The following is a 57671-nucleotide window of genomic DNA, read 5'->3' as shown; positions in this document are numbered from 1 at the left end:
CTTCCCTCATGGCTGCTTCCGTATCTGAAATAGCAAATAAAGGACCATAACCCGATTCCGTTTTCTTCGTAAGATCAATCATTGAACGCAATAAACCTGGTGATTGATCCGTCATAAATCCTGCTTCACCCAGCATTGGCTTCTCCATTAGAGCATTACAGGGACAAACGGTCACACATTGTCCGCAGCTAACGCAGGACGACTGATCAATCGGAACATCATTATCCCAGATAACCCGAGGCTGATCACGCTCCCAATCGATTAAAAGGGTTTCATTAACCTGGACATCCTGACACACTTCAACACATCTTCCACATAGAATACATTGATCAGGATCATAGCGGTAAAATGACCCTGAATGATCTTCTTCATATGGTTTAGGTTGAAATGGACGTGATTGATGCTCCAACCCAAATTCAGCTATGGTATTATGAATTTCACAAGTTCCATTATTATAATCACAAACAGTGCAATATAATTCATGATTTTCCAAAATACGATCAAGTGCTTCTTTTTGTGCTTTCTTTGATGTCTCAATAACCGTGTTTACTTCCATTGCAGTGGTGATTTGCATCCCACATGCCCGTACAATCTCTCCATCTACTTCTACCATACAAGTATCACATGTTTGCACAGGACCGAGTGATTCGTTAAAACAGATTTGTGGAACAAATTGATCTGTTGTGTTAATTAAATCCAGCAGATTCTGGCCAGGTTCAGCTAAATATTCCGAACCGTTAATTGTTACAACGATATGTTCTTGCATTTTTACTCCTCCCCTTTTATTTAATGGACTTTATTATCTATATGTACAATCCCCGTAAATAACCATTTCGAAACCTGAATTATTATAATTATTTGAATAAACACCAAAAAAGACATCCCGAATATTGTAGAATGTCTTTTCATTTTAATACGTTAATAAAGCTTACCCTGACGATATAATATGGTTGATATTTTCATAACCGAATGTATATAACAATTTTGCCTTAAAGGAAAATGGTCACCAAAGTATTGTGGCAATACAATATCAAATGTTTCCTGCATTTTATTGAAAAGCCTTCTAAAAACTTCCTCTTCGGAATAAAATTGTGTTTCTCTTCCCTGCAGCCATTCAAAGTAAGAAACAATTACGCCACCCGCATTTGCTAAAATATCTGGAATGATTACTTTTCCCTTATCATTTAAATAACTATCAGCCTCACCTGTAATCGGTGCATTTGCCCCTTCTACAATAATTGGAGCTTTAATATCTTCCTTATTATCTTTATGAACCTGATTCCCTAATGCAACTAAAAATAAAACATCAACATCCAGACTCAGTACTTCCGATCGATCCTTGACGACAGCCTTTATACCTGCTTCTTTTAATTGTGTATCATCAACAGGTAAATCTCCTTTGTTTTTGGCAGTAAATTTAGCTAATTCCGGTATATCAAGTCCGTCTGAATTGTAAAGAGTTACATTACGGTCACTTACTGCTACGATTTTGTTATTTAGATTATTACATTGATAAGCCTCTAGAGCAGCTGCAGACCCCACATTCCCAAAGCCCTGAAAAGCCAATGTTAATGATTTATCATAATGAGCTAAAGCAGTTTTCGCAAAAGTATTCTTTCGTTCTGACAGCCATTCATGCTGCTGCTTAATAAAATCATGCATTAAATAACGGAATGTAAAGTAAACACCTTTTCCTGTTGCTTCTTTTCTACCTAAAGACCCACCATTTTCGACGCTTTTTCCTGTAAAGCTTCCCCGATAATTCTTCCCTGGATGAATGCTTTTATACTCTCCCATCATCCAGTCCATTTCCCTTGCACTTGTTCCGACATCTGGTGCTGGAATATCCTTATCTGGACCAATGATTTGACTAAAATACTGAACATATTTCCTACAAATTAAATTAAGATCCTTCACTTCATAATCTCTTGGATTGATGACAACTCCACCTTTTCCACCACCAAATGGGACATCATGCAACGCATTTTTAAGTGTCATTAATGCTGCCAAGTTAATTACTTCCCCTTCATTAACCGATTCATGAAAGCGAATTCCCCCCTTGTATGGGCCCAAAATATTGTTATGCTGTACACGAAAAGCTGGAATCCGCACAACATTTCCATTTTCCAATGCTACTCGCAAAAATGATTTATTCACGTGGTTAGGTGTGGAAAGAATCGAAATCAGTGATGTAAATGCCTTTTCCCTTAAAGAACCCTGTAATTCGGGCAGAAATGCTTCATCATCCAATAATGCATTTAATGATTTTTCAACAATTAATCCTGTTTGATTTACCATGTAGTACTACCTCCATCTGCGACTAAAATTGATCTACTATAAAGTGTAACAAAAGAAAAATAAAGTGACCAATGAAAACGCTTTAATCAAACTCAAAAAATGACTGAAGACTTCGTTTTCAATTATTGATTTTTTTATTTTGAGTTATTTCTTAAAGCAGGAATACAGCTGCAAGTGTGGCTAAGACAAGCCCGATAATAACAGGTATAAAGTTTTTTCGAACTAACTCCATAACGGATACACCACAAAATCCTGCAATAGCGATAAGTGAAGACCATGCAACAATCGTTCCTCCACCTGTCCAGATTGACCCCATTTGCCCAATTGCTGCTAAGGTACCTGCATCAATAGAGCTGTTTTCCAGCGATGCTGCTATTGCCCCAGTTAGAGGGAGACCTGAAAAACCAGAACCGTCTAGTCCAGTTATTATTCCAATTACTAACACACTTAATGCAGCCAATAATGCGCTTTGTGGCAAAAATTCCTGTGTAGATTGTACAAGATCAAATAACAAGGCAGGCATATTTTCTTCCACCCCTAAAATATTCCCGGAAAAATCCGAGCTTCCTAAAAAGAAGAACCCAGCAATTGGTATGACCGGTCCCATCGCTTTAAAAGCAAATACAAATCCATCTGTTATATGATTACTGATATAATCAAGGGCATGCTGTTTTCCAAAAGCTACTGTAGACAATAATAGTAGAATAACAGCAACACCACCGACAAATGCAGCACCATCTCCACCTTCAAATCCACTCATTCTTCCTGATAAAAGCTTTTCGTACACCATGTAAATTACAACTGCCAATAACGCTAAAGGAACAACAACAGCAAATAATTTACTCCACTTAGACAAATTCTTAGTATATGCTGTATTAGCTGATTCCGTGGTGGATTGCATGTTTTGTAAGTCCTTTTCATTTAATTTATCATAGTTGGAACGAATCGATTTTCGGTACATGAAATATGCTAAAAGAATCGCAACTCCACCAGCAATTAATGATAAAACAAGTGCCTTATCTGCAACCAAGGCTGTATCAATCCCAGCTGATACAGCAGATAAGCTTGGGGCTACCTGGACTATATAATCGGAGGACAGTGCCATCCCCTGACCGGCAAGAGCGATCGCAACTGCTGCTGTCATTACTGGCAACCCTGACCTTACTGCCGCAGGAACAAGTAATGCACATATCAATGGAACAGCAGGAGTCGGCCAAAAGAATAATGAAATTACATAGGTTACTCCAACTAAAACAAAGTATGATACATGGCCATTGACCATCATTTTTTGAATTGGCTGTATCATTCTTCGATCTGCCCCTAAATCTCGCAATGAATGCAGTAGTGCCAACATAAAAGTAATAATTAAAAAGATACTGAAAAGCTCTTTTGCAGCCACCAAATTGGCATTAAATATACCTGTAAATCCATCAATTAGACTGCCCTTATAAACCCAGGCAATTACAAATGTGCCGAGTAACGAAGGCAATACTACCCCTTTACGAAAAATCATCGTACCAATAATTATTAGTGTGAATAGCCCATATAACCAATGGGATAACGTAAGCTCCATTTCAGCTCTTCCTCTCCTGATGAATAGTGCTATAGCCTATGCAAAGGAGAAAAGAAACGCTACTGGTCAATGTTAATAAATCTATGTTTAACCGTTACAAAAATGGGAATATATTTGTAATATGCGAAGGAGATCATTTGAATCATTTATTAGAGAATATTTATCTGATGAACAACTGAAAAACTGATGTACGTATATTGAAAGATAAAGGTGTAAACAAAGATGATGTTTATATTCTGTCACATAAGAATGGTAGAACAAACCGATTATTTAATTTTATAGTACGCTAAACAGTTAAAAAGGATAATCCTTTTATAGTAATAGATTATCCTTTATCCTCCTTGATTATCTAATTCTTATTTTTGATCTCTTTATCTGCACATTCATTACAGAGCAGCTTGCCGTTTTCATGTACCCCATCAAAAAAGCCATTTTCACAATAAACATTTTTCCCACATGATATACATTTACCTATTAATTCACGCAAATAAAATCATCTCCCAAAATAGTAAAAGGTAATCTCTGTATCTATGAGATTACCTTAATGTGAGCAGATTTTCAATTGGTTAAACGGTGTTTAGCAAAGCTCTTGGCTGTTTATAAAATAAAAAATACACAATAACTCCACTGATTAGGAATCCTGGCAACATGTAAGAACCATTATAAATCAAAGAATATATCCAAACAGGCTGTCCTTCAGGTGCATATTCACCAAAGAATACAATCCCCCCCGTGAAATGGGCCAAAAACCGCAACCCCGACCCAAGCAATGTTCCTAAAAGAATATAAGAGAGACTCACAATCGCCTTTTCCTCCTTAATAGCATTCTGTATTGGTTTCGCAAAAATCCCCGCCAGTCCCAGCACAGAGAATGCGACGATATAATCCAAAAATCCTTGTAAAGGTGTGAATATCGCCGGTCCGAATAACAACTGTAATCCCCCCCAGAGGAGTCCAGCCAGAATACCGCCCTTCACTCCCCAGCGAAATGCCACAATAAATATTGGTATCATTGCAAACGATACAGAGCCACCTTGGGCCCATACTTTAAATGATAAAAACGGCAGAATATCAAGGAGTAATGCCATTGCTGCAAATATCGCCACTTCAATTAAAAACAATGTACGTTTCGATCTCATAAGAATTTCTTCCCCTTTCTAAAGCTAATTTCTGATTTTTTTAAAACACAAAAAAAGCAATGCCAAGGGGAAGATTTCCTGATGGGGAGAATCCGCTCACATTACTTTTATCCATCAAAAAAACCACCATCCCTACGCTAGTACTAACTAACAGGTTCAAAGGGTAAGAACAAAATGTTCACTCTCAGCCAAATGGCTCCCCCTGAAGGCTTTTATCATTATGCTTTTATTGTTACTTATATTATAACGTATTTTTCAAATAATAACAAATTTACTAAAGGGATAGAAATTCTTCAACATCCTCAACACATAATTGAATTGCATTTTCCCAAAAGTCTGTTTTTGTTACATCGACATTCAAATGCTTTTCAGCTAATTCCTCCACATTCATTCTGCCGGTATCACGTAACAATGCAATATAGTCGTCCTCGAAGCTACCGCCTTTTTTCTTGGCATATGCGTAGATACCAAGACTGAACAAATATCCGAATGTATAGGGGAAATTATAAAACGGTGTTCCGGTAATATGAAAATGTAGCTTGGAAGCCCAGAAGTTCGGATCATAATTCTCAACTGCACCACTATATGCCTCTTTCTGTGCCGCTATCATTAGTTCATTCAGACGATTTACCGAAACCAAACCTTGTTTTCTCTCTTCATAAAAGTTATTTTCAAAAATAAAGCGTGCATGGATATTCATGAAAAATGCGATACTGCGCTGTATTTTATCTTCCAGTAGTGCTAATTTTTCTTCTTTGTTTTGTGCATTTTTTACAGAGGCATCCGCAACAATCATTTCTGCAAATGTGGATGCAGTTTCTGCTACATTCATCGCATATCCTTGATTTAAACCATTAACATCATTCATCACATGCTGATGATATGCATGACCCAGTTCATGGGCAAGCGTCGAGATATTGGATGAGGTACCAGAATAAGTCATGAAAATTCGTGTTTGTTCACTGTCTGGAAAACTTGTACAAAATCCTCCTGGTCGCTTACCAGGTCGATCTTCTGCTTCAATCCATCTTTTTTCAAATGCAGCTTGAGCAAAGTCTGCCATCTTTGGACTGAACTCACGGAAATGATCAACTATAAAGTCTGCTCCTTCTGTGTAGCTGGAAGTTTTTACTGTGTCTGATAATGGTGCACCAATATCGTACATACTTAATTTTTCTAACCCTAATAAATCAGCTTTTTTCTCTAAATATGCCACGAAATGTTTTTTATTATTTGTTATCGCTGTCCACATGGCATCCAGCGTCTCCTGCTTCATTCGATTAATAGCCAGTGGTTCTTTTAATACATTTTCCCAGTTTCGATGTTTATACTTTTGCAATCGGAAACCTGCCAGATGGTTTAACGTTTGACCAATTAAATCAGATTGTCCTCTCCAGGCTTTGCCCAACTGCTCATACACATGCTTACGTACAGCACGATTTGGATTACTTAATTTATTGGAAGCCTGTCCAACAGAATAGGAATTAACCTTTCCATCCTCTTCTATTTCCACACTCATATTTCCAACTATTGTGTCATACATTTGACTCCAGCCATGATAACCATCAACTGCAAGATCATTCATTAACACTTCCTGTTCCACTGCTAATTGTTCTTTTGCTCTTTCTCTATTTTCATTTAATACAAATGCTAATTCCTTCAGATCCGGATGTTTTAAAAGTCCTTTCCATGCTCGGTCATCAATTACAGCAAGCTTTTGCTCAAAAATTGTTCGGATCTCGTCCATTTCTGCCTTTAACGCACTTCTCTTACCTACTAACAAACTGGCTTTTTCGTCTTTTACATTTTGTGCGCTTAAGCAGCTTACGAATGCAAATGCTTCACGCAATTTTTTCGTTGTATCTTCAAGTTGTTTGACAATCTCAATTAATTTTTCTTCTAGTTCCTGATCTGAGTTTAAACTGTTAACTGCTGTTAAAAGCTCTTCCATATCATTCTGTATGTTAGTTACATATGTATGAAATTGTTCAGATTCACTTCCACCGGGGAAAATCACCTGTAAATCCCAAGTTGGATTATACGTTTGTTGCATAAAATCGCTCCTTAAAAATATGGATTATTTTTTTACCCTATTTTTCTATTATAACGAAATATTAGAATCTTAGCACCAGAAACAGTTTATTTTAAAAGAAAACGTATTGAAAAGTGGTTAAATTTAATATACAAGGGCATTTTAAATACGAAGTGTAAAAACACTTGACATTTTGAATTCAAGACAATATACTTAGTAACATAAAGTAAGTAACATATTTAATATAACTTTTGGAGGGATTACAATGGCAAAAACAACTTGGAAAGTAGACACAGTTCATAGTGAAGTAGGATTTTCTGTTAAGCATATGATGATTTCTAAAGCGAAAGGTATATTTGAGGATTTTGATGCTGTAATTGAAGCAGATCCTGAAGACCTAACAGATTCAAAAATTGAAGTTTCAATTGATGCGGCAAGTGTTAATACACGAAACGAAGACCGTGATAACCACTTGCGTTCAGCTGATTTCTTTGATGCTGAAAATCATCCAAAAATCACATTTGTTGCTACGGACATTAAGAAGAAATCAGACAGCAACTATGATGTAACAGGTGACCTAACCATTCGCGGAACAACTAAACCAGTTACAATTGACGTTGATTACGAAGGACAAAGCAAAGACCCAATGGGTGGTAGTACAGTAGCTGGATTCAGCGGTAAAACTAAAATAAACCGAAAAGAATTTGGCTTGACTTGGAATGCTGCTGTTGAAACCGGTGGAGTTCTCGTAGGTGAAGACGTATCAATCAACTTTGAATTAGAAGTACACAAAGAAGGTTAATAAAAATAATGATGGGGTAGCATTTTCTGAATGAAAATGCTACCCCATTTTTTATTGAATTGGCTTTGATAGTTAACTTCGAACTACCTTTTAACATAAAAAAGTCCCAGTAATAGATTTAGAGAAGGGATCTCATTCCAGGACTTTTTTAAATACATTTATGCTCTTTTCTTCATCAACCACAAGAAATAAGGAGCTCCAATTATCGCAACAAGAATACCTGTTGGAATCTCATTTGGCGCAAGCAAGGTTCGACTAAACACATCTGCAATCAGCAATAACAATCCTCCAATAAATAGGGTAACAGGTAATAATCGTTGATTAGCTGGTCCAACGAGCAACCGGGAAAAATGTGGTGCGATTAACCCCACAAAGCCAATTGCACCAACAGCGGCTACACTAAACGCCGCCAGAACTGTTGCCAGAAACGCTAATTGAAAACGTGTAGACATTACTCTAACCCCTAAGCCCCGTGCTGTGTCATCACCTAAAGACAACGTATCCAAAATTCGAATCTTCATAAATAGGATTGGAAAAAGAATAATGGCTGGCCATATTAGATAATTAAACAACTCGGACCATCCCTTGGCGTAAGTAGTTCCAGACAACCATGTTAATGCTGAAGCAACGCCCATATCTGCTTGTACAACCAAAATCTGAATAATTGCTGATCCAAATGCAGATACACCTATACCTAACAAGGCTAATATTGTCGGTTGAAAAGCTGCCCGGATTGCCAGCATCATAACCATAATAAAGAAAACAAAGGAACCAATCATTGCACCAACCGGTATCCATATAGCGGATACCCCAAATACATACATCGTTAATAGAGCACCTACTCCAGCCCCAGAAGTAATTCCAATTACTGATGGATCAGCTAGTGGGTTACGCAAAACTCCCTGAAAAATCAATCCACTAACTGCCAGCACCATTCCACTGAATAAAGCCACAAGTGCACGTGGTAATCGAAGATCAAGAATTAAATTTCTCATAAATTCATCAGTTTCTCCAAATAGTGCCTGAAAGGTTATAATTGGTTCAAACCCATCATTTCCAGAAGCTAAACTGATAGCCAACACAGCAAGAGTAGCTAACATTAAAACCGGCAATATAACTTTGAGCGACAATCCTGTCTTAACTTTTCCAGCTAGAATAGATGAATTTTCTTCCCCATATTTTGTTTTTTTCATGCGAAGTACTAAATATATTAACCATGGTGCACCAATTAATGCCGTTATTGCCCCAACCGGAAGCTCTGAAAACGACGGATCAATCACTCGGGCTAATATGTCTGCAAGCAATAGTACATTGCCTCCCCAAAGGAACGATGCAATCACTAATGGCAAATGTTTTCGATACCCGATTAATTTAATAATATGTGGAGCAACTAAACCAACAAAACCAATTGGTCCAACAACACTTACTGTAACAGACGTTAATAAAACTGCTGCAATAATGGAAACAAACTTTACACGATTAACATGCTGGCCAAGTGCTGTTGCAACATCATCACCCAATGTCAATGTATCCAATTTAAATGTCATAAACAATACTACAACCATAGAAATAAGAACAAAGGGAAACGAAAAATTCACACCACTCCAATCGTTTTGTACCAGTGTACCTGAACCCCATAAGAAAATACCGGCAGTCTCATTCTCATAAAATATTTGCAAGACACTTGTCAAAGATGAAAATAAGAAAGTGACAATCATTCCAGCTAACACCATTCGAACAGGGGTTGCCTTATTTCCCCCTGAAAGTATAAATACAATGAAAAATGTGAAAATGCCACCTAAGAAAGCTGCAATTATTCCATTGCCAAGTAAAGCAGCAGGAAAAAACACCGTACTAATAACAACTGCAAAGTAAGTACCCGAATGGATACCTAAAGTACTTGCTGAAGCTAACGGATTTTTTGTAGTGGTTTGTAAAATAACACCAGCAACCGCCAGTGCCCCACCTGCAATTATCCCCATCACTGCTCTAGGCAATCTTAAAATTCGAACCGTATGGTGCTCCAATGTATCTTTCGGAGCAAAAATGGCATCGATAACTGACCCAACTGAAATCGATACACTGCCCTGATTAATATGAATAAATGTTAAAAGACATAAAAGGGCGGCTCCACCACCGAAGGTAAGAACCGCGACCATTGATTTTTTTAAAGTTTGATCCATCAAATCACTCACTTACCATTGCATCGACTAATTGCTTTGTAAGTACTTCTGTCGATAAAACTCCACCAAATGTCCACGTATCACCAGGTAATTGATGTGTATTTCCTTCCTGTACAAAGCTTAAATTCTCCCAAACCGGATTTCCTTTAAGCTGATCAGCAAAAATATTATCTTCTTCCTGTACAATGTATAGGAATTGAAGATTTTCTTCCTGAAAATTTTGTAGTGCTTCAACAGTTACTTCACTATAGCCATATATTTCAACGCTATCAGATTGATAGGCATTTTCAAAGCCTAGATTACTCATAACCTGAGCTACAATCGAGTTATCTGTAAACAAACGCAATGTCGGCGTATTTTGTGCCGTAAAAGCCTGTGTAGTAATATATTTTGATCCTTCTAATCCTGCTGCAGCAACTCGCTCTATTTGTTCTTCTGTAAAACTGTTTAAATTTGCAAGAATCTCTTTCGCTTCCGCTTCTTTATCCACAATCTTCGCGACTGTTTGAAATTCATTAATCATATTTTGATAATGATCCTGTACTGCTTCTTCACCATATGGAGCAAATGTAACAACTGGCGCAATATCTTTTAAACTGTCCAAAAATTGTTCGTGTCTAAATTGGACTCCTATTATCAGATCGGGATCCAAGCGGGAAATCGCCTCTAAATTCGGCTCTTGTCGTGTACCAACATCTTCAACACTTTCATCAAATTCCGCCTCAATATTGACCCATTGATGGAAACCATCCAAATCCGCAACCCCTGCAGGCTGAATTCCCAGTGCAAGTAAATCTTCAGCATAGGACCACTCTAAAACGACAATATTTTCCGGTGTTCCTTCGATTGACTGCTCCCCCATTGCATCCTCTATAGTAATTGTTCGTTCATTATTAGCTGATTCAGACTTTGATTCATTAGCAGTACCTTCTGTATCATCATTGCCACCACATGCAGCTAAGACCAGTATGATGAAAAGAAAGAATAGCAAGTATGTTTTTTTCATCTGTCCCACTCCTCATTTATCCACTCAATACTTTCCTCTATTTGCGTTCGTTCTTTTACTTTTGGTATTTTATTAGGATAACCAATTTGTACCACCGCTATTAGCTTATGTTTTTCAGGAGATAAGCCAATATCACGAATAAATACTTCATCTAACAACGTTTGCTTCGCTGTCCACATCGTTCCGATTTCCTTCTCCCAAGCAACCAGTTGAAAGTTTTGAATAAATGCGCAGACTGCTGCAATATTCTCATCATCTACATAGCCGCCATTATCCTCTTTATCCATATAAAAAAGCGCATGATGCGGAACAGAGGTAAAAAAACGATCATAGGATTTTCTTGCTTTATTTAGTTTATCTTCATTTGACGTTTTTAATAATTTTAGTCTTATGTAACTATCAACAATCTTCTCGCCAAATGAAGAACGCGCCTGATCCTCATATATTTTTAGCCTCCATGGCTGTTTCATATGATGATTTGGTGCATATGCAGCGTGATTGAATAACTCCAATAGTAAATCCCTATCAACTTTTTCTGACTTGTAATCAAGGATTGTACGTCTGTTACGCATTACATCCACTAACTCAATTGCCTTCACCCTCCTAATTGAAAATGATTATCATTATCAATTTTGATATTATAGTAATCTATTTGTTTTGTCAATCTAATCTTTTTAGTGCGTGTTCGTCATTTTCACAAATTTATTTTCGAAATACTTTTTCTTTCTGGGATTGTTGGTGTTATCGAAAAATGAAATAACATCAGCAAGCGCATTTTCCAGCAGTTCCCGATCATCTGTTTTTTCAAGCTTTTCAATCGCTTTTTCATATTTTTTACCTGCAAGTGTTTGGTTCGGCTCTTTTTTATGTTCCAGACAGTAAGCATATTGCATATAAATCATTCCTAACTTTCTTGCAGAATAAGGAAGTTTTAAATAAATTTCTATTGCATTTGTATAATTTGGTATTGCTTCCTCAAGCCTTGATTGATTAAAGTAATAAAAGGCCAACTCTGTATATGCTTCAGCATGCACCATTGTTTCAGCTAAGGAAGAGTCATCAAGCAAATCAATTGCTTCGGTTAAATAAGCATAGGCTTTTTCCTCCTCACCCTTACTACCATAGGTTTTAGCAATACTGACAAGGCTGTTAATCTTCATTTCAGGCTGATCTTTTCCAGCAAGTTTAATTGTTTTATTTAAATAATTAATTGCTTTTTCTGCGTTATTAACCGTCGAATATAATACACCAAGCTTAAAATGTAAAAACAAGATCATGTATTTATCACGATTATCATCTTCCTGAAAATAAGTTAGACCACGCTGATAATACTTGATTGCACGTGTGAATTTTTCCAGATTTTCTTCTGCTTCACCCAACACTAAAAAACCGCGAGCAAGCTTTATCCTGTCAGTTTCTCCCACATCTTCCATTTGCTTGACAGCCTCAGACATTATTCTCCGGGCAAGTCGATAGTCACTCATAAATGCTAATTCAGCATATAAAATCAACTCATCATGCTTCTTCTTAGAAGATGACTGATAAAGCTTGGTCATAATTTCAGCAGAAGCTTTGTTTTCTCCTATCTGTGCATGACTAACTGCTTCAACAATAGCTAATAATTTCGTGAGCCTTTCATCTGTGCTAAACTTTTCTCTACATTGCTTTGATTTAGATAATACATTGGGGAAATGATTTCGCTTAAATTCTTCTACAATTACTTCTAAATCACTTTTGTTTTCAGCTGTTATTATTTCTTTTATTTTTTCATCCAAATTTAAAATATCCATCTAACACTGCTCCTATCTTTCTCTTTTTCTTAGTGTAACAGTATTTCCCTGTTTTCTAAAAGGTTTTACCGCTAAATAAGTAAATTGGAATTATTATCATATAATGATAAAATAAAGATAGAATGGAGGGATAAAAATGATCGTATTCTATGATAGCTATTGTAAAATGTGCAAAACCTCATCAACCCTTTGGAAAAAAATAGACTGGAGAAATAAACTTTCATTTGAATCATTTCGTTCCATTAGGGACTATCCTGTCGAAATGGAAACAAGTTTGCATGTACATCATGAAGGGCAATGGTTTAATGGATTTAATGCTTTGATCGAAATTGCAAAGTTATTACCTTTAATGTGGATCCTACTTCCATTTATGTATGGTTTGAGATGGATTGGGCTGGGTGATTTTATTTATAAAAAAATCGCGGCTAACAGGAAGCTTGTTCCGGTAAATCAATGTGGAGAGGCTTGTCGGATTAATCCTAAAGAAAACGGATTTTATTTTCCGGAAAAATATTCTACATCCTCTGAAGAATAAAGGCTGACTTGCATATTCCCATTTTCCGAATATGCCCTTACTAAAACAGGTTGGTTATACATGTTCTTAAACACGAAATCCGGCCCCCACCAACTAACAGTGGCATCACGACCTGGCGGCACATATGGCACGCTTCTGCTATGTTCATACCTTTCAATAATTTGTATGCCTTTTAGATCTACTGCATTAAATAAAGTGGATGAGACCTGACATATTCCGCCACCAATATCTTCTGCCAATTCTCCTTTTACAATTACAGGAGCACGTTTATATCCTCTTTCTTTTGTCCGTTCACCAACAATTTCATTAAAGGAAAATATCTCACCGGGAAAGACAACAGAATTATTAATTGCCTTTGCAGCAAGTGATATATTATGGGATCGTTCCAGATTACTCTTCTTAAAATGAGTAACATAGCTTCCCAGTTCTTTTACTTTTATTTCCTGTAACAATGCAGTATCCACTCTAGGATAAACAAGCTTTTTTGGAACTTCCATTTTTATATTACTGCTACTGTAAAACATGTTGCGAAATAATACACTAAATTTATCCCTGTCAATTGTAACACCAGGCTTCTCCTTGATTATTTTTCCATTTTTATTTAATGCAGCATTACTTGGAGCTTTATAAATCTTTTCCTGTAATATATCCATCAAAAAAGTTAATTTTTTCTCATCAATAAAAAGATCATCCATATACGGAAGGGAATATTGTTTAATTTCCAATTTATCCAAGATTATTTTATTATCATTAAATTCCACTTCTGCAAAAACATGATTTATAGAAAAAAATAATAACAGAAAAATTAAAACAGCAACTCTCATTTCGTTTCCTCCTCGTTTATTTTTAGTATTAGAAAAAGGGCATAAAAATAACCAGGATTTCTCCTGGCTGATTAAAAAAGATAAATAGCAAACGCAATTAACGATAATACTATTGTGATCACATAGATCCATATTTGTATAGGCACATCAGATTTAAGCGAACTTGTTTCATATTCAATAGAGCGTTTTAGTTCATCCTGCACCGTTTGTCCCTGTTCCTCGTACTTTTTCATCTTATTCTCTTCTTGTTTAAACGCAAAAAATGTTCCCCCCAGTGCAGCAATAAATAATACAATTAAAAATATTAATAGTCCTGTATTCATTACAATCCCCTCCGCTTCCACTCCATAATAACTTAGGGTTTTCACTATCGCTGTGATGTTTATCACTGTTACTTCTATAATGCTCCTATTTTTAGTTATTTTCAATTAATTTAGACTAATAAAAAGTCTTTTGTTCATTTATACAATCAATCATCTACGCGATAGAATTTTTTCATAGTCTTTTCATTAACAGTAGGGGATAGTTCATGGATTTTGGGCTAAGGGAGCATCGCTTTGGCAGAGGGGTTCGCTACTTTTTACGCCTCCAACGGACATAACTACACGATTCCATGCCCGAATTGTCCATGAGAGCTCTTCTCACGGACAAAACCACACGATTCCATGCCCGAATTGTCCATGAGAGCTCTTCTCACGGACATAACGTTGGAGCTAGACGTAGCTCTATTCCGGCAACTAAGTTATCCACAGCATTTAAATTTTATAATTTCCTAAGCAAAAATAAAGATCACCTGACCTAAACCAGGTGACCTTCATTCATTAACGAAAATCTCTTGAATCTTCCATGTAATCATTTGCCATTCGATATCCTACTACAGCTGCAAGTAGAAGTAATATTGTGCAAAATGCATTTTTCATTTAATAATTACCTCCTTGTTTGAACCTTTATTATTATATTATCATTTACTATTAGAATGGGCGCACTTTCCCTTTTTTCAGTACAAGCATAGGTCCACCCATCATAAATAATGAGCGGTTATCAACTACCTTTTTCATTGCAGCAGCAGATTTACCTTGAAGTTTATAACCAGACAGTACATTTCCAATTCCATCAGAAATTCCTAGAGAAGCCACTGTTCCTTTATCATCAAATACAAAATCTTTTAATGGCTGATTTGTAATTAATGCTTTAAGGTTAGCTGCTACAACATCGGCTTCTTGCATTGCTAATTGAGCTGTTGGTGGGTATGGACGATCTGCTTCTTTGTTCCAAACCCATGAACAATCGCCAATCACAAAAATATTTTCTTCTTCAGGCATGCGAAGATCACTGTTCACATTTACCTTTCCTTTTACAAGTTCAAAACCGGAGTTTCCGAGTACAGAGCTTCCTTTTACCCCGCCTGTCCAAACTACAGTACCGGCTTTAATTAATTCTTTATCATCACCTACAATGAATCCTTCAGGGGTACACTCAGAAATTGGAGCACCAATCATAAATTCTACCCCACGGTCTTCAAGTGATTTTTGCGCATAGGAAACGAGCTCTTTATCAAACATTGGTAGGATGGATGGTGCTGCTTCAATATTGATAATACGAACTTTATTGCGGTCGATATCATATTTTTTACATAATTCTGGTACTTTCTCAGCAAGCTCACCAACAAATTCAACACCCGTGAATCCAGCACCACCGACTAGAATATTCAGGCTGTCATCTTCAGCATTTTTGTTATGGCTGTATTTTGCGAATTGGTATTCTATATGTTCACTGATTAAACGGCTGGAGTCGATGTCCTCAATCGCAAATGCATATTCTGCCATTCCTTTAATTCCAAAATCATTTGATTCAAAACCAAGCGCTACTACAAGATAATCATATGAAATTTCACTGTTTTCCAATACGACACGTTTTTCATCTTTTTTAATTTCGACAACCGCATCATAGACTAGTCTTACTCTCTTCGGACTTACTACATCACTGATCATAACACGGGCCTGATTTGGATTAATCGTTCCTGCAGCCACCTCATGCAGCCATGTTGATTCATAATGATAGTTATGTTTGTTAACTAATACAATCTCCGCTTCTTCTGGAGACAACATTTTAGTTAAACGCTTAGTCGTGGTTAACCCTGCATAACCAGCGCCCAGAACGACTATTTTTGGTTTGTTTGAACTCATGAAACTTCCACCTTCCTATAAATTGATCTAAGTATTAAATGCATATGGTAAAAGCGTTCCCGAATAAATGAATATTTTATTATTAAATCATTCGCTTAAACCTATAAATACTGTATAACATCATCTCAATAATATCAAAGTTTTATTAAATAGGCTAATAAATTTGTTGAAAATAGATATAAATATGTTTTTATTGTTATATTTCATTTTTTACATTATTTCATTAATAGATTCTTATTACCTGTATCATTCCACTAGGATACGACACTTCGTTTTATACATTTTAGACAGGTCTTACGGTAATTTCATTTACATTAACGTAGTCAGGTTGGGTTACGGCATACATTACAGCTCTTGCAATATCCTCTGTTTGAAGTGGCTTACGATCAGGTGGCAGTTTCTTGGTATTACGCTTTGTTTTCACCATTCCAGGAGAAATATTTGTTACACGCACCCCGGTGCGCGCAAGCTCTTTTTCCAGTCCCATCGATATGGCGCGAACAGCATATTTTGTTGCACTGTACACACCACTTGTTTTTGTTACTTCTTGGCCGGAAACAGAAGAGATATTTACAATATGTCCAGATGAGCGTTTTATCATGCCAGGCAAAACTGAATTTATTCCGTATAATACACCTTTAATATTTACGTCTATCATCTGATCCCATCTATCTACTTTTCCATCCCGAATTGCACCATTTAAGACTAATCCAGCATTATTTACGAAAATATCTATATCTCCAAATGCATCAGTAGCCTGTTGAACTAAATGATCGATGTCTGCTTGTATGGCAACATCCGTCTCAACAGCAAGTGCTTGACCATCCTTCATTCCATTTATTTCTTCAGCAAGAGCATCCAACTTTTCTTTTCTTCTGGCTGCAAGTACAACATTTACTCCCTCTTTGGCAAGATGCTTGGCAATGCTTGAACCTATTCCACTGCTTGCACCTGTAACGACTGCGGTAAGACCTGCAATTTCTAACATGAAATTCCTCCATTTTTATTATATTATTTATGGTTCTTGCTTCGGGTCTGAATCAGGACTTGATTTCAGATCTGAGTCAAGCTTTTTGACCTGATAGTGGATTCGGTTGTGATGTAGAATCCCGATCCGGTTTTTCCGTTATCTTCAGTGTATCACTTTTATCATGCTTTACCTTATACTTTGAAATTGGAATAAAAATGCTTTTCATGGTGTCTTCCTCTTTCAGCAGAATCATCTATATCTGTTGAGTTATCTACCACTTCAGTAACTTCCAGATTAATTTTCTCTTCCCTAGTAACGTAACATTCTCTCTCTTTTAAGATAAGCACTCCAACATATACCTTAATTATAACATTGCTTGATTTATTTAGTTTTTTTCTAGTTTACAAAAAAACTGCTCCCGACAGATGCTTAACCTGTTGAAACAGACTTAACAAAATTAAATAATATCGCCGCACTCTTCCTTTCACTTCCACATCTCTTTGGTCCATTCGTTTACACGTTTACGGAATTTTTCTACCCGTCCATCCATTTCCTTTTATCAGCGGAAATCACACCCCTCATTAACATTATAAAACTACTAAATTTTATAAATAGACATTTAGCATTATAAAGCATGGGTGATTTTTTGTAAAACGCTTTCAAAAATATGTTATAATTTCATTATATAAATATAGCACTATATGTGCGTGTTCAAAAAGGAAGAAGAAAAGGACCGAGAAGTTCTTGTCGGTGAAGCTTTGAGCAGAAGGAAAACTAGGAAAACTCCCCCGAAATTACGTCGCACGCAGGAAAGGTTCTTCCTTTCCAAAGAACCAAACGTATGCAATGAATACGTGAAGGAAACGTAGGAAAAGGTACTTTTCTTTTCCAAGGAGCGAAAAAAGCAGGCCAACGAACATCTCGTATGATATGGTGACTTCGATGTTCGACACCATGTTTTTGGTGGGGCGAGCCTTGGCGCAGTCCCAGGACGTGTTGGTACTTAGTCGAAGATTCCCTATCCCGACGTGTCATTTTCACCGGACTTTTTGAACAACCTCTATATGTAATTTGTTAAAGTAAAGGTGGGATTATAGTGAGCAATACAAAAGTACGTATCGTTAACGAACAAGGAGAAGATGTTGCGCAAAATGGAATGGAAATTGGAGAAATAATCGTGAAGGGCGACGGCATCGCTAATAATGAAGAAATAGCAAGCAGAAGTATTATAGATGGGTGGATGTACACTGGCGATATGGGAACAATAGATGAGTATGGAAACATTAAGGTAGTAGATCAAAAGACTAATGATAATAGAAAGGGAATTTCCACTGCCGAAATCGAAATGGTATTATCGAAACACCCGGCAGTGCAGGAGATTGCCGCACTTTTAACACCACATGAAAAGCTTGGAGAAGTCTCTCATGCGGTAATTGTTCTTCAAGAAGACTATGAAGTAACTGAACAAGAATTAATGAATTATGCAACAGAAAAGCTTTCCACTGACAACATCCCAAATAAAATTACATTCGTTGATCAACTACCAAAGACAATTAGTGGGAAAATACTAAAAATACAACTTCAGGAAATAATATAAATTTGCATAGGCTCAGTGCTAACTGAATTGCCTTTTTAAGTAAATAAAAAAGCTTGTATCCTTTATTAAAGTTTAGGATACAAGCTTTGATAATTTCCGATAGGCTTCTAAGTGGACTCGGTTCTTCTGAGGAAATAAATATTATATATAATTCACTCTACTTGCGACTAGTAATGCGGATATAATTTAAATTTTCTTTTGTCGCTCTTTATTTTTTAAATAACGTCTGCCTTGTTCCAGCCATTTTTGTTTTACCGCTTTTTTCCTTTGAAGTACCTTTTCTAACTCATTCGAATGCGTTTCAGCATAGCTCAACAATTTATCCCAAGTTGGAAAAAATAGCACATCTATATTCTTCGTATTTTGGCGGTTATTTTCATTTAAGCAAATACCATAAATTCTGTCTTTCTTTTCTAATAAACTGGATACTACCGAGAGCTGTTGATCTTTACAAAGCTTTTCTATTTCTCCCAAGTAGTGTGAATCATGTTCATTAAATTCATTGATTTCATGACCTTTGTTGCTGTAATAAACCTTTTTGTTGTTTGCATAAATCCACAATAGTGTACCAGCAGCTAGATTACTCGGAGGACTTATAATTACCTTTGTCATTTTATCAACCTTTTTTTAGAGGGATTTTAGCATCTTACTTTAAATTCATATCAATATCCGTTTATCGAATTATGCTGCCCTCCTATATAGTATACGCCACTTTTGACTAAAAGTATCAAAATATGAATTATACTCTATTTTTTCTATTTTTAAGGAAATCATATAAACTTCATATTTTAAATGTATAAGGAGGAATCATACACAAGAATTTTAAAAAAACATGTTGAACTGTGAATCAAAAAAGATTGACATAAACCAAATATACTGCGATAATATCTAGGAAAAGTTCATACGGTTACCTTTAATCCAGTCCTGTGAGGCTGGCAAGGTGGAACAGATTGGAATCTGTATTTTGATAAAAACCAATAGAGGTGCATGTCTTCTTCCAGGTTTTTATTATTCTCAGGAACACCTTGCCAAGTTAGGCAAGGTGTTTTTTCTATATTAATCCTCTTTCCATTTTAAAACGGTACCTATGAACCTTATTTTAAAGGGGGATAAAAAGTGGCACATTATAAAGAAATTCAGGTTGATGAAAGACTTCCTATATTACAAAGCTTACCACTAAGTATTCAGCATTTATTCGCCATGTTTGGGTCAACTGTTTTAGTGCCTGTTTTATTTGGTGTCAATCCAGCAACAATTCTATTAATGAACGGCATAGGAACACTTATCTATATTTTTATTACAAAAGGGAAAATCCCAGCCTATTTAGGCTCCAGTTTTGCATTTATTTCCCCGGTATTTGTTGTTTTGGGGAACTATGCAGGTGGAGATGGGTACAGTTACGTTTTAGGGGGCTTTCTTGCAGTCGGGATTGTGCTCACTGTCGTTGCACTAATTGTGAGATTAATAGGAACTGCATGGATAGATATTATTTTTCCCCCTGCAGCAATGGGGGCAATTGTTGCGGTTATTGGGTTGGAGCTTGTACCAACTGCGGCTGAGATGGCTGGATGGATTGCTCCAGCAGATGCTGTTGCTTCCTGGACCATGGATCCCAAAACAGCTATTGTCGCATTACTGACACTTGCCATCACTATCGTTTGTTGGGTAACTCTCCGTGGCTTTTTGAAAATAATTCCAATACTTATTGGGATTATTGCCGGATACGTCATTGCTTATTTATTTGGATTAGTTGATTTTACTGCTGTCAAAGAAGCTTCCTGGTTTTCCATGCCGGAATTTTACCAGATGAAATTTGACTGGTCGGCAATTCTTGTTATTTTACCGGCAGCACTTGTTCTTATACCTGAACATATTGGACATTTATTTGTGACAGGTAACATTGTAAAAAAAGATCTGACGAAAGAACCCGGTCTTGATCGTTCATTTGCAGGAAATGGGATTTCTACGATAATTTCTAGTTTCTTTGGTTCTACGCCAAATACAACCTATGGTGAGAATATTGGAGTACTGGCAATTACAAGAGTATATTCTACATGGATTATCGGAGGTGCGGCTATCATTGCGATTGTTCTTTCCTTTGTCGGTAAACTTGCTGCTCTAATTTCTTCCATTCCTACAGCTGTTATGGGAGGAATATCACTACTGTTATTTGGTATTATTGCAGCAAGCGGGATTCGGATGTTGGTTGAAGCAAAGGTTGATTATAACCGATCTCAGAATTTAATTCTTACCTGTGTCGTACTGGTTATTGGAATCAGTGGTGCAACCGTTCAATTAGGAGATGTTGCATTAACAGGAATGGGACTTGCGACGATTGTTGCAATTGTCCTTGGATTGTTCTTTAAACTTTTGGATGTATTGAAATTATCGAATGAATAATAAGTTAAGGGTAAGCAGCTATTTGCTCTGCTGACCCTTTTATTTAAACTCCATTTTCCAACTATAGTAATCATTCTCCGGATTTTTTTCATAACGTAAATAAGCGTTGAATTTGCTCCCCTTTTTACTTGATAACCCCTTTACATAGGCTCGCTTGCCTTTCAACAATTCTTTTACCATTTTTTTCGTAGGCTTTTTCTTCATAGTTTCCAGGAATTTATCATTTTTCCATATAACAAATTTACATCCTTTTTTCCAATTACTGCAACCAAAAGCCTTATAGCCATCAGTAATCTTTCCACCGCATTCTGGACATGTACCAAGTATCTCATTCGTATTTTTAGTTGAGGCAATTTCATTGATAGTAATATCCTGTCCATTTTTGATCGTTTCAACCGATTCATTTGTAAAACTAAAAACCATGTGCAGGAATTCCTGTTTATTCGCTTTTCCATTTTGAATATCAGACAATACTTTTTCTAAACGTCCGGTAAATTCAAGATCGAGTAAATTTTGTACAGGAAATGTTTCAACAAGCCTTCTACCAAGATCTGTTGACAATAGATTTTTCCCTTGTGCTGTGATATAGCCAACATTTTTTAATTTCTTAATCGTTTCCGCTCTTGTAGCCGCAGTTCCAATGCTGAATCCAGCTAGAATACTTCCCATTATCTCTTCACTTTCTTCTTCCTTATAGCTTTTCCCGCACGTTTCCATTACACGTAATAATGTTCTTTCCGTATGGTGCTTAGGGGGTTTAGTCACGTGTGTTGTAACCTTTGAATCTAGTAAGCTAACATGATCATTAACATGGACTAAAGGTAAAATAGTATCTTTGGACTGAATCTTGTCAACCTTTTTCCAGCCTTCAACCAGCTGCACCTTACCTTTTGATGAAAAGACTCCTGCTAAACCATCCACTTTTGTAGTTAATTTTGTTTCTTCATATTCAGCAATTGGCATGAACTGCATGATAAACCGATTCTTAATTGCTGTATAAACGACTTGTTCATCTGCTGATAGACGTTTTGGTTTTAAATAGGTAGGAATGATCGCACTATGACTTTCCACCTTTGCATTATTAAATACCCTTTTGGTTTTCATGAAATTTATTTCATCTTTGTATGGAAGGTCTTCCGCATGTGCCTTTAATACGTTTGCTGTTTTGCCAACCAAGCTCTCTTCCAAAGCAATACTTGAGGTTCTTGGATAGGTAATTAATTTTTTCTCATAAAGTGATTGTGCGACTTTTAGTACTTTATCTGAGGTCCAGCCCGTGTATTTGTTCGTTATATACCCTTGTAGATTAGATAGATTAAATAGAAATGGGGGAAATTCCTTTTTCTTCTCCACCTGCTTATCGATGATTATTCCTCGTTTGTTTTGAAGAGCTTGATGGACTGCCTCTAATGTTTCTTTTTCTTTAAACTTTTCCCGATTTTCTTCTATATATGTACCTTCGTATTCTTTTTCGTCCTGCGTTTGAAAGACTGCGATCAGTTTAAAATAATCCTCTGGTTTAAAGTTTTCAATTTCCTTATCACGATCATAAATGATTTTTAACGTTGGAAGCAGAACCCTGCCAATATTCAGTGCTTTACCTTTTCCCTTCTGATATTTCAATGTAGCGACAGAAGTTAAGTTAATTCCGATAACCCAGTCGGCCCATTGTCTGCTTATCCCCGCATCTCTTAAAGGCTTCATCGTTTCATTGGAATTAATATTCTCAAGTCCCTGAAGCACTTCTTTCGGTGTCCATTCATTAAGAAGTAAACGAGATACTTGCTTGTTAGGTCTGCCACCTCGATAGATAATACTGTCACCAATCAGCTGGCCTTCTCTATCATAATCACAGGCTGAAATGATCATCTTAACGTCATTTCGTTTCATTAATGTATGGATTGTTTTTAACTGCTTTTGAACCCCACTATCCGGATATTGCCTATTCCTCGGATTGCTTTTTACTTTATATTTAAATTCATCCGGAATAAATGGAAAGTTATCCATTTTCCAGCGTGCCATCTTACTGTCATAATCTTTGGCATCATATAGCTCAACGAGATGACCAAATGCCCATGTGATGATATAGTTATTTCCTTCATAATAACCGTCATATTTTGTTTTTATTTTAAGTGCATCAGCTATGTTCTTAGCAACTGAGGGTTTTTCAGCTAATATTAATTTCATTTGACTTCTCCCATTTTTTAATTTTTCATCTATAGTATACCATATTTTACACACATTGAGAACAAATGTTCCTCGATGTATGTTTTAAGAATTATATTATTTATTTGTAGAACCACAGAATTCATTGATAAAAAAACCATTAAGTAAATAGCCATTAGCTCCTAAATATTATATCCAACCTTATTTCAAATTCAATTTATTAGAAATACAATTCACTTCTGAACTTAACTGTTTTGTCTATGAAATAATGACATAGATCCAACATCTTATTGGAGTTTGTAATTATAATTTGCCAGCTTGGACAAACTAAACGTACCTTGCATCGACAATTATTAAAGCCATGAGGAATGTGTTACTGGAAATAAAATTGGATTGGGAGTAAATAGCAATGCTGGTGCAACAATGTGAGGCTACAAGGCGGAATGTTTTACCAAAGACTATGATTAATGTTATAAAAAGAAGGGTATAATCAAGCAACGATGCAGGAAGTAGTATAAATGAATAGTGTTGTAAATGGATGGTCTGATTTCAAACACTAACCGGTGAGAAGTGCTTTTAAAAGCCAACAAACGAAATTATGGAGTTTGTCATCATATAGAAAAAATTGACATATTATCTGTTCATGTTATACTACAAACGTTTTGATTAGAAAACATTTGTAGGCGAAAGCACTAGTTGCACTTATGTAAATCTTTAAGGTGGAGCGAATCATCGGAGTCCACAGGCTAAGAAAGTTTTATACTTTCTTAGCCTGCGAAAAAAACATAGGGAGGTCTTATTATTAAATTCAAAGCAGTTACATCCGTTTTTTGGGTATCTATTGCATTGATATCTGTATTTATTATTTGGGGAGCTTTTTTCCCATCGAATGTTGAATATGTATTAGGCTTGATTGACGGTTTTATTTCAGAGACATTTGGCTGGTTTTATTTATTGGTTACTACAGGGTTTGTTTTGCTTGCACTGTTTTTGATCTTCGGGCCATTTGGAAAAATCAAGCTTGGAAAGCCTGATGATAAGCCGGAGTATAGTTATTTTACCTGGTTTGCATTTCTATTCACCGCTGGCATGGGGGTCGGTCTCGTATTCTATGGTGTGACAGAACCTCTAACACATTATTACTCACCTCCTGCTGCTGCACCTGAATCGATAGCTGCTGCAGAAGAGTCCATGCAGTACACCTTATTCCATTGGGGATTCCATCCATGGGCTACATATGCAGTGCTTGCATTGACACTGGCTTATTTTAAATTTCGCCACCGGGCTCCTGCTTTGATCAGTTCCGCTTTTGCGCCACTGATCGGCGAACGATCTAAGTCGGGCTTGGGTATTGCCATTGATACACTGGCCGTTTTTGCTACTGTATTTGGTATTGCAACATCGCTTGGACTTGGTGCAACACAGATTACAGCTGGGTTAAACTATACCTTTGAAGGAATTCCAAATACACTGGGTACCAATCTCATTGTTATTTTAGTTATCACAGGGTTATTTATGCTTTCTGCTTCTACAGGCATTAACCGGGGTATCCGCTACCTGAGCTGGTTAAATATTATTCTTGCTATTGCATTGATGGCTTTTGTATTTATTCTCGGTTCTTCTGTACAGATGATCGAGTCATTTACAACAACAATTGGAAACTATATTCAAAACCTTCCAAGTATGACATTAGGCATGAATGCATTTGAGGGTGACAGAGAGTTCCTTAATGCATGGACACTCTTTTACTGGGCTTGGTGGATTGGCTGGTCGCCATTTGTTGGAACCTTTATTGCCCGGGTTTCAAGAGGAAGGACGATTCGTGAATTTGTTATCGGGGTAACAGCTATACCAGTAATATTCAGTGCCTTCTGGTTCTCTGTTTTCGGTATTGCTGGTTTGGAAATGGATATGGCTCAAGGCGGTTCTATTCACCAGTTAATGAGCGAAGCAGGCAACGAAGTAGCGTTATTTGCATTTCTTGAGTCACAGCCTATGGCAGCCATTGTTATGGGGGTCGCAGTGCTCTTGATTGCATCCTTCTTCATAACTTCTGCTGACTCCGGTACATTTGTACTTGGCATGCTAACCACAGGAGGTAAGTTAAATCCAGGCACGGGAGTTAAACTTGTCTGGGGGGTCATCCTTGCCGGAACTGCTGCGGTTCTATTATGGTCAGGCGGGCTAAAGGCACTTGAAATGGCCATGCTAATTGCAGCATTTCCGTTCGCAATTTTAATGATCTTTATGTGTTTTTCACTCCTCAAAGCACTTAAAAGCGAACATGGAATTTTACAAATGGAATCCAGACAACGCCTGCATGATCCGAAGTTTCGGGAAAAGCAGCAAAAAGAGCTCAGAAAAATGCGCAAAGGGTTTGAGAAAACACTTCCTGATGCTGAAGATGGAAAAGAACTTTAATAAACAAAGCTGTTCAGAAAAGGGGATCTCCTACTCTGAACAGCTTTTTTAAATCTTTCCTCCCAAATCTACGCCCCCCTATTGCCAAATATTTACAGTAACGAAGCCGCTTTACTCTCTATATTTTCAATACAGTCTTTGCTTCCAATTGTTTCAGCTCACTATTTAAAAACTTAGCAACTTCAAGCCCGTACATCCCGCTTTTTGCTTCAGCATCATTGTTATAATTGGTGCTCGTATTCATATCATACGTAATAATATTTCTGTCCTTATCCTCAATAAATTCAATTCCGGCAATTTTTATATCATTTGCTGCAAGAACTTGTTCATACTTTCCTTTTATCGATTTCATACAAACATCACCATTAATTATTAATTATAATCTCCAGCAGTCTGTCCTCCATATCTTTTCCTTCCTCTTCATCAATCAGGTTATTAATCATGATAGAGAAAATCAGATTTTCCCCCTGTTTCGTTTCTGCATAACCAGACAATGTACTTACACCTAATATTGTACCGGTCTTTGCTTTTACAGATAATCCATTCATTCTTTCTCGGAGTGTGCCGCCAACCATTCGTTCATTTTCTCCTGCATGTGGCAAAGAATTTAAAAATACCGGAAACCACTCTTCCTCTTGGATAGCATATAATAGGAGCGAAAGTTCATTTGCCGGTATTAAATTACCATGTGATATACCTGAACCATCTCTAATGACCATTGAATCCAGATTCATTCCAAACCGAATCAGTTCTTTCCCTAGTACCTCTAATCCCTTTTCCCAGCTGCCTTCACCGTATACAAACTTCCCCATCTCTTTTATCAAAATCTCACCATGACCGTTATTGCTTAACTTCATAGCTGGGACAAGCAATTCAGCCAAAGGTATGGACTGATGGAAAATCAATGTCTCCGCCTCTATAGGAGCTTTTCCTGTTTTTACAGTTCCTGTCCAGGAAATACCTTGCTTGTTTAATGCTCGCTGAAAAAGATCCAAGGCATAGCCTGTTGGTTCCCATACAGAAATCCATTCTTTTCTGAGAGTTTTACCTGCCGCAATTGCTCCTCGGACAGTAATGGTATTTCCACCATGTTCCCGAGTAATAAATAATTCATCATCTTCAGCTACTTCAGCAGTGATTGCTTGATTAGTAACCTTTACATAATCTGTTTCAGGAATTACATTTACGGTAGGTATTTCTCCAACTGCTCCTGGGGTTACTTCAATGATGACAGAGCCTGAGTCATAATCTTCATTAGGAGAAGCTGTTAATGCCGACACCTGTGAGCCATAATAATAATGCTCATCACTCCAGTTTAAGTCTGCTGAAAGCCTGATGTCATCATACCATGTGTCATCACCACGTATATCCCCGTTAATTTCATTAATACCCTGTTCTCGGAGCTTACTAGTAAATCCTTCAAAATCAGCTGGGAGCAATGTGGGATCACCTTTTCCAACTAAATAAAGGTTACCTTGAAGTATACCTTCTTTCATTAGCCCATCTGTTTTTAGTTCTGTGCTAAATCTGTAATCTTCTCCTAAAACATTCAGTGCTGCAGCTGCTGTTAACAGCTTCATATTAGAGGCCGGATGCAGACGGGTATTAGGCATATGTTCATATAACTTTTCACCACTAGTTGCACAGCGAACACTTATCCCAATCATTGCACCCTGCAATTTAATTTCTTCCTTCACAAATTGATCTAGCTGCTGTTTCATCAAATACCCCCTCGTATTAAACTCCCTACCAATATATTTCTACACTATTTTGATGATTCCTCTTTTTACTCTTTGTTTAATTCAAATCGAAATGGGAATAGGATGAAGAAAGGAGGAATAGCATGAGTATAAAAGCATTATTATTAAATTGTTCACTTAAATCAGGAGACGATGAATCAAATACGCAAAGCTTGATGAATGAGGCAATTAAAATTTTTGATAAAGAAGGAATCAATAGCATAGGGGGATGGATTGTCCAGTCCCCTAAATTAAATTGATGCTTACTTTCCTTCCCCTGCATGCGGAATAAATCGGAATAGATCCCCAAGTATGATATTATCCGAATACTCTAGCTCTTCACGTGCTGTTTTAAGATAGGACGAACAGTATTGACTATTTACTTTCTTTTTAGAAGCTCTGTCATAACAAACATTATCCGTATAAGCATAATCCTCTGCGATCATATCCCCATTCCGGAAAACAACCGGTGTGTCTTCTGATCTTGTAAACAAATTCCGGCTGAAGGAAATGCGATCTTCTGATGAAATACCTAATAGCTGAATCAGTGTTTCCCGAATATCAATTACACCACCAATTGATTCGATTGTTTTTTCCTGTTGGCCAGGAACATGAATGATTACGGGTATTTCCTGCAATTCTAAATGATGAAGTGGTGTATTTCTTTGTCCAAGCAATTCGTGAAGACCTGCTTCATATTTTTTCGAGATACCATAATGATCACCGTAGATCACGAAGATCGCATCCTCATACAAACCTTCTTCTTTAAGCAGCTCAAAAAAACGCTCCAAAGCCTTGTCCTGATACCTTACCGTAGTAACATAACGATTCACAACATCAACCTGTGTGTCGGCTGGCTCAATCAATTGATCCTCCTCTTCCAGCAGAAAAGGAAAATGATTCGTCAATGTGATAAACTTTGCCAAATACGGGTCAGGCAGTGAGATGAGATCTTCCATCGATTGCTCAAAAAAGGGAATATCCTTAATCCCATAATTAACAGCGTTTTCCTCTGTAACGTTATAGTTCTCTTTTGCAAAAAAATGCTCATAGCCTAGCGTTTCATACATTTGTTTTCGATTCCAAAAATCAGCATCGTTTCCATGAAAAGTATATGCTTTGTAACCGGAATATTCCCGCAAAATATTAGGCAGTGATTCAAATTCATTTTTCGGACGACGCACAAAAACTGAACCACTTGGAAGTGGATATAATCCTGTATCAAGCATAAACTCTGTATCAGATGTCTTCCCTTGTGCAGCCTGATCATATATATTGGAAAAATAAAAGCTGTCCTGAATGAGATCGTTCAGAAATGGTGTGATTTCTTCCCCATTTACTTTTTCATTTATAACAAAATTTTGTGTAGATTCCATGCTGATCAGAATCACATTTTTCCCTTCAGCCATTCCAAAAAATTCCGTCTTTTCATTATCCTTCTTTTGGATAAAACTATTTACCGCTTTAGCATCCACTTCATCGGAAAAAATCTTTTCAATTGGTGCGATCACCCCAAAGATCATATTGACTACCTGATAATTATACAGCCCAAGCGATTTAACAAGCCCTTGCCTGTCATACTCCGTTTTGAATATATAGTTATTTTGTATCATACTTAAGATAACGGTAAGAACAATTAATCCTATGCTGGCTAATCCGTATTTTCTTTTATTCGGCATATTAATTTGCTCTTTCCTTTTTGAAAACAATACAAATCCAATGACGAAAATATCGATAAACAATAAAATATCGAATGGAGAAAGCAATTCTACCGTACTTGCTCCAAGGCCGCCAACATTATTTAATTGCAGCAAAACAGATACAGTTACGAAATCTATATAAAAACGGTAATAAAGTAAATTAGCATATAAAAGGCCTGTGATCAATAGATAAATTATCATTAAAGCAACCGGATGAACCCTTTTGCTGAAAAGAAAACTGAATCCGATGAAAAGCAGCAGCGTGCCAACAGGACTGATGATGAGTAGTAGGATATCCAGCCAGGATAAGTAAGATAAACCAAAACCAAATAGCATGACAAGCACTGTCTTTAGCCATAGGAAGATGATTGCTGATGCGATTATATGATTAGATAAAAGCGTTTTTATTTTTTGCATTACGACTGCTCTTTTCTTTGTAAAAGTATTCTTGAATCATTCCAATAGCCTTCCAGACATTAGCAGGATCCTGCTTTCCCATCAATGCCACCTGAAACCAATTTCGTTTTACTAAATAACTGCTTTCATAACTCACATATATACCTAGCGTTTTTAAATGATTACCAAAATCCTTTGATTGTATATCCTCTGGCAAGCTAACCGTTATAATTCCTGGTGAATACCCTTCCTCACGAAGTACTGTCATACCTGATGCTTTAAGAGCTTGGCAAATCTCCTTAGCCAGTTCTTCCGTCGGTGGAAGGTGATGAGCTAATGCTGCCTGTAAAGCCATCAATTCATTGGATGAATGGGTGAAAGGAACACTCCCTGAAGCTTGATAGATTCCTAGATCCAAATATGCCGGGATCTGTTTAGTTGGCAAAATGTTTTCTTGATGAAAAACAATAGCTAGTCCGGGATAGGATCCAAGCCCCTTTCCGCTGACAGTACTTGCTATATAAACCTTGCTTAAATCAACCGGAAGAACACCTATTGTACTGCATGCATCAAGGCAAAGATTCACATGATGTTTAGTGCAAATTTGCTGCAAATCATTCAGGGAATAAACATATCCAGTAGATGTTTCACATTGAACGGTCCAAAGCCACTGAATATCCGGATTTCGCTCTAATATATTTTCGATTTCATCTAATCCAATCGCCGTATTCCATTGCTTTTTTATCTGTGCAAAAGAAAGACTCCATCTATTTCCATGATCGATTAATCTCTCTCCAAATTCTCCATTGGAAAGTATTAGCCCTCTGCTGCGAGTAATGGATAAATGCGCTGCGATCATATCATTCGCAAGTGTGCCTGTTCCTACTGCTATCTCTACATACGCCGCTTTGGTGAGCTGACATAACTTGCGCTGCACGTCTTCGATGACTTTTTGAAAAGCTACAGACCGATGAGAAATCACCGGTTCCTTCCATGCTTTTTTTACGCTTTCAGACAGCTCCACAGGTCCCGGAAGAAAATTATGATAAAAGTCTTTTTCTTCTCTTTGAATTAGTCTTTCGAACAGCTTGGATGCTGATTCAAAGTTCTTTTTCGTTAAATACATTGGCTGGTATGGTGCCCTCTCTGTACCAACGGGTGGTCCAAATGCCGTGAATCCAATATGCTTATACAGCTTTGTCTGTCTTATCGTTCCGGAAATTAAAGCCATGTTATATCCTTTTTCCAAACAATAGGAAACAAGTTTTTCACATAAGCCATAGAAAATAGACCGACCACGATAAGCTGGCTTTATTGAAAGGAGTCTTATTTCACATGGTGCAGCATTTTCAGGTAAATAGGCGTCAAGATGTTCAAGCTTTTGATCGAGTGAAAAAGGGCGGTTTCCTCTAACAGCAATCATCCCGACAACCTCATCATTTCTTTTGGCAATAATATATGTATTTTCTTCATTAAAGCGATCGACTAATTTCTTTTCATTATTTGTATCATGCTGTGGAATTTCTTCCACAAACGTCTCATAATTCAGCTGATGGATTTGCTCTAATTCATCAGCATGATCTGCAATTTTATACAAAAATGATGTTGAAAGACTCATCTTATGTCCCCTTTTCTATGCAGAAGTATAATGATAATCAGCATCAGCAAAAATATTCCAGCTAGCATATAGTCTGAAGTGATTAACAATGTGACTGGAATAACTGCAAGTGCTATCAATCCGGCGATGGTAAAGCTTCTTTTCAGACCTAAGCCTATTAACAAAAGCACTCCGGCTACGAGCAGTGTCAAAGGCGCAAGCACAAGAGCTACAGCCAAATAGACGACAACACCTTTGCCTCCACGAAATTGAAGCTGTAAAGGCCAGATATGCCCTAGCAAGACTGCTAATGCGATACATCCTAGTAAGAAATCACTGGCATTAATTAAATTAACTGCTGCAAGTAATGGGAGAATTGTTTTTAAAGCATCAATAATTACCGTATAGATAAAGGCAGAACACCCAAACACTCTTCCTGCATTTCTCGCTCCGGCATTAGCGCTTCCAAACTCCCTTATATCCTGGTTGGCAGCCAACTTTCCTACATAGTAAGCTCCATTCAACCCACCCAATAAATAAGATAGAATTAGCAAAATAAACGCTAACAGAGGATTCACCCCTTACTTTTCAAAAATCAACTTATGTGTTATTTTACCATTAATCTCTAATTAGGTGAACGGTGTGATTTTATAAGGGGGATAGTTTTTACTTGAGAATTTGTCGGTAATTGTATGCTTGCCCAGTACCTGCAAGCACTTTGAAATAAAGGAACAAGAAGATCATATGTAGTTTTATCACATAATAAACGCACCTGCTATCATTTCTAGTCATGTCGTCTTTTAGGAATGCTATCAATGTTCAAAAAAAACAACAATTGGCTTCGATAGGGCGAGCAGTGCGCAGTCTTAGTATTTTGGTGTGGCGAACAAAGTGCAGTCGTCAAGGGGCAAAAAGAGCCTCATTCATAACTTCCGAATAACTGGCCTTTTATTTTTTGATTTCTGTCTTTCCAAATAAGTCTTTTTCAATTAATTCTTTGATTTGATTCTCATCCATACCAATCTGCTTTAAGACATCTACCGTATTTTCTCCTCGTTTTCCTCCAACGTGTTTGTATTTCTGGTTATAGACTGTTGATTTAATTGGAGAGGCGATTTGTTTTTGATAAGTTCCATCATCCTTAGGAATATCAACAACCATATTCCGGGCTTTAATTTGTGGATGCCCAGCAGCTTCAGAAAATGTAAGGACAGGTTCGACACATGCATCAACATTACTAAATATTTCCATCCACTCATCATATGTTTTTTCCAGAAATACTTCTGTTACAGCTATTTTAAATATTTGGATGTCTTCAGTTTTTGTACTTTCAGCCAAATCAATCATATGTGGAATACCTAATGATTCACATAGCTTTTTCCTAAACGGAGATTCAAGACTCCCCACTGAGAAATACCTGCCATCCAATAGCTGTTTTTTGCGGATAATATTTTACTGCTCTGCGTTTCCAGTCAAGTGGGGTTAATGCAGAAATCATCTTTGTCAACTCCCTTTAAATTTTTAAAAATACGCAAATTATTCATTCATTTCAGATAGTTATTATAAACTAAATGATAATATACTTAGTTATGACTTACAAGAATAATTTTTATCATTATTAAATAAATAGGACAATATGGTACATGAATTAATTTCCATTGATATTTTTTCAAAGACTGCATATAATTAGAACAAACGTTCCTTTAAGGTGGTGTAGTTACATGGATTACTCCTCGTATCCTCGCAATGATGTACTTTGTATCGATATGCGTTCGTTCTATGCGAGTGTGGAAGCCGTTAAATTAGGACTGGATCCGATGAAAACACTGCTCGCCGTCGTTGGTGACCCAAGCAGGTCGGGAAGTATTGTTCTGGCCGCATCTCCGGAGCTAAAAAGAAAACACGGGATTAGTAATGTCAGTCGTTATTTTGAGTTGCCAAATGATCCGGATATTCATATCGTTCCTGCCCATATGGCTGACTATCTCCAAGTTTCTGTTGAAATCACAAAACTGATTAATCAGTATGCACCAAAGGAAGCCATTCACCAGTATTCTGTTGATGAAGTCTGGGTAACAGTAAATGGGCTGCAGAAACTTTTTGGTGATCGCTGGGAAGTCGCTAAAAAAATCAAGCAGGATATTCTGGAGAACTTCGGAATCACTTCTTCCATTGGTATTGGTGATAATAAATTCCTGGCAAAAGTAGTCATGGATTTACACGGTAAAAAAACAGGTATTGCCGAATGCAAATACGAGGATGTAAAAGAAAAGCTATGGCCATTCGCGGTTGAAGATATTTGGGGCATTGGCAGCAGGATGAAGCGAAACCTCAATCGCATGGGAATCGTCACACTAGGTCAGCTCGCAAGATTTAATTTAAAATATCTAAAAAAACGCTTTGGCGTCATGGGAGAACAATTATATTGGCACGCCTGGGGAATTGATCTAAGTCCTGTTTTCGGTGATTTTATAAAGACAGAACAAAAAGGATTCGGACACGGAATTTCTTTACTGCGTGATTATTCTAGTGAAGAAGTAGCCGTTTGTATCCTTGATCTTTGTGAAGAAGTATGTCGTAGAGCGAGAACTGCAGATAAAGTAGGAAAAACCATTCACCTTGGGATATCCTATTCAAAAGAAACAAGCGGTGGATTTGCCCGCTCCAGATCAATTAACATTCCTACAAATATAACAATGGATATGTATCATATATGCAGGCAAATTTTCGACCAGTTTTATGATGGAGAAAGTAACATACGACGTGTATATGTAACTTTAGATAATTTATACGAAAAAGGAGAAACACAGTTGGATTTGTTTGAAGATCGTACCAAGAAAAATGATATCGGTTATGTGATGGACACCATTCGCGACCGGTTTGGATCAACTGCAATTCTGCGTGCGTCCAGCTATACAGATGCAGGGATTACGTTAGATCGGAGTGGAAAAATTGGTGGGCATAAGGCGTGATGGTTAATCTGCCTCCTAAGTTATGCTGTCATAAATGGGGGACAAGGTTCCTTAGTCCCCTCGTTCCAATAATAATGATATAATTACATCAACATATTGATAAATTCTCATATTTCTAAAAAATAAGGGGGAGTTATTTTATGGAAATTAAAAATGTTTCTATTATCGGATTAGGAGCTTTGGGGATTTTATATGGACATCATTTGTCCAAACAAATACCGAAAGAGAATTTACGAATTATTGCTGATAAGGATCGAATAGAAATGTATACAAAGGAAGGAATTTACTGTAATGGGGAGCGTTGTGAATTTCAATTTATAACCCCTGAAGAATCTGTAGAACCGGCAGATTTAATTATTTTTGCTGTAAAATACAACGGACTTCAAGATGCCATCAAGGCCGTAGAAAACCAAGTTGGCGATAACACAATCTTTCTATCCACATTAAATGGCATTTCAAGTGAAGAGAAAATTGGTACCTATTATGGATTCGATAAAATCATCTATTGCGTTGCACAAGGCATGGATGCTGTCAAAGAAGGTAATAAGCAGACCTATGATAATTTTGGCATCCTTTGTTTTGGTGAAAAGGAAGGAATGGATACACCAAAAGTTAAAAGGATTGCAAATTTCTTCAAAAAGGTGAAAATGCCTTTCGAGTTGGATGCAAACATGATCAAAAGACAATGGGGAAAATTCATGCTCAATGTCGGGGTGAATCAGACAGTGGCTGTATTTGAGAGTGATTACGGTGAGATTCAAAAGGAAGGTAAGGCACGGGAAATGATGATTTCCGCTATGCGGGAGGTTTTAGACCTATCCAACTATGAAGGAATCCATTTAACCGAAGAAGACTTACAGTATTGGCTGGATATTGTAGGCAAACTAGGTCCGCGTGGCAAACCTTCTATGCGCCAGGATATGGAAGCAAAGAGAATGAGTGAATTGGAATTATTTGCAGGAACCGTGGTGGAATTAGGAAAGAAACATGGGGTCAAAACACCTGTGAACAGGGACCTTTACCGAAGAATCAGTGAGATGGAGCAAGCGTTTTAGTAGGATAGAAGGATAGAGTTACTGCCCCTCTGAGACAAAGAACTATTTTTAAGGAAGCAATTAAAAGCAGGAACAAGGTTGTTCGCCTCGTCCCTGCTTGATCACTCTAAAATAGTAATGGTTACTGTTCGCCTACCCCAGTTATATGCTTGATCCTTCGTTGGCAGATGGACATCTATTCGATTTCCAACAATAGCGCCACCGGTATCAGCTGCCACAGCACGCCCATAGCCTTCCACATAAACTTCTGTGCCAAGTGGAATAACATTTGGATCAACGGAAATCACTTTTGCATGCGGATTCTCTTTTAAATTTACACCTGTTGCGGTAATTCCTGAACATCCTGCACAGTAAGCTGTGTAAGCAGTTGCTTCCACAGAAAATGTTCTGCCCTCTGCGTTTGATTGCTGTTTATTTGACTCTTCCTTCTTTTCCGGTTTACTTTCTTTCTCACTTGTTTTCACACTGGCAGCTGACTCGGATTTCGTGGATTTACTGGATTGGGTATCTGTATCAGCTGTTTGTTCCACTTGTTTTGTTGCTTTTTGTTGTACAGGACCTTCCCCATTTACTATCAATTGTTGCCCTGTGATAATCAAATCAGATGAAAGATCATTCCATACTTTCAGATTCTCAACGGTTACGTCATTACCGTAATCTTCGCTGATGCTGCTCAATGTATCTCCTTTTTTTACATCGTAATACTCTATTTGACTTTCATTAATTTCCAATACCTGTTTCGGATGAATTAACGTAGAGCTTAAATCATTCAAATCCATCAATTCTGCCACTGTCGTGTTATGGTCAATTGCAATATCCCAAAGTGTGTCACCTTTTTGAATTTCATATTCACTCTCTGCTGCAGAAACGGACACTGCAGAAATACATAAAATAATTAAACCTACAAATAAAGATACTAACTTTTTCATTATGTAGTCCCCCTTTAATTATTAACAAACCAATCGTACCATGCGCCCCCCCTATTTGTGGTTACAGCCAGTTTAAAAGAGAGTGACACAAGTTACAATTTGAAGGACAACATTACAAATGAAATAAGTTAAGATTAATCAGTTCTATTTCCTCTTTCGCTTGCATAAAATATAATAGAGTCCTCTATGTTCCGGGTTTATAGTGCTAGATTCAGCATAAAAAAGACGTAAATAATAAAGACACCTCCCTTAAAACATGAAGGTGCCATTATTATTTAATTACCTTTATCAACCTCAGGAAGTTAAATCTTTTCTATCAAAAGCTCTTGCACATCCCACGCCAAATCCCAAACTTCAGTTTCTTGATTTGCCAATATGATAATCGTCGTGTTTATTTTTGGATAGTAATTCATGATACAGCATCCCCCTGCATTAATCCCGTCTTTTTGCATATAAACAGGCTCCTCCAAGTCATTCTTAAGTAAAAACTAAAATCCATAACCCATTACCTCTGTTACTCTGGTATGTTTCCGATATATTTCTTTAGGATTAAAAATTTCTTCCGTAAGTTTTTCCGATAGTAATTTCCCAGCTTTCAGCGAACGGATAAATCATCTCACATCTAAACTGTAAATAATCCAATTTAATACGAGCATCATACAATTATTCCTAAAAAAATGAGTATTCATAAATAATTAGTAAATTTGACATATTGTTTACAATATACGATCCTGCTATGCTTAATGAAAGAACCAGTCCTATTTAGAAAAAACACTGTACTTCAACTCATCACCTTGGAACAACATTTTGTACGGCAACCAGGTTATTCACATAAGCTTTGTTTCATTTAGCAGGTTTTAAAATCACGGAGGAGGCAAAAAAATGAGTGACCGAAAAAAAGTATGGTTTGAAGATGCCGGACGCAGACTGGATCCAGCTTTAGTGGAACAACTACGTTTTAAAAGAAAAGAAGACCCACACGAAACAAGTAATGACAACATCCCTGTGATTGTTTACTTCTCTAAGAATATTGAAAAAGACAAAAAAGATGAATTGCTTACAACTTGTCAAAAGGATAAAAATAGTACTTTGGATAAAGCCATAGGATTTAGTGACACTGTATGTGGAAATCTGACACCACAGATGATCAGGCAGATCAAGGATCATGAAGCAGTAGATCGAATTTTCTATGACCGCAAAGTGACGGCTTTTCTTGATATTGCCAGCAAGCATATTGGAGCAGTCCATGTACAGGAGCAATACAATCTTACTGGCAAAGGCGTAACGATTGCTGTAATGGATACAGGAGTCTTTCCTCATACCGACTTAATTAATCCTACGAATCGAATTATCGCTTTTAAAGATTTTATTAATGATCAGGAAGACCCCTACGATGATAATGGACATGGAACCCATTGCGCTGGTGATGCAGCAGGTAATGCTTATCAGTCAGACGGCCTATACATTGGGCCGGCTCCTGAAGCTTCAATTATCGGTTTAAAGGTTCTGGATCAAGATGGCAGCGGTAGATTATCTACCATTATTCAGGGGATTGCTTGGTGTATTGAACACAAAAAGGTATATAATATTCGAATTATCTCCCTTTCTCTCGGTGCCCAGGCATATGAATCCTATCGGGACGATCCTTTATCACTGGCTGTACAAGAGGCTTGGCATGATGGCATTGTTGTTTGTGCTGCTGCAGGAAACAATGGGCCAAACCCAATGACAATCAGTACACCCGCCATCAATCCGTTTATCATTACTGTCGGATCCACTGTTGATCAAAATACTATTGCACGTTCAGATGATCAAATCGCAAACTATTCCAGTCGTGGACCAACTATTGATTCATTAATAAAACCAGATATTTATACACCTGGAACTGATATCATTTCCCTGTTGGCACCAGGCTCTGCCCTGGAACAGCAAATTCCGGAACAAATTATCGATGAAAATTATATACAATTATCCGGTACATCCATGGCAACCCCAATATGTGCGGGTGTAATCGCATTAATGCTTGAAGCCAATCCCAACTTAAGTCCTAATGATGTGAAAAGCATTCTTCAGACAACTTCCGAATCAGTACTTGATGATTTATGGGGCTATATTGAGGTACAAAGTGCTGTAGATATGGCAGAAAGCTATTCCGGAAAAAAACAGAAAGTAAATTAATTGAAATAGCCTTATATCTAATCAAAAGCCCAAAAAGACTGCAAACCTTTTTGGGCTTTCTATTGGCAGTAAAGAAAGTGTATCCATATTTCCTTTTTGCATAAGTGTTACTAGTGCATCGCTTAGGTGGTCTGCACTCCAACGTTTAAGGGTTTCTAAAAAAGCAAAATACGCTTTCAAAAAAATCCCTTTAACAAATGCCAAAAACGAGGGTACCAATTATAAATTATTTTTGCGGCGCCGATGGTGTTGAAATACTTGATAGCGCCTGTTCAGCTTCATTATCAAATTGATTATCTACAGCCAAGTCACCTAAAGCAACCATTCCTACAATTTGGTCATTTTCCACGACAGGCAACCTGCGAATTTGTTGCTGAGCCATCAATTCTGCCGCTTCGTGAACATCCATATCAGGTGTACCCTGCACAACCTGCTGTGCTGTCATTACCTGGGATACAGGTGTTTGTACAGCCTCGCCCTGTGCTGTGGAACGGAGTGTAATATCACGGTCAGTTATAATTCCAACCATTTGACCATTGTTATTAACAACTGGAAGTGCACCGATATTACTATCACTCATCATAGCTGCTGCCTCTTGCACTGTCTGCGATTCATTAACTGTAAATACATTTGATGTCATGATATTTCGTAATTGCTGTTGCATATAAAACCCTCCCTTTCACTTAATAGGTTGGTTTAAAAAGCGAAGATTATAATAGGAAGTTTTTTCATGTTTTACGCTGTAATGGAAAAACCTCAAATTATCAGGATTAAAGATTGAACAAAGTTGAGAGATAAACAAGATATTCTTTAATTTCTCTCAACTTTAAGCTGCCTTCTCTCAACTTCAAGAGGCTGTCTCTCCACTTCAAAAAATGTTTCAAGCACTTAATGAAATATTCACCGACGTACACCTTCCAAGGCGATCCCACTCACATAACCAAGCATTACACTTAATTCCTGTCATATCCCGATCTAATTTAATATAGAATAAATAATGGTATACAAATAGGCTTGATAGTTATTTTTATGAATTGGCAAAAAAATTTCATGCTATAATCAAAAAAAAGAAAGGTGGTATGCATTTGGGACAAAATTTAAATGTGCTCATTATGGGTGGCGATGCAAGATACCTGGAAGTTATTCAAACGTTAGCTAGAGAAGGTGCAATTATTTTTGCAGCGGGATTTGATAATTATACATTCAATGAATCCTCTATTTATCATGCTGAAGTAGATCATATAAATTTAAGCAATATAGATGCCATTATTCTCCCGGTCTCCGGCACGGATTTATCAGGAGAAGTCGAGGTAGAATATACCGATAAATCGTTATTCATTTTAGAAAAAATGCTTAAAAAGACACCTGCACATTGCGTAATCTATACAGGAACTTCCAATGATTATCTAAAAAGCATAACTAAATCCGCACACAGAAAACTGGTGGAGCTGTTTGCACGTGACGATATGGCTGTTTATAATTCCATTCCAACTGCTGAAGGTGCAATGAGACTGGCTATGGAAGAAACAGATGTTACCATTCATAGCTCTAATGTGATGATTCTCGGTTTTGGCAGGGTCGGTATGACTGTTGCGAGACTATTTAAAGCTGTCGGAGCAAATGTGCAGGTGGCGGCAAGAAAGCCATTAGCCCTTGCGCGTGCAAAGGAAATGGGGGTATTACCTGTAAAGATCGATGAAATAAAAGAGAATGCTGTTGAGCCTACTATTTTTATTAACACCATCCCACATCTAATTTTGGATAAAGAGGTCATAACTAACATGAAACCCACCAGTTTAATTATTGATCTTGCTTCCAAACCAGGCGGAACGGATTTTAAATTTGCTGAAGAAAAAGGAATTAAGGCACTGCATGCACTTGGTTTACCTGGCAAAAACGCTCCTAAAACTGCGGGAGAAATTATTGGCAGTGTGCTACTTGAGCTGCTTGCAGAACATACGAAAACAAAATAATCTCTCTTTCAGTTACTAAAAGAGCGCCCTCCTTTAATCTGGATGGCGCTCTTTTCTTTTCAAAATATTATTCCTTAATTTTCACATCCTGAAGCTTGATATACTGCCCATCACTAATAGTAAGATACGTATCTGCCTGAACATTTTCATTTGTTACGATGCTTGTTAATTGGTGACTGCTGTCCTTGCTTACTTCATAATATCCCATACCTATGGAGCTATCCAAAATTATTTTATATTCACCAGCTGGAATATCCTGACCGACCTTATACATCCCTTCTGTATAAATACCATCTTCAGGAATAACGGAAGGTGCTTCATCAACTGGGTACATTTCAGCACTCTGCAGCTTGAAATAATCACCCTCATTTAACATTACATAGGAGTGTGCCCCATTCAGTAAATTGTCATTGAAATTGATACTCTCTAATGCTCCTGTACTGTCAGATGAGCTTTCGATATATCCCATACCTGATGCAAAAACTAAATATTCGCCAGTTGGAATATCGTCACCCACTTTATATGTCCCAGCAACAATTTTGCTGCTTTCCTCTTCAACTTCTGGTTTAGCGCCCTCTTCTTCGTTCAATTCCTCTTCAACTTCTGGTTTAGCAGACTCTTTCTCGTTCAATTCCTCTTTTCCATCAGATTTCGCAGTCGATACTGAATTAGCATCAGCATTTTCCTTTTGTATTTCTTCTGAAGTAATATCACTTGAAGCTGCCTCACTTGTTTCCGGTGTTTCTTCACCACCATTTGTTGCTATTGCGCCAATAACAATTACAGCAGTAAGCATCCACACCCACCACCTTTTGTAAAAAGCCTTCTTACCGCTTTTCGCCATAGTTAACCTCTCCCTTATGTTTAATTTAAACTAAGAATTATTGACTAGCACTTAATCTTAATCTAACAAATAGCCTACACAAAAAAATGTATAGGCTTAGAAATATTTGCTATTGACAATCATTGCATTCCTCTTTATCACAAATTAATTAGGAAATTTGTTTAGTCACGTATCAGTTCTACTGCTTACGATCAGTTTCACACATGTGGTTAGCAACTGTTCGAAAAAGTAATTTTATTTGCATCGACATGTACCAGCATAACAATAGTTTTTTATTCCATCGTCCCGCTATAATAATTTTAAAAGATCATTGATTTTCAAAAAAATTTCGAATATAGTTAATATGGATTGTTTAAAAACTTAAAGACGATTCTTCTTAATTTTTTGAAACCTATCCCTATCTAATCCGTAATTATATTATAAGGCGCATAATTTCTATTACAAACATGAAGGATGTGATCTTAAATGACGCTCTTTGACACATCAATTGCAAGTATTTATTTAATAATACTTATTGTTGCTGGGAGTATAACAGTATTATATATTTTCTTTGGTGACATTTTGGAAGTAGTTGGCGAAGCAATCGGTTTAAATCCCGCACTTATTTTGGCCTTCATCACGTTTTTTTCAGCATCAGGCTATATACTTGAATCGATCACATCTATTTCTAGCATGATTATCATAATTGTTTCCATTTTCATTGCATTACTGCTCGACACACTTCTTAATATTTTTGTGCTAATCCCACTCTCCTCTGCAGAGGAATCACTCATTTATACTGAAGAATCGCTTAAAGGAAGAGTTGGTAAGATTATTATTCCCATTCCAGAAGGCGGCTTTGGCGAGATGATCATTGAAGCTAAGAGTGGCATGATTTCCAAGCCGGCAAAAGGATATGAAAATGAAATTATTGCAGCGGGAAAACAAGTATTGGTTATTGAAGTAAAAGAAGGTGTTCTTTACGTTGTTCCATATGAGAATAATTTAGATGCCGAGCATACTGTTTAACCTACTCGTCCAAATGGATAAGTATTTTAATAAAAAATTATAATATCTCAGGAGGGGAAAAGAAATGTTTGAAGGTATTTGGATTATTATTGCAATAGCTGTATTTTTAATTCTTGCACTCATTGGTGTATTTGTTTCAAAATACCGTACAGCAGGACCAGACGAGGCATTAATCGTAACAGGCAGCTATCTTGGTGGGAAGAATGTACATATTGATGAATCCGGAAATAAGATTAAGATTATTCGTGGTGGAGGTACATTTGTATTACCGGTGTTCCAACAAGCGGAACCACTAAGCCTCTTGTCCAGTAAATTGGAGGTGACAACACCAGAAGTTTATACAGAACAAGGCGTTCCTGTAATGGCTGATGGTACTGCTATCATCAAAATTGGCGGATCTATTAGTGAAATTGCTACAGCTGCGGAACAATTCCTAGGTAAAGCAAAGGAAGACCGCGAAAATGAGGCGAAAGAAGTTCTAGAAGGTCATCTTCGTTCCATCCTGGGATCGATGACGGTAGAGGAAATTTATAAGAACAGGGATAAATTTTCCCAGGAAGTTCAACGGGTTGCATCACAGGATTTAGCAAAAATGGGACTGATCATTGTTTCCTTCACGATTAAAGATGTGAAAGATAAAAATGGTTACCTGGAATCCTTAGGTAAACCGCGTATTGCTCAAGTAAAACGAGATGCGGATATTGCCACAGCTGAAGCGGATAAGGAAACACGTATTTTCCGTGCTGAAGCTGCAAAGGATGCACAAAGAGCAGAGCTTGAACGCGCCACTGAAATTGCAGAATCTGAAAAAGAAAATCAGATGAAAACAGCTGACTATCGACGCGAACAGGATGTTGCTAAAGCACGTGCCGACCAGGCATATGATTTGGAAACAGCCCGTTCCAAGCAAGAAGTTACAGAACAAGAAATGCAAATCAAAATCATTGAGCGTCAAAAGCAAATTGAACTGGAAGAAAAAGAGATTCTCCGTCGTGAAAGACAGTACGACTCTGAAGTTAAGAAGAAAGCCGATGCAGATCGTTATGCTGTAGAGCAGGCTGCTGTTGCAGATAAAGCAAAACAAATTGCAGATGCAGATGCCAACCAATACCGTATTGAGTCACAGGCAAAAGCCGATGCAGAAAGAGTGCGTGTCGATGGTCTTGCTAAAGCTGATGCAGAAAGAGCTCAAGGTGAATCAGAAGCGGAAGTTATCCGTCTGAAAGGTTTGGCAGAAGCGGAGGCCAAAGAAAAAATTGCCGAGGCTTTCGAACAATTCGGTCAGGCTGCAGTGCTCGATATGGTTATCAAAATGCTTCCTGAATATGCGAAGGAAGTTGCAGCACCATTAGGTAATATCGATAAAATTACAGTTGTTGATACAGGTAGTGACAACGGTGAAGGTGGAGCAAACAAAGTAACAGGTTATGCGACAAATTTGATGTCCACACTTCAGGAATCATTGAAAGCTTCATCCGGTATAGATGTGAAGGAATTGCTGGAAAATATAACAGGAAAAAACAATCTGCCTGATGACCTTGATCTTGGTCAAACAAGATATGAAAAGAAAGAAAATGATCAACTGGTAGCAAGTGAAATGGAGAGTAAAAGTTAACAATGACTTAACCACTAATAAGAGGGATTTAAAATCCTTCTTATTTTTTTGGCCATTTCCAGCTAAGGTTGCAACAGAAGGGTTTGAAATCAACACTACTTTTACAAATGATACGCTCACTTCTTAATAGAACTATTATCTACAACCAAAACGGCTAAATTTTAGTACTGACAGGGGTATAGAAATTCCACTCTAAGCTGAAGCGTAGTACAGTTTTTTTATAAAACATAGAAAACCCAGCTTCACCCCCCGACCTAATTATTTTTTTAAAATAACAGGTATTTAATCCATCTGCCCATTCCATATAATACCAGCTTTCATTTACTGTATTAATACCAACTATACAGGAGTGAACAAAATGGAACTTAAGAAGTTTGTGGATCCTCTCCCAATTATGAATACCATAAAACCAAAACGTATAAACAAAGGGGTTGCATATTATGAGGTTCAAATGGAAGAATTCAAACAAAAACTCCATCGCGACTTACGACCAACAACATTATGGGGATATAATCGCCAGTTTCCTGGCCCCACATTTGATATTAATCAAGGTGATCTCATCAAGGTAAAATGGATAAACAGTTTGCCATCGAGACATTTTCTTCCAATTGATCGCTCGATACATGAAGTCGCACATCAGCCAGAAGTCCGGACAGTTACACATCTGCATGGCAGTGAAACGAAGCCCTCCAGTGACGGTTATCCAGACGCTTGGTATACCAGGGGATTTAAAGAAGTTGGTCCATTTTTTAAAAGACAGGTGTACGAATATCCAAATCAGCAACGAGCATCATTGCTCTGGTACCATGATCATGCGATGGGTATTACAAGACTGAATGTATATGCAGGACTTGCAGGGATGTATATTATTCGAGATGAACAGGAAAAACGGCTTAATTAGGGTCAACCGAAATCTGGTCTTTTATGAATATTACTGGATTCACACACCCCATACACATCCACTTGATACAGTTTCAAATTCTGGATAGACAGTCCTTTGATCTTGATCAATACAATCAGGATGGGAGTATTGTACTCACTGGATCAGCCAAAGCTCCAAACCCAAATGAAAGAGGCTGGAAGGATACAATAGCTGCTCCATCTGCTCAGATTACCCGAGTTATAGCAAAATTCGGGCCATATACTGGAGATTATGTATGGCATTGCCACATATTGGAACATGAGGATTATGATATGATGAGACCATTTACGGTAGTTGACCCCAAAAAATACCCAGATGAATAGCTTTCAGCAAGTGAAGTTAAAATTCATAAGTTAAATGGGAAATGGCTATCTTTTTAGCAGATAAGCCATTTTTTCAGCGAAATTATATTAAAACTGCTATTTGCACATTCTTTCCCATCTATCAGATAGCGCTATTATTTCCATGTATTTAGTAGGAATTGAAAGATAGAGATAGTTTTTCACGGTTTAATAACAGAATATATGAGATAACCGCATTTGATTAAGCTCATATATATTGATAAGGTTAGTAATGGACTAGATTGTGAAACTCTCACAAAAAGGCGGGATAAATATTGTGAATCGATGAACAAATAAAAGGAGATGATAACTATGGGATCTGTCAATACTGCAGATCACAAAGTTGAACAAACAAGTGATGATTATTCTTTAGATAAGGTACCTCGTGAAAAAAGAAACATGGGTTGGCTGACAATTACAAATATTACATTTGGGATAGCAACCGCTATTTTTTATTTTCAAATGGGTAGTGTAATGGCCCTGCAGTTCGGAGCGATTAATGCTATAATATCAGCTGTTTATGCGATAATTGTTGCAGGTATACTTGGTACATTCATTGCCTATTTATCAGCAAAATCCGGTATGAACGTGAATCTATTATCCAGAGGGGGCGGATTTGGTTATATCGGTGCGTCATTAACCTCGTTTATTTACGCAACAAACTTTATTATGTATTGTGCATTGGAAGGCTTAATATTAGTATCTGCTGTACACACTTTTTTCCCCGTTATACCAGAGTGGGTGTTAATCGTTTTCTTCGGTACGATCGTTATCCCATTAAATTGGTTTGGTATAAAGCAATTAGATAAATTACAAAAATGGTCTCTTCCGCTATTTTTTGTGTTTTTAATTGCAGCAATCGTTATGGCCTTCAACACACCTTCCGTTTATGGTGATAGTTTCTGGACATTTATGCCTGAAGGAGTACAGGTTGGAGGGACTGCATTACTGCTTTGTATCGGAATGCAACATGGAATTATGGGCCTTACTCCCCTTCTCGCATCCGATTATGCACGATTTCTAAAACCAAAAGATTTGAAAATAGGTTCATTTGCAATCGGCTTCATTCCACAGTTTTTCTGTTTTGGAGTAATGGGTGGACTTGGAATTTGGTTTGGTATACGTTTGGGCGAACCAAATCCAGGAGTTTATATCGTATTGCTTCTCGGTATTGGTGGTGCATTATTTACAATGCTTACACAGGTTCGAATCAATATAACTAATATATACAGCGGTTCATTATCATTGTCGAATTTCTTTGAAAATATCTTTAAGTTTAAACCCGGTAGAAGATTCTGGGTTGTTGTAACTGGAGTATCTGCGATGATTTTAATGCTTACTGGAATAGTCGATTATCTAACTGCAGTAATGACATTCCAAGGAGTTTTCTTAATGACATGGGCGGCAATCTTAGTAACTGATGCACTCATCGTCAAAAAATTATTGAAAATTGGGCCAACCTATTATGAAGCCAAACAGAAACATTTATTTAAATGGAATCCAGTTGGAGTTATTTCTTTAGTTGTAGCAAGTGGTTTAGGTACGATAGCTGCACTTGGTTTTATGGGTACATTTCTACAAAGTACCGCAGCATTTTTCGCAGCAATTCTTGCATCTATTCTTACAGTAATTTTAGCTGTTTATACAAAAGGAAATTATTATATTAAAAAAGAAGCCGACGACATCGCTAAGGAAGATTACATCGCATAGCAGGTTTTTGAAGATTAACAGGCAAGGTATGATTATATTTTATCCAACAGCAATCACCTTCCGTTTATTTGCTAACCTCGATTATTTCATTAAAAACAATTCAAAAATTCGATTCACTCGTTCACACTTTTTATCTCGCCAAATAGCCTAATCCTTCTATTAAGGATTAGGCTCTTATATTTTTACATATACAGATGGAACACCCATTTTTCAAATGTTAGCTTAATTTTGACCAATAATTGGCACAACATTTTCATCGGGTTTCCAGTTCCTTCCATATATAACTTCCAGTAAAACCTAATCGAATCCTGAAAATAACCCCTGTATCCGAATACGACTTTAGGTTTCTTACAATTATTCCACCCGGTCTCACCTAAGCATTTGCTCCTGTAGTAGTCTCTGTGTATTTCTTAGCCGTCCACAAAAAGCAAAGTACATTTCCGTAGCGGTAACTCCACTAATTTAATTTGCAGTCTATAGAAACTACGATGATTTAAAAAAACAGTATTTTGGTGGGGCGAGCGAATTACTTTCCCAAAGTTTACGAAAGGAATTTTAAATGGTTTCATGCGATAATTATGTATTATTTACGTTCGATCGATAAAACAGGTCAATATCTGTGCTTCTTCGTTACTTACCGGCATAAACAGATGGGCTTTTGATCCTTGAAAGTATGCGCTGTCCCCTGTTTCCATATAGTGTTTATTGCCATCATAAAACAGGTAGATGGAGCCCTTAATAATATAGATAAATTCATCCTGTGAGTGGGTAAAAGGTTCCGTTCGCTGATTAACATCTTTTGGATTGACGTGAACGATGGTAGGTTCGATGCCACTATATTGGGATCTATTTGCAAGCAATTCATAGGAATACCCCATACTCTCATCCCCGACTTTAGATTGTCTGTTTTCCTTCTTTAGCAGTACAAGTTCCTGTTCCATCTTATCATCAAGCACCCAGGCTAACGGTACATCAAGTGCATCACTGATTTTTGACAGTGTCGCAACAGCTGAAGCGGTTTGTCCATTTTCAATTTTTGATAATAGACTTTTTGAGATCCCGCATTGATCCGCAATTTGCTGCTGTGTTTTTTTTCTTCGTAAACGCATTTCTTTAATTTTTTTTCCAATACTTCCAAGCTCTATGGAAACTCATCCCTTTCCGATAATTTCAAGTACTAGTCTTTATCATCATAAATTAGCCCCGGGCTATAGTCAAGAAGTACAAAAACCGGTTTTAAAGCATCAGCAACGCTTTAGAACCGGATTAAGTTATTTTTATTTTACTGTGCATTGGCAAAATAAGCTAGTGACCTACTCGGCAACAGCTTTCCCAATTTTTTCTGGATAAATAAAGAAGCTTCCTGAATTTGTTTTTCATTTATCCCTGTCTCAATTCCCAAACCATTCAATAAATACAGGACATCGTTTGTGGCAACATTTCCAGCTGCTCCTGGTGCATACGGACATCCCCCAAGCCCACCGACAGAGCTGTCAAAGCGATGAATTCCATAATGCATGGATGTCATAATATTTGCGATTGCCATTCCCCTGGTATCATGGAAATGAAGAATAAGCTTTTCGCTTGGATAGCGTGACAATAAGGGGGTCAACAGTTGCTCCACCTGTGTTGGAACCGCTGAACCAATCGTGTCACCAAGTGAAATATCATCGACACCGGATTCAAGTAATCTTTCACAGACACGTATGACATCATCCGGATCGATTCTTCCTTCATACGGACAATCGAATACGGTAGATACATAACCGGTTACACGTTTTCCCTCTTTTTTCGCTTCCTTAATAACTTCATCCAGTACAGGGTACGTATCAGCTATCGATTTATTGATATTTTTTTTATTGTGTGACTCACTTGCCGACATGAAAACATTGGCTCCGTCAACCCCTGCCTCAAGTGCAAATTCCAATCCCTTCATATTCGGAACGAGCGCAGAATACATTACGTTAGTATTACGCTTGATTTGTTTACCAACATCCCGAGCATCCTTAAGTGCAGGTATCCATTTCGGGTTAACGAATGATGAATATTCAATCTCACTAACCCCAGTTTCGGAAAGCATGTTAATCCAGGCTACCTTATCAGCGGTTGAAATGAACTTTTTTTCATTTTGCAACCCATCACGGGGCGCAACTTCTTTTATTTGAACATAATTAGGCAATCGTGCCATGAATAAGTCCTCCCTTTCGTTTTTTTAAGATAATGATCCTGCAGTATATGCAATTAAGTTATGAATGCGTTTTCAAAGCTATCTTAATAAAATAGCGTTTACTTTACCCATTCCCATTACCTCTGTTTATTTATCATTTAATATAATATATTCACCTAGGTTTATCACTATTCAACTTTGTTGAATCAAGTATATAATAAATATTCGAACAATGTCAATGTTAGGATTTTATTTTCTGATGCAGGATTTTTAAGACACGAAAGTGAAGTAATATTTGACCATTGATTTTAATGAAGGAAGGATTACTCTTAGAATTACTATTTATGATTTTAATTTTTTTGGGGGATATTCGTAGTATTGGATGCATTAAGGAAAATTAATAATAATATCCTAAACCAGACCAAGGTATTGAAAAAATGCAGGAGGGGCTAATAAAAGAATAAAAAGAAAATTAAATATAATGAGTGATAAGACTGGATTGCTATTCATTATCACTCATTTTAAGTTGGTCAATCTTAAGTTAGTTGATAAAATAAGAGGTAACACTTAATCTCCTTCACTATTTTTCTTTCTTTTCCTAACAATCCAAACGGAAAGCAGCCCAATCCCAGCTATAATAATAAGTATAGGTAAATTCCCAAGGAAGAATATGACGATACCGGAAAATGCAGCTATCAGGAAATTAATGCTTTTTAAAAACTGCTGCTTCGTTTTTTCCCAGGTATTTAAATCATCTTCATTTATCCCAGAAAGTTGAACATTGTTTTCTTGAATATTGATGGTGACTGTAGCTAGTTCCGCTTTGTTTTCAAGATAATTCATCCGACCTGTTATTTGTTCAATCTCTTCCTGAACGTTTGCCAAATCTTTGGAAATGGTTAATAGATCCTCCGTTTTTTCAGCTTGCTCCATAAAAGAAAGCAGTCGGTCCTCCACCACACGCTTCGATTTCAACCGTGATTTCAGATCTACATATTCTTCTGTAACATCTTCTCCAGAAATTGAACTCTCCACAACCGTAATGCTGCCTTCCTCCACCAGTCTAACAAATTCTCTAAACTCACCTTGAGGAATTCGTACAGTTATCTCGCCATTGGTGGATCCGCTTTCAGAATCTACATGCATATTCGAATCAACAATATATCCACCGTGATCTGCAGTTTGTGTCTGAATATTACTTTCTGCCTGCTGGTAATCTTTTACTTCAATATGAAGAAAAGCAGTATAAATTATTTTTCGATCAGTATTGCTGACTTCAGCTTCCCCGGATGAAGCACTCTCCTCACTGGAATCCTGTTGCTCACTTGCAGAATCACCTGTACCAACCGTTGACTTTTCGGCTTCCCCATCCATACTTTCTTGTACTACTTCTTCATTGCTGGAATCACTACTACTCTCTGAATCATTGCTGCATGCGGTTATCATGACTCCAAGGATGAGAAGAAGCAGTACCATTAACTTTTTTTTCATTTTGACCCCCACCCTTTTATTTGTCTTTTAACTATTGACGGAATTTATTGGAAAAGGTTACAGGTAAAATATATTATTCAACCTTTTTTAATTAAATGAAGCCAGCCCATATTGGACTGACCTCTTATCTTAAGTGCAGCTACTAACCGCAGGTCCTAGAAAACGACCACCAAGCATATAATCCGATAAATTACTAGTGCGCTTAAATGCATACCACCCAATCACTAACATTCCAACCATATAAATAATAATGGCTATAAGCTGATAAATATCTTCTGACATACTAACTCCCCTTTTCTTAAGTAATTTTTTACCCCTCATCTAAAAAATGTTAATATTCTGATATCAATAATTATAAGGATCCCTATATCTTTTCATATATATATTATAGGGATAAGAGGGAAATATTTCTATCCCTTTATGACAACTTATTAATCTTTTTTCTTTTTATTCCATATACTCAAAAGCATAATCGCTGAAGCGGTAAGTGCACCGGTTGCAATAGGCCATTTTTTTAGTTTATTGTCTTTTGTATAAAAGACATCCTTAAAAATAAGGTTCATATTTTGTGGACGTTCAGCCAGTCTGCGCATAAAATACCCAAACCAGTCAGTACCAAAAGGAATATACGTACAGAAATTGTATCCTTCTTCTTTCAAGCCATAATGCATCTCTGTCCGAAAACCATAAAGCATCTGAAATTCAAAGTTCTCTCTGTTTATCTGATTTTCATCAATAAATTGCTTTATTTCACTAATTATATTGTGATCGTGGGTAGCAATGGAAGTAAACATATCACCTAACAAGCGTTTTTTTGCCATTTCAATGAAATTGCGATCAATATCCTCTTTGAACTGAAATGCTACAGCTTCACTCTCTTTATATGCACCTTTAACTAATCGAATTCTAACATCTCTTAGCTGCTTTAGATCTTCTTCTGCACGGTATAGATAGGACTGTATAACTGTTCCGACATTGCTGTATTCTTTGCGTAGTGTATGTAATATGTCCAGAGTTTTTTCATAGTGAACATATTTTTCCATATCAATATTAATGAAAAGATTATATTCGGAGGCATTGTCCAGAATTTCTTTCATGTTTTCAATACAGAATTCTTTATCGATATCCAGACCAAGCTGTGTTAATTTCACCGAAATATGACAATCCAGATTTTCTTGATGAATTCTTTCCAGAAGCTGGACTATTTCCTCTTTCGCCATAGTTGCTTCTGATTTATCAGCTACAAATTCACCCAGATTATCAAGTGTTGCACTAATGCCAACCTGATTCAATTCTTTCACTACTTCGGTGACACTTTCAATATTCGTACCAGCAACAAACTTTTCTGCCCCCAAGCGAAAGCCCCATTTTTTTGCATTTGCATTCAATAATTTATTATTTGATAAACCGATGAAAAAATCTCTTGTTAGATTAGCCATAGTACATGCTCCTTTAAAATATGCGCCTTATCCAGTTTATCTGCCGATATGAAAACATATTTATAGTAGTAATTAATATAAGAATTTAGAAAATACAATCTATTATTCAATTGTATATCCACAATTAAAGTACAGGTTACCAACATGGAAATCATACTTGATCTAGTCAAATGTTCACGATTGTTGGAGGTTACTGCTCCAGTAAGACCATATTCGATATTATTGGCAATTTCCAGTAATTCATCAAAGTTGGATGCTTTTGCAAATGCAATAACCGATCAAAGATTTCTTCCTGCATGAATCTTGCTTTTAGATCCAAAGCTTTAAAAATAATCGGATATACAAAATAACCTTTGGAATCATCCATTTGTTTCCCCACCATAAGCAAGTTGTCCTACATTTTTACCAATTTCAATATAGTCTTTGATTTTAGCGAATTATTTCCATGTGAGCCATGCTTTAAATGCTATTTCCTCTTATAGTTATTATAGCAAAAATCATGCCAATATATCTAAAGTAAAGTTCGTTTGTGTTGAAAACGATTACAACACAAAGTGGAAATTTTACATTTTCTGTGACAAACTATTACACATAGTATCTATTTCTGTTAGGAATCTTTACATATATGTAAAGTGATTATACAATTACTTTACATATACTTTACAATAAATAGGGGGCGTACTTCGTGTCAGATGAACTGTTCTATTATTTGAAGGCTGTACTGAAAGCGGAAGATGATGCCATAACCATCATTAATAATCAAAGGATGGTATTGTACTGGAATGATGCTGCTGTTCAGACATATAACATCACTCAATCCGAAATTACAAATAAGCGAATCACTGACTTTTTTCATAAAGATGACCTTATGGTGTTAAAGGTGTTGGAGACAAAGGAAGCAGTAAATAATGTCTATCACCGACCAAGGGAGGACAAGCATGTAGTCGTCAATGCTTCTCCGATTTTTAATGATGAAACTAAAATCATTGCCGCCGTATCTGTCGAAAGAGACATTACTCAACTTGTTAAACTCAATGAAAACTTGGAAACAACATCAGCAGAATTAAATGAATTAAAACAGAAGAGTTTCGCCAATAAACCAAGCTCCCCATTTTCAAAACTTGTTGGTAATAGTCTATCCTTACAGAAAACGATCCATATTGCCCAAAAAGCTGCCAATACAGAAGCTACAACATTAGTTCTCGGTGAAAGTGGTACAGGGAAAGAAGTATGCGCAAGAGCTATTCATGAGGCTAGTCCGCGTAAAGATAATCTCTTTATTCCCGTGAACTGTGGTGCCATCCCGGAAGCATTATTTGAAAGCGAATTATTTGGCTATGAAGGCGGCTCATTTACGGGAGCAGAGAAAAAGGGTAAAGCAGGAAAAATTGAAATGGCGGATGGGGGTACATTATTTTTGGATGAAGTTGGAGAACTTCCATTGGAAATGCAGGTAAAACTACTTCGGGTGCTGCAGGAGAACCGAATTTACCGAATCGGTGACTCTACGGGAAGAAAGGTTAATGTACGTTTTATCGCAGCTACCAATCAGAATCTTGAACAACTTGTGGAAAACAAGCAATTTCGCACAGATTTATTTTACCGTCTTAATGTGATTCAATTGACAATGCCTCCTCTTCGGAAAAGAATTGATGATATTCCTGAGCTTTCCAGTCTATTTCTGAAACAGTTTGCAGGGAAATACCAAGTACCCTATCCAAAGCTGGATGAAGAAGCATTCCAACTGCTTCTTCGGTATAACTGGCCGGGAAATATCAGGGAGTTGCGCAACATGATGGAAAGACTCATCATACTTTCCGAAAAACCGATCATTGATAAAGAGGCTGTACAAAATCTTTTTCCTAATATGAAGAATGCTGCGAGAATCAGTCAGGGCGAGGCAAGTTCCACCCTACCTGCGGAGAAGGAAAATATTGAAAAACAATTGATTGAGGAAACAATGATCCAGACGAATGGGAATAAATCAGATGCAGCGAGAAGACTGGGAGTCTCGCGGGTCACGCTTTATAGTAAATTAAAAAGATATGGGATTGATGTTTAAGAGGTATTTTTTTGTTTCTCTGGGGATAGGTGGAGGTAGGTATTTTGCTTCGAGAAGTGCTCTGTTGAACCGTTTGCATATGCTATAGATCGTTTTGGGATAGAGAGAGTTTCTATTTATTTGACTGTTGGCACCAAGTCGTTCGGGCGTTGAAAGCCCCTCTATTGGACTGTTAACTATTTAGGAAGAATTGCCCATGGATGTCCTTCTCATGGGCTTCCTTTACGCCAGTGTTAGTGCCATGGAAGCTGCACATGTCTCTAATTATTTTTCCCACTACTTCTCCCCTTTAACTCTTTCAGTCTAACCAACCTCTCGAGTTTATCCAATTCAAAAAACAGTTCGATAATGCTATTTGCTATAGGGAAAAGATGTGTCCACTTTTCGAATTCCGATCCTTGCAGTTCCTCTATCAGATTATTAATTGTCACACGCATGGCTGATTTTGCTACCTTCTGCAGATCCTTATCCAAAATCACTTTGTCCTCATACATCAGCAAGATATTTTCACTATACATATTAATCTCACTTACAAGTTTCTTAACAAGATGTGATTTGCCACTAGAGATTGTTTCAATATGTTCAAGGTTTTTCTCAAGACTTTGAATTAACGTATATTTTTTAATCAGTACCCTGATCATATGTTTGTAAATAACTATCTTCCTTAAAAAATCGATCTTATTTCTAATAAACAGACTCGTTTTTTCGTCAGAAATAATTTCATAGTAATCTCTTGTTTTATTAATTAATTTTTCTGTTTCCCTATCCTCTCCCTTCACTTGGGGCAGGCTCATTGTTTGATTCGGAATTACCCTTAGCAGAAAATTTGTCTTTTCACTTGCTTCTTTAATCATCGAGAAAAGTATTTTCTGATGGTTCGGCGGATAAATTAGTACATTGATAATAAATGCAGAAACAACACCGATTGCTACCAGTGACAAACGTTCAATCACATAGATAAAACTGACCCCATCACTGCTTGCAAGCATCAGTGTAACAATGGTTAATACTGTTAAACTAACTGTTTTATTCAGACCAAGTTTAATGTTAATTGCGATTGATATAATAACAACCACGCCAACGGACAGCGGGTGATTGCCAAGCAGGAAAATTCCAAGCAATGCAAATATCAGCCCAATCCCATTGGAAATAAGCACCTCTTTAATATAGGCGAAAGACCGCATAATGGAAGGTTGCATCGCTAGTACTGCAGCAATTGCTGCTACAAGCTCCAGCTTCAGCCCAATCATATTTGTGATTAATAATGTCAAAACTACCGCAAGGCCAGTTTTTACCATGCGTGGTCCAATGTTAAATTCCATTTTGCGCACCTCGAGTTACAGCAATATTAGTTCTATTATATTTCAGAAAAATGGTCTATTCTATTATTTCTCTCCAAATCCCATACATACATATCCCTATTCCAGTTGCATTGAATAAATGCATCATTGTATAAAAATCATCGATAAATTCAGGCTATTTCTAATGGAACCTCCTACTAGACTTTTCAAATAATTGGAATTTACTGTCAGTAGCAAACAGGAACCCTAACAACAACTAAAGAGGCGTTCTATCCAGTGCATATCCTCCTGCTTCAATGATATATCACCAAGTTCCTTCACACTTTTAAATCTTAGCCTGATTGTTTTTAAATATTCTACCCTATATTTATCCGCACACCACCCTTGTATAATACCTGAAACTCTTTTAAAGAAAAACAGCCGAAATCCATCAATGATCCCGGCTGAAATTTTCTCTTCATTTCCTATTATTATTCGATCTCATTTAAACGACTTTCGATCTCTTCCATAATTTTTCCGGCTTCCTGCCAGTTGCCCTGAGACGCTTCCTCTTGATAGGCATCGAACATTTCAGAAAGCTCATTCAGCATTTCCTCTGCTCCTTGAAGCGGCTGTTCTTCCTGATCAGGTTTCGTTTCCTCCGTTTCATCTTGCTGCTCCACGTCATCTGCAGCGAAATCCGGATCGATCAACTGCAGTATGGAGTCAAGTGCTTGGTCGAAGGTTTCCTCCATGACAATATAATCCTCATAGGCAATAATAATCTGCTTCACTTCCGGCAGTGATGTTTCATTGGATGATTCAATATAAATTGGTTCCACATACATCACCGTATCCTCAATTGGAATTGCCAGCAGATTTCCGCGAATGACCTCAGATCCACCCTGTGACCAGAGATTCAGCTGTTGTGAAATGTTACTGTCCTGATTAATCCGATTCTCGATTTGCTGTGGACCGTAAATGTTTTTCTGTTTCGGGAAACGATAAACAAATTTTTCTCCATAGTGCTCGCCATCATTTCTAACACCCATCCAGGCAATCATATTTTGCCTGTTTTTCGGCGTGTATGGCATCATCAAAATAAACTCTTCCTGATCATATTCAGGCAACTTCATCGTTATATAATATGGTTCGACTTCAGTATCCTCATTAAAATACTTTTCGGTTGGAAACTGCCAGAAATCCTCCCGATTATAAAATATTTCCAGGTTAGTCATATGATAGGTTCCATACATGGATGCCTGAATTTTAAACATCATTTCAGGATAACGGAAATGTGCTTGAACATCCTCAGGTATTTCCTCTGTAAATAGATCAGGGAACATGTTCTGATAGGTCTGCAGTAAAGGATCCTCTGAATCTGTCACATAAAAATTCACTTCTCCAGTATAGGCATCAATGACAACCTTTACGGAATTCCGAATATAATTTTCATTCCCTCTATGTGCCTCAGCATATGGGTAGTTCTCTGCAATCAGGTAAGCATCAATGATCCATGCAAGACTGCCATCATCCCTTACAAAAATATAAGGGTCATCATCATATTGAAAAAATGGAGCAATCCGGTTCACTCGTTCAACAATATTACGAGTTTCAAGGAGCTTACTGTCAGAATTTATCTGATCAGATACTAACATTCGGAAAGACCCATCACTTAAAGCAAACAGCAATCTGTTGATCCCTGTTAACGGGATACCTGCATCCTCTTCATAGCGATTTGTCATATTTTCATCCCCGGAAGGATAATCAAATTCATCTACTTCACTATCTACAATAACGCTTTTATATGGCTCCTCGCCAAAATAGATTTGTGGACGAGTTACCTCAAGGATCCCCTCAGGCGGAACATTCCTGAGCATGTATTCTGGCTGACCTTGGGATGTTACCTTGTTTACATGGCTCATAGCAACGCCATATCCGTGCGTATACCGTAGATTCTGATTCACCCATGTTTGTGCCTGTGACGGCAAATCAACTGTACTTAACTCACGCGCTCCAATAAACACCTGTTCATATTCCCCATCAATTTCATAACGATCAATATCGATATCATTAAATTCATAATACGTTCGGAATGTTTGCAGTTGATTATAAACATCCTTAATTGGTCTGGAATCATTAACCCGGACATTTTCAATCGTTAATTGATTGCGTTCCAACATTGCCTCATCCAGTGAATCATTCCCCGGATGTTCATTTTCTTCGATATTATCAAGATCATAGGCGGCCCTTGTAAACCCGAGATTATGTTCCAAATACGGCTGTTCCTTGGAAAATTCATTTGGAGAAACGATGAAATTTTGTACTGCT

The 57671-nt window shown here is 37.2% G+C and carries 48 protein-coding genes, 3 pseudogenes and 1 riboswitch (2 of these 52 running past the window's edge); of the genes and pseudogenes, 15 read left to right on the top strand and 36 right to left on the bottom strand.

Annotation, left to right across the window (positions count from 1 at the left end; all coding sequences use genetic code 11):
* The 6 genes from fdhF to AC6HVZ_RS00725 form a co-directional block, all read right to left on the bottom strand.
* A protein-coding gene (gene fdhF / locus AC6HVZ_RS00750; RefSeq protein ID WP_497556211.1) for a formate dehydrogenase subunit alpha crosses the window boundary here: on the bottom strand, positions 1-766 show its beginning. The gene continues 2180 nt to the left of window position 1, outside the view; the window shows 766 of its 2946 coding nt (coding positions 1-766); the start codon lies at positions 764-766; the stop codon falls past the left edge of the window.
* A 152-nt stretch (positions 767-918) separates the two neighbouring features.
* Complete coding sequence (locus tag AC6HVZ_RS00745) at positions 919-2298, bottom strand: Glu/Leu/Phe/Val family dehydrogenase (protein WP_497556210.1); 1380 nt, start codon at positions 2296-2298, stop codon at positions 919-921.
* Between the two features lie 151 nt (positions 2299-2449).
* Positions 2450-3871 carry a hypothetical protein gene (locus AC6HVZ_RS00740; protein ID WP_497556209.1) on the bottom strand — a complete coding sequence of 474 codons (1422 nt, stop codon included), beginning with the start codon at positions 3869-3871 and terminating at the stop codon, positions 2450-2452.
* Between the two features lie 349 nt (positions 3872-4220).
* Positions 4221-4358, bottom strand: coding sequence for a hypothetical protein (locus AC6HVZ_RS00735; RefSeq protein ID WP_497556208.1), 138 nt, complete (start codon positions 4356-4358; stop codon positions 4221-4223).
* Between the two features lie 79 nt (positions 4359-4437).
* Positions 4438-5010 (bottom strand): energy-coupled thiamine transporter ThiT, encoded by a 573-nt coding sequence (thiT, locus tag AC6HVZ_RS00730; RefSeq protein WP_497556207.1) that lies wholly within the window; start codon positions 5008-5010, stop codon positions 4438-4440.
* A 112-nt stretch (positions 5011-5122) separates the two neighbouring features.
* A riboswitch (TPP riboswitch) is annotated at positions 5123-5223 on the bottom strand.
* 61 nt (positions 5224-5284) lie between these two features.
* Entirely contained in the window at positions 5285-7063 is a 1779-nt protein-coding gene (locus AC6HVZ_RS00725; protein WP_497556206.1) for a M3 family oligoendopeptidase, read from the bottom strand.
* Positions 7064-7307: 244 nt separating this feature from the next.
* Between AC6HVZ_RS00725 and AC6HVZ_RS00720 the strand changes: the two genes are divergently transcribed.
* Entirely contained in the window at positions 7308-7844 is a 537-nt protein-coding gene (locus AC6HVZ_RS00720; protein WP_497556205.1) for a YceI family protein, read from the top strand.
* A gap of 158 nt (positions 7845-8002) precedes the next feature.
* Here AC6HVZ_RS00720 and AC6HVZ_RS00715 read toward each other — a convergent pair whose 3' ends face one another.
* From AC6HVZ_RS00715 to AC6HVZ_RS00700, 4 genes are all read right to left on the bottom strand, one after another.
* Entirely contained in the window at positions 8003-10027 is a 2025-nt protein-coding gene (locus AC6HVZ_RS00715) for an iron ABC transporter permease (RefSeq protein WP_497556204.1), read from the bottom strand.
* Positions 10028-10031: 4 nt separating this feature from the next.
* Positions 10032-11033: an ABC transporter substrate-binding protein gene (locus AC6HVZ_RS00710; RefSeq protein WP_497556203.1), complete on the bottom strand. Its 1002-nt coding sequence runs from the start codon at positions 11031-11033 to the stop codon at positions 10032-10034.
* The gene (locus tag AC6HVZ_RS00705) at positions 11030-11632 is read right to left on the bottom strand and encodes a nitroreductase family protein (RefSeq protein ID WP_497556202.1); all 603 of its coding nucleotides are present in this window, start codon (positions 11630-11632) and stop codon (positions 11030-11032) included. Before AC6HVZ_RS00705 ends, AC6HVZ_RS00710 begins: the two co-directional genes overlap by 4 nt.
* Before the next feature lie 75 nt (positions 11633-11707).
* Complete coding sequence (locus tag AC6HVZ_RS00700) at positions 11708-12823, bottom strand: tetratricopeptide repeat protein (RefSeq protein WP_497556201.1); 1116 nt, start codon at positions 12821-12823, stop codon at positions 11708-11710.
* Positions 12824-12959: 136 nt separating this feature from the next.
* On the opposite strand from AC6HVZ_RS00700, the gene AC6HVZ_RS00695 reads away from it, so the two are divergent.
* Positions 12960-13358: a thiol-disulfide oxidoreductase DCC family protein gene (locus tag AC6HVZ_RS00695; protein ID WP_497556200.1), complete on the top strand. Its 399-nt coding sequence runs from the start codon at positions 12960-12962 to the stop codon at positions 13356-13358.
* Here the strand turns inward: AC6HVZ_RS00695 and AC6HVZ_RS00690 are convergent.
* The 5 genes from AC6HVZ_RS00690 to AC6HVZ_RS00670 all read right to left on the bottom strand — a co-directional run bounded on the left by AC6HVZ_RS00690 (position 13319) and on the right by AC6HVZ_RS00670 (position 17564).
* Positions 13319-14182, bottom strand: a complete 864-nt coding sequence (locus tag AC6HVZ_RS00690; RefSeq protein ID WP_497556199.1) for a VanW family protein — start codon at positions 14180-14182, stop codon at positions 13319-13321. The genes AC6HVZ_RS00695 and AC6HVZ_RS00690 overlap by 40 nt on opposite strands.
* A gap of 71 nt (positions 14183-14253) precedes the next feature.
* Positions 14254-14505, bottom strand: a complete 252-nt coding sequence (locus AC6HVZ_RS00685) for a hypothetical protein (RefSeq protein WP_497556198.1) — start codon at positions 14503-14505, stop codon at positions 14254-14256.
* A 648-nt stretch (positions 14506-15153) separates the two neighbouring features.
* Entirely contained in the window at positions 15154-16368 is a 1215-nt protein-coding gene (locus AC6HVZ_RS00680; RefSeq protein WP_497556197.1) for an NAD(P)/FAD-dependent oxidoreductase, read from the bottom strand.
* Positions 16369-16651: 283 nt separating this feature from the next.
* A complete protein-coding gene (locus tag AC6HVZ_RS00675; protein ID WP_497556196.1) occupies positions 16652-17356 on the bottom strand; it encodes an SDR family oxidoreductase in 705 nt (234 codons plus the stop codon).
* A gap of 76 nt (positions 17357-17432) precedes the next feature.
* Entirely contained in the window at positions 17433-17564 is a 132-nt protein-coding gene (locus AC6HVZ_RS00670) for a hypothetical protein (RefSeq protein WP_497556195.1), read from the bottom strand.
* Positions 17565-18434: 870 nt separating this feature from the next.
* Here AC6HVZ_RS00670 and AC6HVZ_RS00665 point away from each other — a divergent pair.
* Positions 18435-18935, top strand: a complete 501-nt coding sequence (locus tag AC6HVZ_RS00665) for a class I adenylate-forming enzyme family protein (protein ID WP_497556194.1) — start codon at positions 18435-18437, stop codon at positions 18933-18935.
* 186 nt (positions 18936-19121) lie between these two features.
* On the opposite strand, the gene AC6HVZ_RS00660 is transcribed toward AC6HVZ_RS00665, so the two are convergent.
* Positions 19122-19547: a hypothetical protein gene (locus tag AC6HVZ_RS00660; RefSeq protein ID WP_497556193.1), complete on the bottom strand. Its 426-nt coding sequence runs from the start codon at positions 19545-19547 to the stop codon at positions 19122-19124.
* Between the two features lie 504 nt (positions 19548-20051).
* Between AC6HVZ_RS00660 and uraA the strand changes: the two genes are divergently transcribed.
* Positions 20052-21335, top strand: a complete 1284-nt coding sequence (gene uraA / locus AC6HVZ_RS00655) for a uracil permease (protein ID WP_497556192.1) — start codon at positions 20052-20054, stop codon at positions 21333-21335.
* A gap of 39 nt (positions 21336-21374) precedes the next feature.
* Here uraA and AC6HVZ_RS00650 read toward each other — a convergent pair whose 3' ends face one another.
* Positions 21375-23522: a DNA topoisomerase gene (locus AC6HVZ_RS00650; protein ID WP_497556191.1), complete on the bottom strand. Its 2148-nt coding sequence runs from the start codon at positions 23520-23522 to the stop codon at positions 21375-21377.
* 777 nt (positions 23523-24299) lie between these two features.
* On the opposite strand from AC6HVZ_RS00650, the gene AC6HVZ_RS00645 reads away from it, so the two are divergent.
* Positions 24300-25922: a BCCT family transporter gene (locus AC6HVZ_RS00645; protein ID WP_497556389.1), complete on the top strand. Its 1623-nt coding sequence runs from the start codon at positions 24300-24302 to the stop codon at positions 25920-25922.
* 118 nt (positions 25923-26040) lie between these two features.
* Here AC6HVZ_RS00645 and AC6HVZ_RS00640 read toward each other — a convergent pair.
* Together AC6HVZ_RS00640 and dacB are read right to left on the bottom strand one after the other, a co-directional pair.
* Positions 26041-26256 (bottom strand): annotated as a pseudogene (locus AC6HVZ_RS00640) (alpha-L-glutamate ligase); the annotation flags it as partial.
* A 31-nt stretch (positions 26257-26287) separates the two neighbouring features.
* Positions 26288-27643 (bottom strand): D-alanyl-D-alanine carboxypeptidase/D-alanyl-D-alanine endopeptidase, encoded by a 1356-nt coding sequence (dacB, locus tag AC6HVZ_RS00635; RefSeq protein WP_497556190.1) that lies wholly within the window; start codon positions 27641-27643, stop codon positions 26288-26290.
* 122 nt (positions 27644-27765) lie between these two features.
* Between dacB and AC6HVZ_RS00630 the strand changes: the two genes are divergently transcribed.
* Entirely contained in the window at positions 27766-27921 is a 156-nt protein-coding gene (locus tag AC6HVZ_RS00630; RefSeq protein ID WP_497556189.1) for a hypothetical protein, read from the top strand.
* Between the two features lie 3 nt (positions 27922-27924).
* Here the strand turns inward: AC6HVZ_RS00630 and AC6HVZ_RS00625 are convergent, their stop codons facing one another.
* The 4 genes from AC6HVZ_RS00625 to AC6HVZ_RS00610 all read right to left on the bottom strand — a co-directional run bounded on the left by AC6HVZ_RS00625 (position 27925) and on the right by AC6HVZ_RS00610 (position 32761).
* The gene (locus AC6HVZ_RS00625; protein ID WP_497556188.1) at positions 27925-29778 is read right to left on the bottom strand and encodes an LTA synthase family protein; all 1854 of its coding nucleotides are present in this window, start codon (positions 29776-29778) and stop codon (positions 27925-27927) included.
* Positions 29750-31375, bottom strand: coding sequence for a GNAT family N-acetyltransferase (locus AC6HVZ_RS00620; protein WP_497556187.1), 1626 nt, complete (start codon positions 31373-31375; stop codon positions 29750-29752). The genes AC6HVZ_RS00625 and AC6HVZ_RS00620 overlap by 29 nt, the downstream gene beginning before the upstream one ends.
* A complete protein-coding gene (locus tag AC6HVZ_RS00615; RefSeq protein WP_497556186.1) occupies positions 31372-31932 on the bottom strand; it encodes a glycerol-3-phosphate acyltransferase in 561 nt (186 codons plus the stop codon). The genes AC6HVZ_RS00620 and AC6HVZ_RS00615 overlap by 4 nt, the downstream gene beginning before the upstream one ends.
* 370 nt (positions 31933-32302) lie before the next feature.
* Complete coding sequence (locus tag AC6HVZ_RS00610; RefSeq protein ID WP_497556185.1) at positions 32303-32761, bottom strand: CoA transferase; 459 nt, start codon at positions 32759-32761, stop codon at positions 32303-32305.
* Between the two features lie 314 nt (positions 32762-33075).
* Here AC6HVZ_RS00610 and AC6HVZ_RS00605 point away from each other — a divergent pair, with 314 nt between their 5' ends.
* Together AC6HVZ_RS00605 and AC6HVZ_RS00600 are read left to right on the top strand one after the other, a co-directional pair.
* On the top strand, positions 33076-34326 hold the full coding sequence (locus AC6HVZ_RS00605) for a DNA polymerase IV (protein WP_497556184.1): 1251 nt from the start codon (positions 33076-33078) through the stop codon (positions 34324-34326).
* Positions 34327-34466: 140 nt separating this feature from the next.
* Positions 34467-35381, top strand: a complete 915-nt coding sequence (locus AC6HVZ_RS00600; RefSeq protein ID WP_497556183.1) for a ketopantoate reductase family protein — start codon at positions 34467-34469, stop codon at positions 35379-35381.
* Positions 35382-35482: 101 nt separating this feature from the next.
* On the opposite strand, the gene AC6HVZ_RS00595 is transcribed toward AC6HVZ_RS00600, so the two are convergent.
* Together AC6HVZ_RS00595 and AC6HVZ_RS00590 are read right to left on the bottom strand one after the other, a co-directional pair.
* A complete protein-coding gene (locus AC6HVZ_RS00595; RefSeq protein WP_497556182.1) occupies positions 35483-36310 on the bottom strand; it encodes a 3D domain-containing protein in 828 nt (275 codons plus the stop codon).
* A 302-nt stretch (positions 36311-36612) separates the two neighbouring features.
* Positions 36613-36762, bottom strand: a complete 150-nt coding sequence (locus AC6HVZ_RS00590; protein ID WP_497556181.1) for a hypothetical protein — start codon at positions 36760-36762, stop codon at positions 36613-36615.
* 430 nt (positions 36763-37192) lie between these two features.
* On the opposite strand from AC6HVZ_RS00590, the gene AC6HVZ_RS00585 reads away from it, so the two are divergent.
* Positions 37193-38488 carry a S8 family peptidase gene (locus AC6HVZ_RS00585; RefSeq protein ID WP_497556180.1) on the top strand — a complete coding sequence of 432 codons (1296 nt, stop codon included), beginning with the start codon at positions 37193-37195 and terminating at the stop codon, positions 38486-38488.
* Positions 38489-38509: 21 nt separating this feature from the next.
* Here the strand turns inward: AC6HVZ_RS00585 and AC6HVZ_RS00580 are convergent, their stop codons facing one another.
* The gene (locus AC6HVZ_RS00580; RefSeq protein WP_497556179.1) at positions 38510-38692 is read right to left on the bottom strand and encodes a hypothetical protein; all 183 of its coding nucleotides are present in this window, start codon (positions 38690-38692) and stop codon (positions 38510-38512) included.
* A gap of 22 nt (positions 38693-38714) precedes the next feature.
* The gene (locus AC6HVZ_RS00575) at positions 38715-39152 is read right to left on the bottom strand and encodes a CBS domain-containing protein (RefSeq protein ID WP_497556178.1); all 438 of its coding nucleotides are present in this window, start codon (positions 39150-39152) and stop codon (positions 38715-38717) included.
* Between the two features lie 421 nt (positions 39153-39573).
* Here AC6HVZ_RS00575 and dpsA point away from each other — a divergent pair, with 421 nt between their 5' ends.
* Positions 39574-40461, top strand: coding sequence for a dipicolinate synthase subunit DpsA (gene dpsA, locus AC6HVZ_RS00570; RefSeq protein WP_497556177.1), 888 nt, complete (start codon positions 39574-39576; stop codon positions 40459-40461).
* Between the two features lie 67 nt (positions 40462-40528).
* Here dpsA and AC6HVZ_RS00565 read toward each other — a convergent pair whose 3' ends face one another.
* Positions 40529-41305, bottom strand: coding sequence for an Rv1352/Rv1906c domain-containing protein (locus tag AC6HVZ_RS00565; RefSeq protein WP_497556176.1), 777 nt, complete (start codon positions 41303-41305; stop codon positions 40529-40531).
* Between the two features lie 465 nt (positions 41306-41770).
* Here AC6HVZ_RS00565 and AC6HVZ_RS00560 point away from each other — a divergent pair, with 465 nt between their 5' ends.
* The 4 genes and pseudogenes from AC6HVZ_RS00560 (at position 41771) to AC6HVZ_RS00545 (ending at position 46901) form a co-directional block, all read left to right on the top strand.
* Complete coding sequence (locus AC6HVZ_RS00560; RefSeq protein ID WP_497556175.1) at positions 41771-42313, top strand: NfeD family membrane protein; 543 nt, start codon at positions 41771-41773, stop codon at positions 42311-42313.
* Between the two features lie 64 nt (positions 42314-42377).
* On the top strand, positions 42378-43928 hold the full coding sequence (gene floT / locus AC6HVZ_RS00555; protein ID WP_497556174.1) for a flotillin lipid rafts scaffold protein FloT: 1551 nt from the start codon (positions 42378-42380) through the stop codon (positions 43926-43928).
* 358 nt (positions 43929-44286) lie between these two features.
* A pseudogene (locus AC6HVZ_RS00550) lies at positions 44287-45173 on the top strand (multicopper oxidase domain-containing protein).
* 330 nt (positions 45174-45503) lie between these two features.
* On the top strand, positions 45504-46901 hold the full coding sequence (locus AC6HVZ_RS00545) for a purine-cytosine permease family protein (RefSeq protein ID WP_497556173.1): 1398 nt from the start codon (positions 45504-45506) through the stop codon (positions 46899-46901).
* Positions 46902-47488: 587 nt separating this feature from the next.
* On the opposite strand, the gene AC6HVZ_RS00540 is transcribed toward AC6HVZ_RS00545, so the two are convergent.
* The 6 genes and pseudogenes from AC6HVZ_RS00540 to AC6HVZ_RS00515 form a co-directional block, all read right to left on the bottom strand.
* Positions 47489-48031, bottom strand: a complete 543-nt coding sequence (locus AC6HVZ_RS00540; RefSeq protein WP_497556388.1) for a helix-turn-helix domain-containing protein — start codon at positions 48029-48031, stop codon at positions 47489-47491.
* 152 nt (positions 48032-48183) lie between these two features.
* Positions 48184-49089: a hydroxymethylglutaryl-CoA lyase gene (locus AC6HVZ_RS00535; protein WP_497556172.1), complete on the bottom strand. Its 906-nt coding sequence runs from the start codon at positions 49087-49089 to the stop codon at positions 48184-48186.
* A gap of 546 nt (positions 49090-49635) precedes the next feature.
* Complete coding sequence (locus tag AC6HVZ_RS00530; RefSeq protein WP_497556171.1) at positions 49636-50559, bottom strand: DUF4349 domain-containing protein; 924 nt, start codon at positions 50557-50559, stop codon at positions 49636-49638.
* A gap of 129 nt (positions 50560-50688) precedes the next feature.
* Positions 50689-50841, bottom strand: coding sequence for a hypothetical protein (locus AC6HVZ_RS00525; protein WP_497556395.1), 153 nt, complete (start codon positions 50839-50841; stop codon positions 50689-50691).
* A gap of 149 nt (positions 50842-50990) precedes the next feature.
* A complete protein-coding gene (locus AC6HVZ_RS00520; protein WP_497556170.1) occupies positions 50991-51998 on the bottom strand; it encodes a proline dehydrogenase family protein in 1008 nt (335 codons plus the stop codon).
* Between the two features lie 123 nt (positions 51999-52121).
* Positions 52122-52435: pseudogene (locus tag AC6HVZ_RS00515) on the bottom strand (aldehyde dehydrogenase family protein); the annotation flags it as partial.
* Between the two features lie 248 nt (positions 52436-52683).
* Between AC6HVZ_RS00515 and AC6HVZ_RS00510 the strand changes: the two are divergent.
* On the top strand, positions 52684-54060 hold the full coding sequence (locus tag AC6HVZ_RS00510; protein ID WP_497556169.1) for a sigma-54 interaction domain-containing protein: 1377 nt from the start codon (positions 52684-52686) through the stop codon (positions 54058-54060).
* Between the two features lie 260 nt (positions 54061-54320).
* Here AC6HVZ_RS00510 and AC6HVZ_RS00505 read toward each other — a convergent pair whose 3' ends face one another.
* Positions 54321-55382 (bottom strand): FUSC family protein, encoded by a 1062-nt coding sequence (locus AC6HVZ_RS00505; protein ID WP_497556168.1) that lies wholly within the window; start codon positions 55380-55382, stop codon positions 54321-54323.
* A 449-nt stretch (positions 55383-55831) separates the two neighbouring features.
* A protein-coding gene (locus AC6HVZ_RS00500) for a UPF0182 family membrane protein (RefSeq protein ID WP_497556167.1) crosses the window boundary here: on the bottom strand, positions 55832-57671 show its 3' portion. It continues 902 nt past the right edge of the window; only the last 1840 of its 2742 coding nucleotides appear in the window; its start codon lies off the right edge, out of view — the gene reads right to left on this strand; the stop codon is at positions 55832-55834.

The sequence above is a fragment of the Oceanobacillus sp. NCCP-135 genome, assembly GCF_059698015.1.
Note: the sequence above shows the minus strand (reverse complement) of the source record. Positions and strands in the feature narration are given on the sequence as shown.

What these genes read in the sequence shown, in the direction of transcription:
- AC6HVZ_RS00535 (WP_497556172.1), bottom strand. Translation starts at nt 49,089, where the DNA reads ATGGCACGATTGCCTAATTATGTTCAAATAAAAGAAGTTGCGCCCCGT.
- AC6HVZ_RS00520 (WP_497556170.1), bottom strand. Translation starts at nt 51,998, where the DNA reads ATGGCTAATCTAACAAGAGATTTTTTCATCGGTTTATCAAATAATAAA.
- AC6HVZ_RS00605 (WP_497556184.1), top strand. Translation starts at nt 33,076, where the DNA reads ATGGATTACTCCTCGTATCCTCGCAATGATGTACTTTGTATCGATATG.
- AC6HVZ_RS00715 (WP_497556204.1), bottom strand. Translation starts at nt 10,027, where the DNA reads ATGGATCAAACTTTAAAAAAATCAATGGTCGCGGTTCTTACCTTCGGT.
- AC6HVZ_RS00545 (WP_497556173.1), top strand. Translation starts at nt 45,504, where the DNA reads ATGGGATCTGTCAATACTGCAGATCACAAAGTTGAACAAACAAGTGAT.
- AC6HVZ_RS00670 (WP_497556195.1), bottom strand. Translation starts at nt 17,564, where the DNA reads ATGAAAAGCATTTTTATTCCAATTTCAAAGTATAAGGTAAAGCATGAT.
- AC6HVZ_RS00585 (WP_497556180.1), top strand. Translation starts at nt 37,193, where the DNA reads ATGAGTGACCGAAAAAAAGTATGGTTTGAAGATGCCGGACGCAGACTG.
- AC6HVZ_RS00745 (WP_497556210.1), bottom strand. Translation starts at nt 2,298, where the DNA reads ATGGTAAATCAAACAGGATTAATTGTTGAAAAATCATTAAATGCATTA.
- AC6HVZ_RS00525 (WP_497556395.1), bottom strand. Translation starts at nt 50,841, where the DNA reads ATGTCAGAAGATATTTATCAGCTTATAGCCATTATTATTTATATGGTT.
- thiT (WP_497556207.1), bottom strand. Translation starts at nt 5,010, where the DNA reads ATGAGATCGAAACGTACATTGTTTTTAATTGAAGTGGCGATATTTGCA.
- AC6HVZ_RS00675 (WP_497556196.1), bottom strand. Translation starts at nt 17,356, where the DNA reads ATGTTAGAAATTGCAGGTCTTACCGCAGTCGTTACAGGTGCAAGCAGT.
- AC6HVZ_RS00630 (WP_497556189.1), top strand. Translation starts at nt 27,766, where the DNA reads ATGAGTATAAAAGCATTATTATTAAATTGTTCACTTAAATCAGGAGAC.
- AC6HVZ_RS00690 (WP_497556199.1), bottom strand. Translation starts at nt 14,182, where the DNA reads ATGAGAGTTGCTGTTTTAATTTTTCTGTTATTATTTTTTTCTATAAAT.
- AC6HVZ_RS00505 (WP_497556168.1), bottom strand. Translation starts at nt 55,382, where the DNA reads ATGGAATTTAACATTGGACCACGCATGGTAAAAACTGGCCTTGCGGTA.
- AC6HVZ_RS00560 (WP_497556175.1), top strand. Translation starts at nt 41,771, where the DNA reads ATGACGCTCTTTGACACATCAATTGCAAGTATTTATTTAATAATACTT.
- AC6HVZ_RS00680 (WP_497556197.1), bottom strand. Translation starts at nt 16,368, where the DNA reads ATGAGTTCAAACAAACCAAAAATAGTCGTTCTGGGCGCTGGTTATGCA.
- AC6HVZ_RS00720 (WP_497556205.1), top strand. Translation starts at nt 7,308, where the DNA reads ATGGCAAAAACAACTTGGAAAGTAGACACAGTTCATAGTGAAGTAGGA.
- AC6HVZ_RS00620 (WP_497556187.1), bottom strand. Translation starts at nt 31,375, where the DNA reads ATGAGTCTTTCAACATCATTTTTGTATAAAATTGCAGATCATGCTGAT.
- AC6HVZ_RS00725 (WP_497556206.1), bottom strand. Translation starts at nt 7,063, where the DNA reads ATGCAACAAACGTATAATCCAACTTGGGATTTACAGGTGATTTTCCCC.
- floT (WP_497556174.1), top strand. Translation starts at nt 42,378, where the DNA reads ATGTTTGAAGGTATTTGGATTATTATTGCAATAGCTGTATTTTTAATT.
- AC6HVZ_RS00660 (WP_497556193.1), bottom strand. Translation starts at nt 19,547, where the DNA reads ATGACAAAGGTAATTATAAGTCCTCCGAGTAATCTAGCTGCTGGTACA.
- AC6HVZ_RS00710 (WP_497556203.1), bottom strand. Translation starts at nt 11,033, where the DNA reads ATGAAAAAAACATACTTGCTATTCTTTCTTTTCATCATACTGGTCTTA.
- AC6HVZ_RS00700 (WP_497556201.1), bottom strand. Translation starts at nt 12,823, where the DNA reads ATGGATATTTTAAATTTGGATGAAAAAATAAAAGAAATAATAACAGCT.
- AC6HVZ_RS00600 (WP_497556183.1), top strand. Translation starts at nt 34,467, where the DNA reads ATGGAAATTAAAAATGTTTCTATTATCGGATTAGGAGCTTTGGGGATT.
- AC6HVZ_RS00565 (WP_497556176.1), bottom strand. Translation starts at nt 41,305, where the DNA reads ATGGCGAAAAGCGGTAAGAAGGCTTTTTACAAAAGGTGGTGGGTGTGG.
- AC6HVZ_RS00595 (WP_497556182.1), bottom strand. Translation starts at nt 36,310, where the DNA reads ATGAAAAAGTTAGTATCTTTATTTGTAGGTTTAATTATTTTATGTATT.
- AC6HVZ_RS00685 (WP_497556198.1), bottom strand. Translation starts at nt 14,505, where the DNA reads ATGAATACAGGACTATTAATATTTTTAATTGTATTATTTATTGCTGCA.
- AC6HVZ_RS00575 (WP_497556178.1), bottom strand. Translation starts at nt 39,152, where the DNA reads ATGCAACAGCAATTACGAAATATCATGACATCAAATGTATTTACAGTT.
- AC6HVZ_RS00650 (WP_497556191.1), bottom strand. Translation starts at nt 23,522, where the DNA reads ATGAAATTAATATTAGCTGAAAAACCCTCAGTTGCTAAGAACATAGCT.
- AC6HVZ_RS00530 (WP_497556171.1), bottom strand. Translation starts at nt 50,559, where the DNA reads ATGAAAAAAAAGTTAATGGTACTGCTTCTTCTCATCCTTGGAGTCATG.
- AC6HVZ_RS00625 (WP_497556188.1), bottom strand. Translation starts at nt 29,778, where the DNA reads ATGCAAAAAATAAAAACGCTTTTATCTAATCATATAATCGCATCAGCA.
- AC6HVZ_RS00740 (WP_497556209.1), bottom strand. Translation starts at nt 3,871, where the DNA reads ATGGAGCTTACGTTATCCCATTGGTTATATGGGCTATTCACACTAATA.
- AC6HVZ_RS00695 (WP_497556200.1), top strand. Translation starts at nt 12,960, where the DNA reads ATGATCGTATTCTATGATAGCTATTGTAAAATGTGCAAAACCTCATCA.
- dacB (WP_497556190.1), bottom strand. Translation starts at nt 27,643, where the DNA reads ATGAAACAGCAGCTAGATCAATTTGTGAAGGAAGAAATTAAATTGCAG.
- AC6HVZ_RS00590 (WP_497556181.1), bottom strand. Translation starts at nt 36,762, where the DNA reads ATGCAAAAAGACGGGATTAATGCAGGGGGATGCTGTATCATGAATTAC.